This is a genomic window from Streptomyces novaecaesareae, from assembly GCF_000716875.1.
In the GTDB taxonomy this organism is placed as follows: Bacteria; Actinomycetota; Actinomycetes; order Streptomycetales; family Streptomycetaceae; genus Kitasatospora; species Kitasatospora novaecaesareae.
Genome location: NZ_JNWQ01000046.1, coordinates 1 through 54,814, shown reverse-complemented (window position 1 = coordinate 54,814; position 54,814 = coordinate 1). Strand labels below are relative to the sequence as shown.

Genomic DNA, 54,814 nt, shown 5'->3' with positions numbered 1-54,814 from the left:
GAAGACGGCATACGAGATTTCTGCCTGTCTCGTGGGCTCGGAGATGTGTATAAGAGACAGTGTCGGGGGTGAGGGCGCGGGGTGCCGGGGCGTCGGGGGCGAGGGTGAGCGGGGGGCTGGTGGCGGCGGCGAGGAGGAAGTTCTGGGCGGTGTCCGGCGGGCCGGGGCGGCAGGTGCCGGTGGCGCTGCCGGGGACGGCGTACGGGGCGGTCCGCAGTCCTGCCGTCCGCAGGCCGGACTCGATCTGCCAGAGGCCGTCCAGGCCGTCCGGGTCGTTCCCGGCCCGGACGGCGATCCGGCCGCCGGGGGAGAGCAGCCGGGCGGTGAGCCCGTAGAACTCCTGGGAGTGGAACGTGACCGGCCCGCCGTCGGCCGGTGCCGGGAGGTCGGCGAGCACCACGTCATACGGTCCGTCGCCGCCGGCGCTGCCGCCGGCGCTGCCGCCGGCGCTGCCGCCGTCGCTGCCGCCGGTGGCGCCCGCGGCCCGCAGCCAGGCCATCGGGTCGGCGGCGGTGGTGCGCACCCGGGGGTCGTCCAGGGAGTGGTCGCCGAGGGCGGCGAGGCCGGGGTCGGTGCGGGCGAGGCGGGGGAGGGCGGCGTCGGCGTCGACCAGCCGGACGGAGCGGACGCCCCGGTGCCGCAGCACCTCCCGCAGGACGAGGCCGTCGCCGCCGCCGAGGAGCAGGACGCGGGTGTCCGGGCCGGCGGCCATGGCCGGGTGGACCAGGCCTTCGCTGCCCCGGTACTCGTCGGGCCCGCAGACCGCGAGCCGTCCGTTCAGGTAGAGCCGCAGCGGGCCTTCGGCGGGGCCGGTGAGCACGATCTCCTGGTGCCGGCCGCGGCCGGCGTAGCGGACCTGGTCGCCGTAGAGGGCGTGCCGGGCGGCGCGTTCGATCGCGTCGGAGCCGGCCGCGGCCGCCGCGAGCACGGCGAGGACGAGCAGGCAGCCGCCCCAGAGCAGCCGTCGTATCCGCGGGGCGGGCTCTTCCCTGAAGAGCCAGAGCACCACGGCGGCGCCGGCGACGGCGTTGACGGCGCCGGTGAGGAGCGCGCCGTCGCCGGGGCCGAGCGCGGGCAGGAGGAGGAAGGGGAAGGCGAGGCCGCCGATCAGCGCGCCCACGTAGTCGGCGGCGAACAGGTCGGCCGCGGCGCGTCCGGCGTCCTCGCGCCGGATCCGCTGGATGAGGGTCATCAGCAGGGGGATCTCGGCGCCGATGAGGATGCCGATCAGGCAGGTGAGGCCGACCATCGCGCCCTGGTAGCGGCCGAGCCAGGCCCAGCAGGAGTAGAGGGCGAGGACGGAGAGCCCGCCGGTGAGCGCGAGCGCGCACTCGACCAGGGCGAAGGCGGTGGCGGGTCGGCGGGTGAGCCGCTTGGCGAGCAGTGAGCCGAGGCCCATCGCGAACACCATGACGGAGAGTACGACGGAGGTCTGGGTGACGGCGTCCCCGAGCAGGTAGTCGCCGAGCGCGACCAGTTCGAGCTCGTAGACCAGTCCGCAGGCCGCGCAGACGAACGCGGCCAGCAGGACGGTCAGGCGGGCGAGCCGGGGGCGGCAGCGCAGCCGGCACCGACGGCGGGTGGGCAGTGGGGTGAGGCCGTGCCCGGGCCTGGGTGGGGTGCCGTCGTCGAGGTCCACTCGCGGGCGTGCGGGCGGACCGGCCGGATGATTGATCACGAACAAACGCTAGGGGACGTGCGGGAGGGATGGCTGCGCCCATCCGACGGACAGCGTGCGACGTCGGATTGACGAATCGTTCCTGCGTACGATTCTCCGGCGGGCGCTTTGCAGCGTATGTCCGGATCGGAGGTTCCGTCCGGGCTCCCGGCGGTCATGCCTCCGACACCACGAGCGAGGAGCGGGTGCACACCAGCTGCCCCTCCTGCGGGTAGGCGTGCCAGGTCCGCCAGAGCAGCCGGTCCACGCCGCCCTGGGTGACGAGTGCGGTGAAGGCGCTCGGGTCGCCCGGGAAGACCCCGGCCAGGCCCCGCGGGTGCCCTTCGACCAGGGCCAGCAGTTCCTGGGCGCGGGCCGCGAAGTCGTGCGGCGGCAGCGCCTCGATCCGGGCGGCGAACTCGTACTCCCAGCCGCCGACCTGCTTGGCCACCCGGGCCGGCAGCGGGGTGCGGCGGCCGGGCAGGCAGGCGACGGTCTCCAGGCACTGGCCCGGGCGGGCGTCGATCACCACCTGGTGCGAGGCGCCCAGCAGCCGCAGCTGGAGGGTGCCGGGCGTGCCCGGACGGCCGCCCCCGCCGAGTCTCAGGTCGCGGATCGCGAGAGCGGGCAGCGGGTCGCCGCCGAGGCACCAGGCGAGGTCACCGGCGCGGGTGTCCGTGTAGGAGGTCTGCAGTGTGGTGAGCATGCTCGGCTCCGCGTTTCAGCTCCGTGCGCGCCCACCGAGCAGCATCGATTAGGCCTAGGCGATGGCGAGGCTGTTCGTGGCTGTGCGGCCCTGGGCGCGGCCGGACCGTGGAAGGAAGGATTCCGGCTGGAGATTCAGCAGCAGAGAAGCACGAATGCGCCGGGTCCGCCGGTGATTTACCCATCTTTGTCAAGCATTCACCGTTTCGAGCACACCTGCTTCCCGGGTCTGATCGACCCGGTGTGCGACTCTGCACAGCGCGCGCCCCTACCACCGGGTCGCGCGCCGTGCGCGCCGGGTGTGCGCCCTCTGCGCGCATCACGCGCCGCCGCCCTCCGCGCACGGGGTGCGGAGGGCGGTCGGGGAGGACCGGATAGGCCGCCTCTTTTGCCTCTGAGGTATGAAACAGGCAATCCCGGCAGGTGAGTTGATGATCCATCAGAACGCGTGTCGGGCGGGCCACGCTGCTGTTCGAAGCGCGTGAAAGGGGGCGCGCGGGCCCTCAGAGGCGCCGCAGCCGGGCCACGGCCTCCTGGAGGACGTCGTCCCTTTTGCAGAAGGTGAAGCGGATCAGGCTACGGCCGGCGTCCGCGTCGTCGTAGAACACCGCGTTCGGGATGGCGACCACCCCGCAGCGCTCGGGCAGCGCCCGGCAGAACTCGATGCCGTCCTTCTCGCCGAGCGGAGTGATGTCGGTGGTGACGAAGTAGGTGCCCTCGGGGGTGAAGACCCGGAAGCCGGCCTCGGCCAGGCCGTCGACCAGCAGGTCGCGCTTGCGGCGCAGGTCCGCGCGGAAGCCGTCGAAGTACGAGTCCGGCAGCCGCAGCGCCTCGGCGACGGCGTACTGGAAGGGGCCGGCGCTGACGTAGGTGAGGTACTGCTTCGCGGTGCGCACCGCCGCGACCAGGGCCGGGCTCGCGGTGACCCAGCCGACCTTCCAGCCGGTGAAGGAGAAGGTCTTGCCGGCGGAGGAGATGGTGACGGTCCGCTCGCGCATGCCGGGGAGGGCGGCGATCGGGTGGTGGGTGGCACCGAAGACGAGGTGCTCGTAGACCTCGTCGGTGACCACCAGCAGGTCGTGCTCGACGGCGAGGGCCGCGATGGCGGCGAGCTCCTCGGCGGTCAGGACGGTGCCGGTCGGGTTGTGCGGGGTGTTGATCAGCAGCAGCCGGGTGCGCGGGGTGATCAGGGCGCGCAGCTCGTCGAGGTCCGGGCGGAACGAGGGCGCCCGCAGGGTGAGCGGGCGGCGGGTGGCGCCGGCCATCGCGATGCAGGCGGCGTAGGAGTCGTAGAAGGGCTCCAGGGCGATGACCTCGTCCCCGGGCTCCAGCAGGGCCAGCAGGGTGGCGGCGATGGCCTCGGTGGCACCGGCGGTGACCAGCACCTCGCTGTCCGGGTCGTACCCGAGGCCGTGGAAGCGCTGCTGGTGCCCGGCGATCGCGGTGCGCAGCTCGGGGATGCCGGGGCCGGGCGGGTACTGGTTGCCGCGGCCCTCGCGCAGGGCCCGTACGGCCGCCTCGCGGACCTCCTCGGGCCCGTCGGTGTCGGGGAAGCCCTGGCCGAGGTTGATCGATCCGGTGGCCGTGGCCAGGGCGGACATCTCGGCGAAGATCGTCGTGCCCAGTCCGGCCAGTCGGCGGTTCAACAGCGGCCTGGTTCCCACGTGCGGCTCCTCAGTCCTCGTCGTCGTCGCGCCCATCCTGGGACAGTCGGGGGCCGGGGACAAGAACGCCCCGCCCCCGCGCGAGGGCGGTGGGGGGCCGTACCGGACGGTGCCGGGAGGTGCCGGGATGCGCCGGGAGGCTCCGGGGCCCGATCAGGCCTCGTCGGTGTCCTCGGGGGCCTCGCCGTCCTCGCCCTCGATCTCGTCCTGCAGGCCCAGGCGCTCGACCATCCACTGCTCGAAGCCGACCGCGGCCTGGGTCCAGTTGGCGGTGGTGGTCACGAAGTAGTCCAGGTTGACGCCGGCGCCGACGATCATCTGGGCCTCGCCGATCAGGCGGACCACGCCGTCCTCGTGGGTGTGGGTGTAGACCTTCGGCCAGAGGGTCTCGCGGTTCCACTCGTCGATCAGGTCGAGGATCTCGCCCTTCTTCTCCAGCGGGTACGCGCGGTCGTAGAAGGCGCGCACCGCGAAGAGCTCCTTCTGCTCGCCGCGGAACATGTAGTAGACGCGGAAGCCCTCCCAGGGGGCGGTGAGGTCGCCCTCCTCGTCCACGACGTGCTTGAGCTGCATCTGGTCGAGGAGCTGGGCGACCAGGCCCTGGTCCGGGACGATGATCGGCGGCGGGCCGGCCGGTCGGCCACCCTGGCCGCCGGGCTGGCCGCCCTGGGGCACGCCGAAGGACGGGATGGACGACGGGTCGATGCTCATGGGGGTCCTCATTCCTCAGTGCACGTGGTGGCCGGCAATGAGAGGCCGCCCTTTCCACCTCCCATCCTGCCTCATCCGGGGCCTCGCTCACAGGGGCACCCGGGGTGCGTCGATCTTCGTCGGGGCGCCGTCCGGCCCTCGTCAGGGGGTTGCTCGGGGGGTGCTCGGGGGTTGCTCGGGGGGTTGCTCGGGGGGTGCCCGGGGCGGCGCCGGTGACGGAGCGTGTCCGGGGGGTCGCGCGAGCGCCGCGGCGGGGTGCGCGTGAGCCAGGTCACGCGCCCGGCGCGCGGTTTCGCCTGCCGTGCCGGCCGGATGCGGTTAGCGTGCGACGGAACTCACTTCGCACAAAGCCCGTACCACGCGGGCAAGTTGAGCTGTTCTGAGTTGAGGGGGGAACGAGAGTGGACGGAACGGTGACGGGGGAGGGCGCAGCGCTCGGGGCGCTGCTGCGCAGCATCCGGCTGGACCGGGGGATGACGCAGGAGCAACTGGGCGCCGCGACCGGGCTGAGCGTGCGGTCGATCCGGGACCTGGAGCGGGGCGTGTCCTGCCCGCGGGTCTCCACGCTGCGCCTGCTGACCCAGACCTGGAACCTGCCGGAGGCCCAGGGCGCCGAGCTGCACCGGCTGGCGCGCAGCCGGCGGGACCGGTCGCGGCGACGCCTGCGGCCGGGCGCCGCCGAGTGAGGTGACGCGGCGGGCCGCTCCCCTCCGGACGGAAGGGAACGGCCCGCGCGCGGCACTACTTCTCCAGCGGCCCCCGGCCGCGCACGGTGAGGCGGTCGCCCTCCTCGTCCCGCTCGACCAGGACGGTGTCCCCGTCGTGCACCGCGCCGGACAGGATCGCCCGGGCCAGCTGGTCGCCGATCGCGGACTGCACCAGCCGGCGCAGCGGACGGGCGCCGTACGCCGGGTCGTAGCCGGTGAGCGCCAGCCAGTCGCGGGCCGCCTCGGAGACGTCCAGGGTGAGCCGCCGCTCGTTCAGCCGCTCGCCCAGACGGGCCACCTGGAGGTCGACGATCCGGCTCAGCTCGGCGGTGCCCAGCGGCTCGAAGACCACGATGTCGTCCAGCCGGTTCAGGAACTCCGGCTTGAACGAGGCCCGGACGGCGCTCAGCACCAGCTCCCGCTTGTCCGCCTCCGGGATGGCCGGGTCGACCAGGAACTGGCTGCCCAGGTTGGAGGTGAGGATCAGGATCGCGTTGCGGAAGTCCACCGTGCGGCCCTGGCCGTCGGTGAGCCGGCCGTCGTCCAGCACCTGGAGCAGGACGTCGAAGACCTCCGGGTGCGCCTTCTCCACCTCGTCCAGCAGCACCACGCTGTACGGGCGGCGGCGGACGGCCTCGGTGAGCTGGCCGCCCTCCTCGTAGCCGACGTACCCGGGCGGGGCGCCGACCAGGCGGGAGACGGAGTGCTTCTCGCCGTACTCGCTCATGTCGATGCGGACCATCGCCCGCTCGTCGTCGAAGAGGAAGTCGGCCAGGGCCTTGGCGAGTTCGGTCTTGCCGACGCCGGTCGGGCCGAGGAAGAGGAAGGAGCCGGTCGGGCGGTCCGGGTCGGCGATGCCCGAGCGGGTGCGGCGCACCGCGTCCGAGACGGCCTGCACGGCCTCCCGCTGGCCGATCAGGCGCTTGCCCAACTCCTCCTCCATGCGCAGGAGTTTGGCGCTCTCGCCCTCCAGCAGCCGGCCGGCCGGGATGCCCGTCCAGGAGGCGACCACGTCGGCCACGTCGTCCGGGCCGACCTCCTCCTTGACCATCGAGGCGGAGGCGTCCTGATCGGCGGCACGCTCCTGGGCGTCGGCGAGCTCCTGCTGGGCGGCCGGGATCTCGGCGTACATCAGCTTGGAGGCCCGCTCGAAGTCCCCGTCGCGCTGGGCGCGTTCGAGCGCGCCGTTCAGGTCGTCCAGCCGCTCCTTGAGCTCGCCGACCCGGTTGAGGCTCTTCTTCTCCTGCTCCCAGCGGGCCGTGAGCACGCTCAACTGCTCGTTCTTGTCGGCGAGGTCGCGCCGCAGCCGGGCCAGCCGGTCCACCGAGGCCGGGTCGGACTCCTTCTCCAGGGCCAGCTCCTCCATCCTCAACCGGTCGACGGAGCGCTGGAGTTCGTCGATCTCGACCGGGGAGGAGTCGATCTCCATCCGGAGCCGGGAGGCGGCCTCGTCGACCAGGTCGATGGCCTTGTCGGGCAGGAAGCGGGAGGTGATGTAGCGGTTGGACAGGGTGGCCGCGGCGACCAGGGCGGCGTCCGAGATCTGCACCTTGTGGTGCGCCTCGTACCGGCCCTTGAGGCCGCGCAGGATCGCGATCGAGTCCTCCACGCTGGGCTCGCCGACCAGCACCTGCTGGAAGCGCCGCTCCAGGGCCGGGTCCTTCTCGATCCGCTCGCGGTACTCGTCCAGCGTGGTGGCGCCGACCATCCGCAGCTCGCCGCGGGCCAGCATCGGCTTGAGCATGTTGCCCGCGTCCATCGCGGAGTCGCCGCCGGCGCCCGCGCCGACCATGGTGTGCAGCTCGTCGATGAAGGTGACGACCCGGCCGTCGGAGGCCTTGATGTCGTTGAGGACGGCCTTCAGCCGCTCCTCGAACTCGCCGCGGTACTTGGCGCCCGCGACCATCGCGCTGAGGTCCAGGGCGACCAGCCGCTTGCCGCGCAGCGACTCGGGCACGTCGCCGGCCACGATGCGCTGGGCCAGGCCCTCGACCACGGCGGTCTTGCCGACGCCGGGCTCGCCGATCAGCACCGGGTTGTTCTTGGTCCGGCGGGAGAGCACCTGGACCACCCGGCGGATCTCCTGGTCACGGCCGATCACCGGGTCGAGCTTGCCGTCCCGGGCGGCCTGGGTGAGGTCGGTGCCGTATTTCTCCAGCGCCTTGTAGGTGCCCTCCGGGTCCGGTGAGGTGACCCGGCCGCTGCCGCGGACGTCCTTGAACGCGGCGAGCAGCGCCTTCGGCGTCGCGCCCTGCTGCACCAGCAGCTCGGCGACCGGCCCGCCCTCGGCGGCCAGGCCGACCATCAGGTGCTCGGTGGAGACGTACTGGTCGTCCAGGTCGTCGGCGCGCCGGCCGGCCTCGGTGAGCACCGCCAGGGTGTCCCGGGCGAGCTGCGGCGCGGCGACCGTCGAGCCCATCGCGCTGGGCAGCGCGGCGGCCTGGCGGCGCGCCTCGGTGTCGACCCGCGAGACCTCGGCCCCGACCGCCTCCAGCAGGGGCCGGGCGATGCCCTCGGGCTGCTCCAGCAGGGCGATCAGGATGTGCACCGGCCTGACGTCCGGGTTGCCTGCCGCGCCCGCCTGCCGGATCGCGGCGGACAGGGCGTCCTGCGTCTTGGTGGTGAACTTGCTGGCGTCCACTGCTGGGGGGTCCTCCCTGGTCGTCCTTCACTGCTGTTGCCTACAGCACTGCTACCTACAGCATGCACTAAGTTGAGTCTACTGCGCTCAACCTTTTTCGTTGGCCGAGTACCGCCGGGGTTCAGCTCTTCCGCCGGCCGGGCACGTCCGGCGTCCTCCGGGTCAGCCCCAGCAGCTCCCGGGCCGGGCCGCTCGGCCGCTGCCCGGCCGGCCACACCGCGCGCAGCGGCCGCCGCAGGTCCAGCCCCTCCGCCAGCGGCACCTCGACCAGCCGCCGGGTCGCCAGCTCCTCCACCACCGCCAGCTCGCTCAGGCAGACCGGCCCCGCGCCGGTCATCGCGGCCGCCTTCAGCGCGGTGGACGAGGCCAGTTCCATCCGGGGCTGCGCCGCGCCCCCGTACGGCCGGAGCGCCGCCTCCAGCACCTCCCGGGTGCCCGAGCCGGGCTCGCGCAGCACCAGCGGGGTGGCCGCCAGCTCGGCGCCGGTCAGCGGGGTGCGGCGGCGTGCCCACGGGTGGCCGGGCGCCACCACGACGACCAGCCGGTCCGCCGCCACCACCGCGCCGGCCAGCCCGGGCGGGGTGGCCGGGCCCTCGACGAAGCCGAGGTCGGCGTGCCCGGCCAGGACGTGCCCGGCGACCTCCGCCGAGTTCGCCGTCCGCAGCGTCACCGCCGTGCCCGGGCTGGCCTCGGCCAGCCCCAGCAGCCAGCCCGGCATCAGGTACTCGGCGACGGTCAGGCTGGCCACCACCCGCAGCTTGGCGTCCCGGCGCTCGCGCAGCGCGTCGATCCCGGCGTCCAGCGCCTGCGCCGCCTCCACCACGTGCCGGGCCCACTCGACCACCAGCCGGCCCGCCTCGGTCGGCTTGCTGCCCCGGGGCGAGCGGTCCAGCAGCGGGGCGCCGATCTGCCGCTCCATGCCCTTGATCCGGGCGCTGGCGGTCGGCTGGCTGACGCCCAGCTCGGCCGCCGCCCGTCCGACACTGCCCAGCCGGGCCACCGCGAGCAGCAGTTCCAGGGCGCCGAGTTCGGGGACGTGCGGGGAGAGAGGCATAGGTCCAGGCTATGTCGCCATAGGATCTTCGGCGCTACCGGCGCCCGGCCTTCGGACCGATGGTGGAAGCATGTCCACCTTGTCCGACATCCGCCCCCTCGTCCGCCCCGCCGTCCACCGTTCGCGGTACGACCTCTCCCAGCTCGGCCCCAACTGGTACGCCGCCGTGATGGGCACCGCGATCCTGGGCAACGGCGCCGCCGCCCTGCCGGTACGGCTGCCGGGGCTGATCGGCTTCGGCGAGGTGCTGTGGGCGCTCGGCCTGGCCGCCCTGCTGGTGCTGGTCCCGGCCCGGCTGGTCCACCTCACCCGGCACCGCGAGGCCGCCCGCACCCAGCTGCTGGACAACCCGGCCACCGCCGTCTTCTACGGCTGCCCGCCGATGGCGCTGCTGGCGGTCGGTCTCGGCACCCTGCTGCTCGGCTCCCGGGTCATCGGCACCGGCCCGGCGGTCGCCCTGGACGCGGTGCTGTGGGGCGTCGGCACCCTGTACGCGCTGGCCGTCGCCGGGGGCATCCCGTACCTGATGATCACCCGGCACCCGGTCTCCGCCCTGGAGGCCAACCCCACCTGGCTGCTGCCGGTGGTCGCCCCGCTGGTCGCCTCCGCCTGCGGTCCGGCGCTGGTCCCGCACCTGCCGGCCGGGACACCGCAGCAGGCCATGCTGTACGCCTGCTGCGGGCTGTTCGGGGTCGGGCTGCTGGCCACCCTGGTGCTGCTGCCGGTGGTGTTCACCGGGCTGCTCCACAGCAAGCTGCCCACCCTGGTGCTCACCCCCTCGCTGTTCCTGGTGCTCGGCCCGCTGGGCCAGTCCGTCACCGCCGTCCACCAACTCGCCGACGCCGCCCGCCCGGTGCTGCCCGCGCTCGCACCGGCCATGCTCGACCTCGCCGAGCTGTACGGCGTCGCGGTGATCGGCGTCGCCGTGCTCTGGCTGGCCGTCGCGCTCGCCGCCAACCTGCGCGCCCGGCGGGCCGGGATGCCGTTCGCGATGACCTGGTGGGCGTACACCTTCCCGATCGGCACCTGCGTCACCGGCGCCTCCGCGCTCGCCCGGCACACCGGCTTCGCGGGCTTCACCGGGCTCGCCGCGGGGCTGTTCCTGCTGCTGGCGCTCGCCTGGGTGCTCGCGGCGGGCGGCACCGCGGCCGGGCTGGCCCGCGGTCGGCTGCTGGCACGCTGAGACCGCGGGGGCTCCGAGGCTGTGGCCTTCCGGGGGCCCGGATTGTCACCGCGCGTAGACACGCAGCTCAGGAGCGGGCCGCCGTTGCAGGAACGCGCACCGGCAGAACGACCGTGCACGGCCGATCGGCGGAACCGCCGGTCGCCACCCGCACCCCCCGCTGGCCTCGGCCTTTACCGGAACGCGGCCCACCGCCCGCGCCCGAGCCCCCGCCCCGCCCTGCAGATAACTGCAATTGCGCGAACATGCACTCGGGCGGCACTTGTTCACCGGCCGTCACACTGTGAGGGTGGAGTCACGCCAAGTCGTCCGGGCAACCGCAGCCCGATGGAGGCGACATGCTCTTCGATACTGACCGCAGGTGCACCGGCGTGCAGCTGTGGAACGGGGGGGAAGAGCGCCGGCCGGGGACCATGTGTGGTGATGGGCCCCCGAACCGGATCCGTCGAGGCGTTGCTGCTCCGCCTCGACGGAAGCGCCGTGGCATTGGCGTAGCGACGGCGGCCCCCGGACGTCCCGGTGTGCGACGGCACCCGGGCCCGGGGCCCGCCGTCCCACCGGGTACCGTGACCGCCGATCAGCATGACCACGCCGTACCGGCACCCCCGGTACCGTGAGCGCGCCCGGCACACCGGTACCGCGGCTCGCGCGGCGGGGAACGCGGGCAGCACCAGGGAGACGGCCGGCAGGGAGAGTGCGACGTGACGGCGGAACGGGCGGTCGCGCCGCAGCACACCGGGCCCGTGGGCGGGGAGCCCGACGAAGCCGCCCGACAGCTGTACCTGGCGATCATCGCCCGGGGCGGCCGGATCCCCTGCGGCGGGAACACCGACATCGACCAGGCCGCGCTCCAACAGCTCATCGACATCGGCCTGTTGATGGTCAACCCGATGGACCGCTGCTACACCGCCGTCAGCCCGCGCTCGGTCAGCGACCGCCTCGGCACCGAACTCCGCAGCGAGGCCACCCGGCTGCTGGTCCGTGCCGAGAGCCTCCCCGGCGCCCTGGACGGCCTCACCCGCGCCTACGACGCGATGCCCCGCCCCTCCGGCCCGGCCGGCGGCGCCGTCCACGTCGAAGGGCACGTCCACATCCGCCAGCGGATCTCCCAACTGGCCTCCGACTGCCGCTCCGAGGTCCTCACCGCCCAACCGGGGCACCGCCCCGCCGACACCCTGCAGGTCGCCCTCCTCCAGGACGTCCAACTCCTGCAGCGCGGCTGCTCACTGCGCACCATCTACCAGCCGGTCGCCCTCGTCGACCCGCCCGCCCTCGCCTACGCCGAGGAGGTCACCCGGCACGGCTCGCTCATCCGCGTCCTCGACGAACCCTTCCAACGGCTGATCGTCTTCGACCGCACCGTCGCCGTGATCTCCGCCAGCGACGACAACAGCACCGCCGCCTTCATCAGCGACCCGGCCACCATCGCCTTCCTGGTCGGCGCCTTCGAACGCGACTGGGCGCGCGCCGACACCGCCGAAGCGGCCGTCCTCGGCCAGGGCCCCGCCCGCAGCGTCCCCGACCGGGTCGGCCGGCTGCTCGCCCGCGGCCTCACCCAGCGCGCCGTCGCCACCCGCCTGGGCATCAGCGAACGCACCGTCGCCGCGCACATCTCCCGCCTCCGCGACCGCTACGGCGCCCAGACCCTCTTCCAGCTCGGCTGGCTGATGAGAGGCGCCCGCGATGACCGATGAGGGAGCCGGCGATGCCTGAGCCGCTGGTCCTTCGCATCGCCGACGGTGCCCACAGCGCGGTGAACCCCCGGGCCGTCGGCGAGCGCCTCGGTGCGGACCTGCGCGAGGAGAGCGCCCGCCTGCTCGCCCGTGGGCTCACGCAGCGGGCGATCGCCGGCCGGATGGGGCTGAGCGAGCGGACGGTCGCCGGTCACATCGCCCGGCTGCGTGAGCTGTACGACGCGCAGACGCTGTTCCAACCGGGCCGGCGGATGCGGGGAGCCCGGACGGGGGAGTCCGGTGGGTGAGCGCTGCTCAGCCGGTGGCGGCGCCGGTCGGCCAGTAGCCGGGGACCGGGGGCTGCTGCCGGGGGACGTTGAACTGCTCGCCGGGGGCGGTCCAGAAGCCCTCGCGCAGGGAGAGCGCCATGCCGGCCCAGTCGAGCGCGGTCTCCACCGTGTGGTTGAGGGCCTCCTGCGACCAGGTGTCGTCGAAGACCAGCGGCAGGACGGGGGCGACCTGCTCGATGGTGGCGATCAGCGGGTTGTGGGTGATGGCCTCGTCGACGAGGAGGACTATCGGCTTCCGCAGCGCCGACGCCCAGCCCAGCTCCAAGCTCACGCCGGCCGAGAGCGGTGCTCCCACGTAGGCGAAGACGAGGTCCGCGGACTGCAGGGCGCGGAAGTCGGACGGAACGCGCGGCTCCGGTGCGCGGCCGGAGATGGTCCAGGCGTCGCTGTGGTGCGCGCTGTACACGGCGGCACCGCTGCGGAGCAGGGTGGTGCGCAGCGTCGTCAGCCGCGTCCGGCTGGCGAGCGTCACCACACTGTCCGCCGGGCCGGTCAGCCGCATCAGCGGCGCGGCCAGGAACACTCGTGCACGCCGACCCTCAGGGGCCTGGCTGTCGTGGTGACGCAGGTAGGGCTCGGTCATGTCGACTCCGGGGAAAGGCCGACCGGGTGGGACGTGGTGCCGACGGGCGCTGAGGACAGAGGCTTATCGCGTTAGAGATCCGGGGAGATCTGGGCGAATATTTGACGGTACAGCGGCAAGTTCGCTATCTCCGTGGGACCGTCGGTGGCGAACTGATCGTCTATCAGTGGTCACCGGTGCGTCCAGCGCTTCGCCCTGTCATCTCGATGCCTGGCAGAGAGATGACGCTCCGGAGAGCGACCCGGAGATGACACTCTTGCGGAACGTACGGCATCATGTGGATGCTAGTTCTATTGGCCCCGGTTCGCAGAGCTTCGAGAGTAGGAGGGTGGGTCCGTGTCCGTACGTCGACTCGTCCGTAAGGTTGCGCTTCCGATCCTCATCGGAGTAGCGGTGCTCGCCACCGGCCTTCTCTCCTTCGGTGGGGGGCAGACGGCCGCCACCACCAGTGCGATCGCAGCCGTCGCTGACGACCTGCACTGGAGCTGAATCCGGCATTGACTCCTGATCGCGGCGGCACACGGACGGATCGGATCCGGCGCCGCGGTCGGGATGTCCGGATTCCTCCTTTTTCAGTCGACCTCTGTTTGCGGTGACCGGCCGAGCACGTAGCCGAGCTGGAACAGCGAGTCGACGTTGTACTCCTCTCTCATCTCCGCGATGTGGCGGGCGAGCGTGCGCTCGCTGATCCCGAGCCGGCGCGCGATGGCCCGGTGATTCGTGCCGGAGAGCATGAGGTCGATGATGGTCTGCCGGAGCCTGGACACCACTTGGTGCGGGACGGCCCGGTTGCCGTCGAATTCCAGGGCCCTGCCCCAGCTCCGCTCGAAGACCTCCTCGATCAGGAACGCGATGACGGCCGGATCGTGGATGAAGGCGGCCTGGCTGTAGTCGGAGGCGACCGGGATGACGGCGACGCGGCGATCCACGATGATCAGTCGGGCGTACGGTTCGTCGAGGGTCCGGAACTGCCACCCTTCCGCGGTCAATTGCGCCACGTAGTCACGTGTGGGCTGGTGGTAGCGGGTGCTTGCATGGTAAATCGTCCGCATTGAGGCGCCGTGGCGGAGAATTTCCAGGTCCCGTTCCAGGAATGACGTGAGCATTTCGGCGGGCCTTGGTCCGCCGGGCTGCATGGAGAGTCCTTCCAGGACTCCCGGGGCCGCCGACTGCTGAAGCCTCTGATTAATCAGAGCCTTTCCGTGGACATATTCGACCGAACCGCCCGTGGTGTCCGGGGCGTGGAATGCCTCGGAGAGTTCGTTGAGGTCGGTCGGCAGGGAAACCGCTTTTGACAGCAAATCGAGTGCTTGTCGTTGCCATGTCGAACTCAGGCTGCTGGCGAGTTGAGCCGGATCGGCGGCCAGTAGCGCGCCCGGTTCTTCGCTGTCGGGTATGAGGAGCCCGAGATCGAGCAGTTCTTCCAGAGCGGGGCTTCCGGCCGCCGGGACCGTGTCCTGAATGAGACGACCGTTTTCGTTCACGGCCTGCAGGTAGAGCTTTCGGGCATCCTCGGACAGGATGCGTGACGCGCTGGGTCCAGGCCCTGCGTGCTCTAGCCCACTCATCTTCGGCTCCTAGTGCTGACCGTCAAGTAGTCAACGCGATTGTCGTCTGCTGTGGCAAGGATCTTAGGTGCCGGTCATGGGTCGGCCGACGAGATGCCTTGCCGCAGGTAGATCGACGATTGTTGCCCAGGACAGCACTCTCTCACCGCAAAAGAGCCGCCGGCACCCCCCGAACAGGAGGGGGCCGGCGGCGGTGTCCGTGCGGTGGTGGTCAGCGCTTGGGGCGCCAGACGACGAGCGCGCTGGACTGGGGGGTGGGGGGCTGGTACGGGACGAGGTCGCGGCGGTAGGAGGCGTGGACGGCCGCCTCGCGCTGCTGGAGGGCGGTGGCGGCGCCTTCGAGGGAGTCCACCAGTTCGGCGACGCGGGACTGGAGCGCGGTGACCTGGTTCTCCAGCTCGATGATCCGCTTGATGCCCGCCAGGTTGATGCCCTCGTCCTGGGAGAGCCGCTGGACCTCGCGCAGTTGCTGGATGTCGCGGGCGGAGTAGCGGCGGCCGCGGCCGGCGGTGCGGTCGGGGCAGACGAGGCCGAGGCGGTCGTACTGGCGCAGCGTCTGCGGGTGCAGGCCGGACAGTTCGGCGGCCACGGAGATGACGTACACCGGGGTGTCCTCGGTGAGGACGTACGTCGGCGGGGCGGTGGCGGCCCGGCGGGGCCGGCGGCCGCCGGCCCCGGGCAGGCCTTCGCCGAGACCGGGCCCGATCGTGCCGTCGGGGTTGATCGGATTCATCGGGGACATCTGGTCGTCACGCTCCCTTCGCCGCCCGGAAGAGGGCTGCTCGCGGATCGTCGGAGGCGGTGGCCTCGCGGTACTGCTCAAGGGCGTTCAGCGCGTCGCCGCTGACGTGCTGGGGCACCACGACCTCGACGGTGACGAGGAGGTCGCCGCGGGTGCCGTCCTTGCGGGTGGCGCCCTTGCCGCGGGCGCGCATGGTGAGGCCGTTGGCGCTGCCCGGGGGCAGCTTGAGCTTCACGGCGGGGCCGTTGAGCGTGGGCACCTCGATGGTGGCGCCGAGCGCCGCCTCGGGGAAGGTCACCGGGACGGTGACGGTGAGGTTGTCGCCCTTGCGGCCGAAGACGGGGTGCGGGTCGACGTGCACGGTGACGTAGAGGTCGCCGGGCTGGCCGCCGCGTTCGCCCTGGGCGCCCTTGCCCTTGAGCCGGATGCGCTGGTCGGCCTGGACGCCGGCCGGGATGCGGACCTGCATGGTGCGGGCCGAGCTGGCCCGGCCGCTGCCGTGGCAGTCGGTGCACGGGTCGTCGACGATCATGCCCCGGCCGCGGCAGTCCTTGCACGGCTCGGAGAGGGCGAAGGCGCCCTGGCCGCGGCTGACGGTGCCCGCGCCGACGCAGGTCGGGCAGACCCGCGGGGTGGTGCCGGACTTGGCGCCGGTGCCGTTGCAGGTGCGGCAGGGGGACTGGCTGGTCATCCGCAGCGGGACGGTCGCGCCGTCCACCGCCTCCTCGAAGGAGAGCGTCACCTCGGTCTCGACGTCGGCGCCGCGCCGGGGCTGGGCCTGCCGGGTGCCGCCGCGGTTGAAGAGGCCGCCGAAGACGTCGCCGATCCCGCCGCCGGAGCCGCCGCCCTGAGTGCCGCTGAAGAGGTCGCCGAAGTCGAAGCTGTAGCTGCCGGTGCCGCCGGGGCCGCCGCCGGACCGGAAGCCGCCGTTGGCGAAGAGGCTGCGGGCCTCGTCGTACTCCTTGCGGCGCTTCTCGTCGGAGAGGACGTCGTACGCCTCGGAGATGTCCTTGAACCGCTCCTCGGCCTTGGCGTCACCCTTGTTGGCGTCGGGGTGGAACTCGCGTGCCAGCTTGCGGTAGGTCTTCTTGATCTCGGTGGCGGTGGCGTCCTTGGGCACGCCGAGGACCTTGTAGTAGTCCTTCTCCACGTAGTCCTTGCCACTCATGCGCCCACCTCGCTTCGCTCGGCAGCCGATTCGCGGCACACGCACCTCTTCATGGTTCTCCCCCAGCCTTCGGCCGGGGGGACCCCCATGCTGCGCTCGCTCACGGCTTCCGCCACCTCCCGATGTCCATCGTCACTGCGCTGTCAACAGCAGGGGAAAGCAACGCTGTTGACAGCGCGCTGCGGAGCCGGCCGCCGTACTGGCCGGCGTACGACTCCGCAGCGCACTGGTTGTCAGCTGTCACTGGTTGTCAGCTGTCCGAGCCACCGTCGGACTTGTCCGCCTCGCCGGACTTCGCCTCGGCGTCCGGGGCGGCGGTCGTCTGGGTGCCCGGCTGGGGCTCCGCGACGGCGACCATCGCCGGGCGGATGATCCGCTCGCCGATCCGGTAGCCGGGCTGGAGGATCTGCACGCAGGTGTCCTCGGTGACGTCCGAGGAGTAGCTGTGCATCAGCGCCTCGTGCATGGTCGGGTCGAAGGGCTCGCCCTCCTTGCCGAACTGCTGCAGGCCCAGCTTGGCGACGACCGTCTCCAGGGACTCGGCGACGGACTTGAAGCCGCCCGTCACCTCGCCGTGCTCGCGGGCGCGGCCGATGTCGTCCAGGACCGGGATCAGGGACTCCAGGATGTTGGAGACCGCGATCTCGCGGACGGTCAGCCGGTCGCGCTCGACCCGCTTGCGGTAGTTCTGGTACTCGGCCTGCAGGCGCTGGAGGTCGGCCGTGCGCTCGGCCAACTCGCGCTTGGCGGTGGCGAGTTCCTCCGGGGAGCCCTCGGCGGCACCGGCCGCCGCGGCCTCCTCGGCGGCCTTGATCACGGCCTCTTCGGCGGCGGATTCGTCGCCGGGCTTGCCGCCCTGCGGCTTGTCCGTCATGCCGCACCGCCCTTGGGCTTCTCGTCGTCCACGATCTCGGCGTCGACGACGTCGTCCTCGGCCTTGGCCTGGGCGGAGTCGCCGGCGGCGGCACCGGCCGGGGCGTCGGCGTTGGCGTAGAGCGCCTGGCCGAGCTTCTGCGCGGTGGTGGAGACCTTCTCCGAGGCCTCGCGGATCTTCGCGATGTCCTCGCCCTTCAGGGCCTCCTTGAGCTCGCCGATGGCGGTCTCGACCTCGGTCTTGACGTCGGCCGGGAGCTTGTCGGAGTTGTCGGCGATGAACTTCTCGGTCGAGTAGACGAGCTGCTCGGCGGAGTTGCGGGTCTCGACGGCCTCGCGGCGCTTGTGGTCGTCCTCCGCGTACTGCTCGGCCTCGCGGCGCATGCGGTCGACCTCGTCCTTCGGCAGCGAGGAGCCGCCGGTGACGGTCATCTTCTGCTCCTTGCCGGTGCCGAGGTCCTTGGCGGCCACGTGCATGATGCCGTTGGCGTCGATGTCGAAGGTGACCTCGATCTGCGGCAGGCCGCGCGGCGCCGGCGGCAGGCCGGTCAGCTCGAACATGCCGAGCTTCTTGTTGTACGCCGCGATCTCGCGCTCGCCCTGGTAGACCTGGATCTGCACGGACGGCTGGTTGTCCTCGGCCGTGGTGAAGATCTCGGAGCGCTTGGTGGGGATCGTGGTGTTGCGCTCGATCAGCTTGGTCATGATGCCGCCCTTGGTCTCGATGCCGAGGGACAGCGGGGTGACGTCGAGCAGCAGGACGTCCTTGACCTCACCCTTGAGGACACCGGCCTGGAGCGAGGCGCCGATGGCGACGACCTCGTCCGGGTTGACGCCCTTGTTGGCGTCCTTGCCGCCGGTCAGCTCGCGGACGAGCTCGGCGACGGCCGGCATGCGGGTCGAGCCGCCGACGAGGACGACGTGGTCGATCTCGGAGAGCGAGATGCCGGCGTCCTTGATCACGTTGTGGAACGGGATCTTGCAGCGCTCCAGCAGGTCGGAGGTCAGCTGCTGGAACTGGGCGCGGGTGAGCTTCTCGTCCAGGTGCAGCGGGCCCTCGGCGGAGGCCGTGATGTAGGGCAGGTTGATCGAGGTCTCGGAGGACGAGGACAGCTCGATCTTGGCCTTCTCGGCGGCCTCGCGCAGACGCTGCAGGGCCATCTTGTCCTTGGACAGGTCGACGCCGTGGCCGCCCTGGAAGGTCTTGACCAGGTGGTCGACGATCTTCTGGTCCCAGTCGTCGCCACCGAGGTGGTTGTCACCGTTGGTGGCCTTCACCTCGACGACCCCGTCGCCGATCTCCAGCAGGGAGACGTCGAAGGTGCCGCCGCCGAGGTCGAAGACCAGGATGGTCTGGTCGTCCTTGTCGAGGCCGTACGCCAGGGCGGCCGCGGTCGGCTCGTTGACGATGCGCAGGACGTTGAGGCCCGCGATCTCACCGGCCTCCTTGGTGGCCTGGCGCTCGGAGTCCGAGAAGTACGCCGGGACGGTGATGACGGCGTCGGTGACGGTCTCGCCCAGGTAGGCCTCGGCGTCCCGCTTCAGCTTCTGCAGGATGAAGGCGCTGATCTGCTGCGGGTTGAAGTCCTTGCCGTCCAGGTTGATCTTCCACCCGGTGCCCATGTGGCGCTTGACCGAGCGGATGGTGCGGTCGACGTTGGTGACCGCCTGGCGCTTGGCCACCTCGCCGACCAGGACCTCGCCGTTCTTCGCGAAAGCGACGACGGACGGCGTGGTCCGCGCGCCCTCGGCGTTCGTGATGACGGTGGGCTCGCCACCCTCCAGAACGCTGACGACCGAGTTCGTCGTACCGAGGTCGATGCCGACCGCGCGTGCCATCGTAGATACCTCCACGGAAGAGTTGAGCTTTACAGGCTCAAGGATGCATGACCGGGCGGGCAGCGTCAACAGCTATGAGTGTGAGCCGCTCAACTTTGCTGAGCCCGGACCCCTCGGCGGCGCGCGGTGAGGGTGGAGTTACGTGACTGCCGCCATAGCCTGGGAATCTTCTGGAGAACTGTTGACGACCGGTAATGTCCGGGCCGTCGGCCCGGCAAGTTACCGACGAGTACACTTTCTTCAGGATCCCCAGAGACAGCCCAACAGGAAGCCGCAGGAGACGGAGAGCCGATGCAGCTAGCAGCGATCGTCATCTCGCTGGTCACCTTCGTGATCGGCACCGCGCTCGCCCTTCGTGCGGCGTGGCACATCTTTAAGGTGGTGCTGGCCGGCGCGCCGGACTCCACCCGTTTCGGCAAGCCCGCCCAGCGCGTGAAGACCGTCGCCGTCGAGTTCGTCGGTCACACCAGGATGAACCGCTGGGGGATCGTCGGCATCGCCCACTGGTTCGTCGCCGTCGGCTTCTTCAGCCTGGTGCTGACCATCGTCAACGCGATGGGCCAGCTCTTCGACGCCGAGTGGGAACTGCCGATCATCGGCCACTGGATGATCTGGCAGCTCTTCGTCGAGCTCGTCGGCACCCTGACCACGCTGGGCATCGCGACCCTGATCGTGATCCGGCTGATGAGCCTGCCGTCCAGGTCGGGCCGCAAGTCCCGGTTCGCCGGCTCGATCGCCTGGCAGGCCTTCTACGTCGAGTACACGATCCTCGGCATCGGCCTCTGCATCCTGATGCTGCGCGCGCTGGAGGGCGCCCTGGCCGGCGTCGACTCGTACGGCCCGGAGCACCTGGTCTCGTACCCGATCGTCTCCGCGCTCGGCGGGCTGTCGCACGGCACCCTGGAGAACCTGGTCTACCTGTTCGCGATGCTGAAGATCTGCATCTCGTTCGCGTGGGCGATCACCATCGGCCTCAACCCCTCGATGGGTGTGGCCTGGCACCGCTTCCTCGGCTTCTTCAACATCTACTTCAAGCGCGAGGAGGACGGCGGCACCGCGCTCGGCGCCCTGCGCCCGATGACCAGCAAGGGCCAGCCGATCGACTTCGAGGACCCGGCCGAGGACGCCGTTTTCGGCGTCTCCCAGGTCGAGCACTTCTCCTGGAAGGGCATCCTCGACTTCTCCACCTGCACCGAGTGCGGCCGCTGCCAGTCGCAGTGCCCGGCCTGGAACACCGGCAAGCCGCTCTCCCCGAAGCTGCTGATCATGAGCCTGCGCGAGCACGCCTACGGCAAGGCGCCGTACCTGCTGGCCGGCGGCGGCAAGGACGTGGAGGGCAACGAGCAGGCCACCTCCGAGCAGCTCAAGGACGTCCCGGTGGCCGCCCTGGCCGAGGCCGAGCGCCCGCTGATCGGCACCGCCGACGAGAACGGCGTCATCGACCCGGACGTCCTGTGGTCCTGCACCACCTGCGGCGCCTGCGTCGAGCAGTGCCCGGTGGACATCGAGCACATCGACCACATCGTCGACATGCGCCGCTACCAGGTGATGATCGAGAGCAACTTCCCGACCGAGGCCGGGACGATGCTCAAGAACCTGGAGAACAAGGGCAACCCGTGGGGCATGGCCACCAAGGCCCGCCTGGACTGGGTCAAGGAGCTCAAGAAGGAGACCGGCATCGAGGTGCCGGTGATCGGCGAGGACATCGACCCCGCCGAGGTCGAGTACCTCTACTGGGTCGGCTGCGCCGGCGCCCTGGAGGACCGCGCCAAGAAGACCACCAAGGCCTTCGCCGAGCTGCTGCACACCGCGGGCGTGAAGTTCGCGATCCTCGGCAAGGAGGAGACCTGCACCGGTGACTCCCCGCGCCGCCTGGGCAACGAGTTCCTGTTCCAGATGCTCGGCGCGCAGAACGTCGAGACCCTGAACGCCGCGCTGGAGGACGCCCCGACCAAGCGGATCGTGGCCACCTGCCCGCACTGCTTCAACACCATCGCCAACGAGTACCCGCAGCTGGGCGGCCACTTCGAGGTCATCCACCACACCCAGCTGCTGCAGCACCTGATCGACGAGGGCAAGCTCGTCCCGGTCAACCCGGTCGAGGGCCTGATCACCTACCACGACCCCTGCTACCTGGGCCGCCACAACAAGGTCTACAGCCCGCCGCGCGAGATCATGGACAAGGTCCCCGGCCTGCGCCAGCAGGAGATGCACCGCCACAAGGAGCGCGGCTTCTGCTGCGGCGCCGGTGGTGCCCGGATGTGGATGGAGGAGCGCATCGGCAAGCGGATCAACACCGAGCGCGTGGACGAGGCGCTGTCGCTCAACCCCGACATCGTCTCCACCGCCTGCCCGTTCTGCCTGGTGATGCTCTCCGACTCGGTCAACGGCAAGAAGAACGAGGGCGCGGCCAAGGAGCACCTGAAGGTGGTCGACGTGGCCCAGCTGCTGCTCGACTCGGTGAAGGCCACCCCGCCGGCCGAGACCGAGGGCCGGCCGGAGACGGTGGACGCGTAGCGGTCCGCCGCCCGACAGGCCGCTGTCCGACGGCCTTCTGTTCGACAGTTCTGCTACAACTGCCCGGCCCGGTGGACGCCGTCAACGCGCCTACCGGGCCGGGCAGTTGGCGTCGGAGCCGACGTCCGGCGGGACGGCGGCCGGACGGCGCGTGACGCCAATCGCACGGGCGCCGGACGGGCATTCGGTTGGAAGGAAATACAGTAGGCGCCGGACCGGCTCCGCGCCGGTCCTCCCGCTCCGGCCGCAGGGCCGGACGGGGACCGACCCGGCCGGCCGGCCGGGTCCAGACCACCGACGGAGGTATCGGCCGCCAGGGCCGGGCCGCAGAGACCACAAGGGGAACAGCGCAGACCATGACCGAGGCGATCATGCTGGTCGGTGGTAAGGGCACGCGACTGCGTCCGCTGACCACCCATACCCCCAAGCCCATGCTGCCGGTGGCAGGCGTCCCGTTCATCGCGCACCAGCTGGCCCGCGCGGCCGCCGCCGGTGTCACCCGCGTCGTGCTGGCCACCTCGTACCTGGCCGAGGTGTTCGAGGACCACTTCCAGGACGGCACCCCGTACGGCATCGAACTGGTCTACCTGACCGAGCGCGAGCCGCTCGGCACCGGCGGGGCCATCCGCAACGCGGCCTCCGGTCTCACCTGCGGCCCGGACGAGCCCGTCCTGGTCTTCAACGGCGACATCCTCTCCGGCGTCGACATCGCCGCCCTGCGCGACGGCCACGTGGCCGCCGGGGCCGACGTCACCCTGCACCTCACCCGGGTCGAGGACCCGCGCGCCTTCGGCCTCGTCCCGACCGACGAGCACGGGCGGGTGCTGGAGTTCCTGGAGAAGCCGGAGACCCCGGAGCAGATCGTCACCGACCAGATCAACGCCGGCTGCTACGTCTTCACCCGGTCCGTGATCGACCGCATCCCGGCCGGCCGGGAGGTGTCCGTCGAGCGCGAGACCTTCCCCGAGCTGCTGGCCACCGGCGCGCTGCTGCGCGGCGTCGTCGACACCTCGTACTGGCTGGACCTCGGCACCCCGGGCGCCTTCGTCCGGGGCTCGGCCGACCTGGTGCTCGGCAAGGTCAACTCCCCGGCCGTCCCCGGGCCGACCGGCGACGCCCTGCTGCTGCCCGGCGCCACCGTCCACCCCGGCGCGGTGCTCAGCGGCGGCACCGTGGTCTCCGAGGAGGCGGTGGTCGAGGCCGGCGCGATCGTCGAGGGCAGCGTGATCCTGCCGGGCGCGGTGATCGGCCCGGACACCCTCGTCAAGGACTCGATCGTGGGCGCCTACGCGACCATCGGCGACCGCTCGGCGCTGGACGGCGCCGTGATCGGCGACGGCGCGATCGTGGAGTCGGACAACGAGCTGCCGAACGGCATCCGGATCGCCTGCGGCACCCTGCTGCCGGTCGGCGCCGTCCGCACCTCGGCCGGCCCGGGGGGCTGCCCGGCCGGCACCAGCGCGGCGGCCGCGGTGCACGGGCCGTCGGTCAGCGCCCAGCGGTAACGGGGCCTCCCGTTTCCCGCCCCGTTCCCCGTCCCGCTTGCTGACGCCGCGGGGCGGCTTTCGGCCCCGTTCGTCTCAGCCTCGCTGCAAACCGGCCCCGGCTTCGTCCGGGGCCGACGAGGACTGGGCCGGACGGGTACCTTCGGAGCGTGGCTGGTAATCGATACGACAGCGGTCAGGGCGCCGACCGTCCGCACGGCGGGTGGTCGGCCCCTCCGCCACCGGCGGGGGCGCCCGGGGGGCACGGACGCACGGACGGGCCGGAGTACTTCACGGCCCCGCACCCGGCAGCGCCCGGGCAGCCGGCGGGCAACGGGCACGACCCGTACGGGGCGGACCACCCCGGCAACACCCGGGCCTTCCCGGTCGGCGACCCGTACGCGGGCAGCGGCCCGTACGGTCAGCAGCCGCTCCAGCAGGGGCCCTACCCGGAGCACCCGGACCAGGACTACGCCGCCTACGGTTCCTACGGCTCCCACGGCTCCTACGGCTCCTACGACGACGGCTACGGGCAGCAGCCGCCGCCGTACGGCCAGGACCAGGGGTACGGCCACGACCAGGCGTATGGCCAGGAGCAGGGGTACGGCCAGGAGCAGGGGTACGGCCAGGACAACGTCGCGGTCTACCGCGCCGGCGGCCAGTCCGCCCCGCACGTCGCCGGCCCCCGCCCGCACTGGCGCGAGCTGTTCGTCGGCCTGTTCCGCAGCCCGACCGCGATGTTCGACCGCACCCGCGACCACCAGGTCTGGCTGCCCGCCCTCACCGTCTCGCTGCTGTACGGCGCGCTCGCGGTGCTCGGCATCGGGCTGACCCACGACGACATCGTCAACTCGACCTTCACCGTGGCGCTGACCGGCATCCTCGCCGCCGCCGTCGGCTTCACCGTGGCCGGCGCGATCTTCGGCGGGGTCACCTACGCGCTGGCCCGCCAGCTGGGCGGCGACGGCCCGTGGAAGTCCACCGTCGGCCTGGCCGCGCTGATCGGCTGGCTGACCGACGCGCCCCGGCTCCTGCTCGACCTGGTGCTGCCCTCCGGCAGTGCCGTCGTCCAGGTCGTCGGCTGGGCGACCTGGATGCTCTGCGCCTTCCTGCTGACCAGCATGGTCCGGCGGCTGCACGACCTGCCCTGGGGCAAGGCCGCCGCCGCCTCGGCGCTGCAACTGCTCGCGCTGCTGGTACTGATCAAGCTGCCGACCCTGGGCTGACGGGCGAAGGGCAGAATGGTGGGCGGGCCGCGGCCGAGTGCCGGGGCCCGCCGACCCTCTTCGTCCCGAGTGCACCGGAGCCAGGCATGACCCTCCCCACCACCCACGTCAGCTTCCCGGCCGGGGCGGTGACCGGCGAGTCCCCGGTGCTCGCGGTGCACCCGCTGGCCGACGGCCGCTACGCCGTCGTCACCGAGGCGACCCCGTTCCATCCGCTCGACCACACCTGGCCCGACCAGCCGGCCGACCACGGCACCCTCACCGTGGACGGCACCGAGCTGGCCGTGGTCGACTGCCTGACCGGCGCCGTCGGCCCGGAGGACGACGCCCTGCTCGTCGGCGCCGACATCCCGGTGCGGCGCGGCGACGAGGAGTGGTCCTGGCTGGTCCTGCACGTCCTCGGCACCGACCCCGGCGACATCGTCGGCCGCACCGCCGCGCTCGCCGTCGACGCCGACCGCCGGGGCGCCCTCAGCGCCTCGCACAGCGGCTGCCACCTGCTCGCCCTCGCCCTCAACGCCGCGCTCGCCCCGCGCTGGCGCAAGGACCCGGGCCGCTCGGACGCCTTCGGCAACCCGGACTTCGACAGCCTCGCGATGGCCGGCTCGGTGATGGACACCGAGGCCAGCACCGACACCTACCGGCTCGGCAAGTCGCTGAAGAAGAAGGGCTTCACGGTGGACGCCACCGAGGAGTTCCCCGCCCTGGCCGACGCGCTGCCTGCCCTCACCGAGGCCGTCAACGACCGGCTCGCGGCCTGGGTCGCCGCCGACGCCCCGGTCCGCATCGAGGTGCCCGGCCCCGAGCTCACCGCCCGCCGGCAGTGGCACTGCGAGCTGCCCGAGGGCGGCGCGCAGATCTTCTGCGGCGGCACCCACCTGCACCACCTCGGCGAGCTGGCCGAACTCCGCACCGAGCTGCGGCTCTCCGAGGACGGCACCGAGCTGGTCGCCGTCACCAGCCCCAAGCGGGCCTGAGAACGCCGCGGGCGGCCACCCCTCGCGGTGAGGGGTGGCCGCCCGTCTGCGTGCGCTCTGGGTGCCTTCGGCTCGTCCCGGCTCAGATCTCGGTGCGGTGGAAGTTCAGGTACGAGCGGGACGGCGTCGGGCCGCGCTGGCCCTGGTAGCGCGAGCCGTAACGCTCCGAGCCGTACGGGTGCTCCGACGGCGAGGAGAGCCGGAACAGGCAGAGCTGCCCGATCTTCATGCCCGGGTACAGCTTGATCGGCAGCGTCGCGACGTTCGACAGCTCCAGCGTCACGTGGCCGCTGAACCCGGGGTCGATGAAGCCCGCGGTGGAGTGGGTGAGCAGGCCCAGCCGGCCCAGGCTCGACTTGCCCTCCAGCCGGGACGCCACGTCCTCGGGCAGCGTGATGACCTCGTACGTCGAGGCCAGCACGAACTCGCCGGGGTGCAGGATGAACGCCTCGTCCCCGTCCGGCTCGACCAGCCGGGTCAGGTCCGGCTGCTCCTCGGAGGGGTCGATGTGCGGGTACTTGTGGTTCTCGAACACGCGGAAGAAGCGGTCGAGGCGCACGTCGATACTCGACGGCTGGATCATCGCCGGGTCGAACGGGTCGATGGAGACCCGGCCCAGGTCGATTTCGGTCCGGATGTCCTTGTCAGAGAGCAGCACGCTTCGAGGTTACGTGCAAGAAAGGGCCCCGGACGAATCCGCCCGGGGCCCACCCGCCCGTCCGCCGACCGTCAGGCCAGGAACTCCGCGGCCTCCAGCCGCATCGCCTGCGCCAGTTGCGGCTCCGACAGCTCCCGCACGTCGGCCAGCACCGAGCTCCGGAGCCGTCCGCACTGCGGACAGCGGATCAACCGCCCGGGCCCGAGCCGGCCGGGACCGAGGTTCTGCATCGGGAACGTGGTGGTGCTGAACAGGTGCCCCTCGGCACAACGAACGACGGCGCGCTGCTCCATCGATCCCCTTCCCATCCCTAACCCAGTACTCACCCGTACTCACACGCCCCGGCGGCCGAGCCCCGGGACAGCGTCACATTAGGGGATGTTCCGGACATTCCTCACCGTGGCTCGCCGCCCCCAGTCCCACCCGCCGGAGCACTCGCACGCGGCCCACACAGTACGCCCCCGCACCCACCCCCACCCGCTCCGCCGCACCCACGGACCCCTTGTGCAACCACAGTCGCGAATGGGGTACAGTGGCACTGGATCGAGCGGTCTCTGACGGCTCATCAGGCGGGCGTAGTTTAATGGTAGAACATGAGCTTCCCAAGCTTAGAGCGCGAGTTCGATTCTCGTCGCCCGCTCCATACCGAAAGCCGCAGGTCATACGACCTGCGGCTTTCGCGTTGTCCGGGCCAATCCGACTCTGCCGTGCCAGATGCGTGCCAGAAGGCCCTTGGCTGAGCAGCGCAGCGACCAGTGAGCGGGCGCTGCTTGAGTCGGGCGTGCCGTGCGGGCCAGGTTGAGGTGCCCCGGCGATCGGGGAGTGCGCGGTCAGGACTGCCGCTGCGATAGGGCGACTCTGGGATCAGGTCCATGATCTTTGGATACTGTTTCCATTAAATATGTTCGGGGGCGGACTTGAGCAATGCAGGCCTGGTGCACCAGGTGCGGATGTTGCGGGCGGGGGCCGGGGATCCGTCGGTGATGCTGGCGCAGTTTCGGCTCAGTGCGGTGCTGGTGCCGTTGTGGGGTGATGAGACGGTGTGGACGGCGGACGAGGGGGGTCTGCGGTGGATCTTCGCGTTCTCGTCCGCGGAGGAGCTGGCAGCGTTCGTGCGGTCGAAGGGACTGCCGCTGGACGGGTTCCCGTACATGACCGTGTTCGGTAGCCGGTTGTTGGATGTGGCAGTGCCGGGGCTTGGTGTTCCAGGGGGGATCGCGCTGGATGTGGCGGGGAAGGAGCCGATGCTCTTTCCGCCAGTGCGGGGGATCGTGCCGGACGAGGTGGCCCTGGACGGGCCGGTGACGATGGGGGGTGTGGGCGTTGGGTGAGGGCTATCAGGCGGATCCAGAGGCGTTGAAGCTGGTGGCGGACGGCCTCAACGGGGTGATCGCCGAGCTGAAGTCGATCGGTATGGCCGGGATCGCGGAGGGTGGGCGCGGATTCACCGAGCTGGAACTGGGCGGGATGGAGGCCGGCGACTACGAGCTGTCGACGACGTTCGGGGAGTTCTGCGAGCGCTGGAACTGGGCGGTCAGGTCGCTGGTGGTGAAGGGCTCGGACACGGCGAGCAAGATCGGCCTGGCGGCCGGCACCTACTACGAGCAGGAGCAGTACGCGAGCGGGCTGTCGAAGGACGTCGTGGCCGGCGTGATCGGCAACCCCCACCTGACCGAGGAACAGGTCGAGCACGAGTCGTGGTCGCAGGTGTGGGGCGACAACCCGATCAACGACATCATGCACCCGGACTACTCAGGCAAGTCGTTCGACAAGGCCGAAGCCGACATCAAGCAGCAGTGGCAGAAGGCGGCCCAGGACGCGGTCCAGAAACCTGGCATCGTCAACATGACGCTGACCGCGACGGTCGGCCCCGTCCCGCCGGCCGCGGAGAAGTGACGTCGTGGGATTCCTCGGAGACGCCCTGGACTTCGTCGACGACGCCGTCGACAGCGGGACGAAATTCGTCGCCAAGGGCCTGCAGAAAGGCGGGCACCTGGCTGGAGAGGCACTCGACGCGGCCGGCCTGCACGGCGCCGGACAGACCGTCAGTGGCTGGGGCGACGACATCGCCGACGACGCCGGCCTCAAGGTAGCCGAACGCAACCTCGGTCAGAGTGACGACCCGAAGGAACTGTTGCACGGCGACGCCAAGAAGCTGAACGAGGTCGCCGGTCACCTGCAGAAGTTCCACGACGCGTTCGACAAGGGCGGCCAGGGCCTGACCCGGCTGGACATCGACCACTGGTCCGGAGAGGCCGCTGACAATTTCCGCCGGGAGTTCGACCCGCAGCCCAAGCAGTGGCTGGCGGCGGCGGATTCCTTCGCGAAGGCCGGCGCCGCCCTGACCGCTTACGCCCACACGGTCGGCTGGGCGCAGGATCAAGCCAAGGACGCCGTCCGGATCTGGAAGGAGGCGCAGAAGAAGACGGACGCCGCCGCGAAGACCTTCATGAACGACGCGATGACCTACGACCTGCGGCTGAAGGCGTACAACGCGACGCCGGTCGACCAGCGCCAGGGGAACCCGCCGGCCAACCCCGGCGAGTTCAAGCCCCCTGCGGACGCGGTCGCCCAGTTCAAGGAGGCCGAGGACAAGCTGGACACCGCCCGCACCCAGCGTGACTCGGCCGCCCGCACGGCACTGGCGACTGTCAAGGCGCTCGTGGAGTCCGCCCCGGCGATGCCGAGCCGGACGGAGATCCTCAAGGCCGACGTGATGGACACCGCAACCTCGGTCCCGCAGCTCGCCGTCCACTTCGGCGGCGGAGTCGTGAAGAGCGTTGTCGACCTGAACAAGCTCCTGCGCAGCGTGAACCCGCTCGACCCCTACAACATCACGCACCCCGCCGAGTACGCCACGGGTCTCTCTGGCCTCGTAGCCGGTCTGGGTACAGCCGCCAACAACCCAGCCGAGGCCGTCAAGGGCCTCGTCGGCAGCGGCTGGGGCTCCGACCCGGCCGAAGCCGCCGGCAAACTCTTCGGCAACCTGCTACTCGCCCCCGAAACCGGAGGCGGCAGTGTCGCGGTCTCCGCAGCCGAACGCGAAGCCGTCGCCGTGGCCGAGAACGCAGCCAAGGACACCGCCAAGGAGGCCGCCGAAAATGCAGCGCGGGAGGCTGCGGAGAAGGCCGCACGTGACGCTGGCAGGACCGAAGCGGCCGTGACTCCGGTGGACATCGAGAAGATCGATGTCGGTGCGCGCGGATACAAACCCGTTTGGCGTGAGAGCTCTGAGCCGCTGTGGCGCTACGACGATCGGCACCCAGACGAGATATTCGGGGACGGGAGCCCCGGCTTCAAGCCGCAGAACAACGACAATTACAGTCTCTGGGGGTATGCGCAGGCAAACCGTGAGTCAATATTCGTGGGTGCGACCCGGGATCCTGCCTACAGCCTTCCGAGGAATTTCAAGTACGAGATCGATGCTCCCGGTGGTATTGACATAAACAAGACACTTGAGGATTTCGACTACAACCACGCCCATGAGAGCGAGATCGCTTTCCCTGGCGGCGTCAAGGCTGAAAATGTCAAGGGCGCCTGGCGATTGGATGACAATAGGAGTCCAGTCGAGTGGATCCCGAACCCGCGATATAAACCTGCTCACGGGGTCAACCCGGCCGCGCCTTAGTCTCGGGTGGTCCGGCAGTTCGATTAGTGGTTTGAAAGGTAGGATGGGCAGTGCATTATGGCCCGGTCAATCCCCCGATCGCCGAGGCCCTACGTGCCGAGGCTCGCCGTCGGCGCGGGGGCTGGATTTATACGATCGATCCGGCTTGTGATCCGAACGGAGAGGTGCCCAGCTACGCGGTAATGGGTGGCTGGCAGGTCGACTCCAACGGAGAACTGGTTCGTTTTCGGCACAACCCGAACTACCGACCTTCGCCACAGTCGCGAGGCTGGTCGAGACCAGAGAATGTAGCGGAGGAAGCGCTCCAGTGGGCGGCAGCTGGGTACGGCAGCGAGGAGGCTTTGAAGGCGGCACTCCTCGATTCCGACCTGCTTCTGTTTGCGCAACCGGGTCACCTGAATCTCCATGTCATGCCGGGCGCGGACGGACCGGACATCCTGGAGGCGTGCACGTCGGAGCGCTACCTGCCGCCGCATTGGCCGGGAGCAATGAGGTTGACAGGGCGGCAGCTTACCGAGATGACACGTGGGCTGGATCTGCGCATCAATCCGGGTGCCGTTCCCTCGGTCACACTTTCCCTGGATGACTTGGCCGGCTGATAGGCGACCAGCGCGTCCCGCTCAGTAGTACCTGGCCGCGTCCTTCACGGGTTCCCGCAGCGATTCGGGCAGGAGCGGGTTGTCTCGCCAAACCTCAAGCATCTCAAGAACGATTCGCCATGCCCGAGTTGCAGCCTGGACTGCTTCGGGCGTAGCCCGCTCCTTCCCGAGTAGAGCGACGTAGCCGATGGCCATCCGGTCCCATGCGAGATAGATGGAGTTCACTGCTGGACCGAGCTTCTGCCCGCGCTGCTCGAGCTCTGCTTGTCGTTCGAGGTTCCGCACGAACGCTCGCAGATCGCTGTACTGCGTTTCCGTGGGCAGGTAAGGCTCGTTGCTCATCGAAGAAGCTCCATGGGCTGGTCGGAGGCCATGAAGGATACTGAGTTCACGACTGAGGCTGTCACGCGAGTCGGTCGACGGGGCGGTAGGCAGCACCTGAGGTGGCGGGCAGAAGTAGGAGCGAGCCGACGGAAGCGGTGCCCGGCCGGCGGGAGACTGGCCGGGCACCACCTACCGCTGGCGGCTGGGCCTCGCAGACCTCCGCTGTAGTGTCGGAGGTAGCTCGTGTGCGGCGGGCGCTTCGGATCTCGACGACGGCGGTCTCCGTGATCGACCTGAGCAGCCGCTAGGACTTGGCGGAGGTGGTCTTCTCCGCCGTCATCGCCCGGCAGCCACTGCGCTCGCTGCCCGCTCGGATGCTCGCCGCCGAACAGAACTTGACTGGCGGACAGAGGGGCCGACCCAGAAGACGCCAACCGGAATCGACGCATTCGTGACTATTGCATCGGCCTCCGAGTGACTGGACCTAGATTGGGAAACCGTGCTGACGCGCGTCGCCGGATAGGTACGCTGCTCGGGCTGTGAGTCGCATCCGGCCAGCGAATTCAGGTCATTGCCGGATCCGGGGGACCTATCTGCCGGTTCGGCCCGTGCCAGGGGCGGTACAGACAGGTCACTGTTCGATACGCGTTGGCGGAACATCCTGTCGTCGAACGTCGGCGCGTTCCGCTGGAATGCCGGGCTGGTCAGTTCGGTTTGCCGTCGAAGTGTCTTCAGTCGTTGTCGGTATGCGTAGTTTCCTCAGGATGAGGGCACCCGCCACAGTGATCACTGAGACGATAGGGGTCGCCACCACATCTGGCAGTCCGATGAGAGTCGAGAGCGATGTTTGCCGTCATGGGCAGAGCTTCGCAGGTAGGTCTGACTGCGTCAGAGGGATACCGGGCGCGGTTCTGGTCGGGTCTCTGAGCCGAGATTCTCACCATTGCCGTGGCAGCCCGAGGCCCTTCGACTGCTTGCTTCGGCAGGCTACCGTTGGGCCGGATGCAACAGGCTGGGGCATTGGTGAACCTCTGCCCCACGGAGGACCGGGGGTGGGTGCGGTGGATCCGCTGTCGTTGTCGATGGTGACGGCTTTCCTGGGCGCGGCCGGCGCGGGGATGGCCAACGAGGCGGGGAAGCGGGCCTGGGAGACGGTGGGCGGGCTGGTGGCCCGGGCGGTGGGGCGGGAGGTGCCGGCGCCGGTCGGGCAGGCCGAGCGGGAGTCGGTGGCGGGACTGCTCGTGGCGGAGGCGCTGCGCAGCCCCGAGCAGGCGAGGGCGCTCGCCGCTGTGATGAGTGGGAAGGGCACCGGAGGGGCTGCCGCTCACGGGGTGCCGCAGCTGCTGCCGGCCTCGGCCCGCTTCTTCACCGACCGGAAGGGCCCGCTGGCGCTGCTGGACCGTGAGGCGGACCGCAAGCCCGACGGTCTGCCGAAGGTGGCTGTCCTGCACGGTCCGGCGGGGATCGGTACCAGTGCGCTCGCCTTCCACTGGGGAGGACGCGAGGCCGGCCGGTTCCCGGACGGGACCCTGTACACGGATCTCTGGAGCGGCTCGGTGAGCACTGCTCCGACGGCTGCGACGGTTCTGCGGCATTTCCTGCTGCGCCTGGGCGTACCCGCGGAGTACGTTCCGCCCGCTGTGGAGGACCGGATCGACCTCTTCCGCTCCCTGCTCTCCAACCGGCGGCTGCTGGTCGTGCTCGACCACGCGCAGTCGGCGGCCCAGGTCAAACCGCTGATCACGGCGGCGCCTGGGGTGTTCACCCTGATCGTCGCCCGCCGTCCGCTCACCGGTCTGGATGCGGTCACCATCCCCGTCGGTCCGTTGTCCGACAAGGACGCCAAGCGGTTGCTGGCCGACCTGGCGGGACGGCCGGCCATGGCGACGGCCCGCGCCGCGCTTCCCTCGGTGCTGGAGCGGTGCGCCGGCTCCCCGTTCGCCCTGCGAGCCATGGCCCCGTACTTGACCACGGCGTCGTTCGGCGGCGGCGATCCGGCGAATCCCCAACCCCCGGTGCGGGCCGTCGTCGAGGAGGCCTATCGGCGGCTCGGAGCGAAGGCGGCGAGGATCTACCGGCTCGGGTCGCTGCGACCGTGGCCCTCGCTGAACGCGGCGGTGGTGGCGACGACGGCCGAGGTTTCGGAGGCCGAGGCGGAGTCGGCGCTGGCGGAACTGGCGGATCTCCAGCTGTTGGAGAGCACCGGGGACGGACGCTACCGGTACCGGCCGGCCGTGCGCGCCCACGCAGAGGAAGCCGCGGCCCGCGAGGACGGCCTGGCGGGGTGCGCCGCGGCCGTGACCCGTGCCGTGGACTGGTACCTGCGCTTCGCCGTTCGGGCCGACTATGCGGCGCTGAAGGAACGTTGGCACCTCGGCCCGCTGTACGCCGAGCTGGGGCCGGGCCCGTACGAGGACGAGGGCACGGCGGTCGCCGCGCTGGTGGCCGAGGCGGGCAACCTGGTGGAAGCCGTGCTCGCCGCTGAGGAGTTCGGCCGCTTCGACACGGTCTGCCAGACCGTCGAGGCGCTCTGGGCCGTGCAGCTCAAGGCCGGCTGCCACGATGCCCTGCTGCCCGCGCTGAGGGCCGGGGCCCGTACCGCCGGCCGGCACTGTCCGGGTACCCGAACGGCTGGCCGGATGCACACCCAACTGGCCTTCGCCCTGATGGAGTTGCGGCAGGAGGAGGAGGCCGAACGCGAGCTGCTGACGGCCGCGGACGACGAGGCCCGGGCCGGGCACGCGCGCGGCCGGGCGACGGCGGTCGAGTCGCTGGGGCTGCTGCGGCTGCGCCAGTGGCGCTTCCGGCCGGCCCTGGAGTGCTTCGAGGAGGCGGACGGGCTGCTGGACGGGATCGGCCCGGCCGACGACGGCGCCGCCGATGTGCCGCGGGCCCGTGCGCTGCTGCACCGGCACCGGGGACGGGCGCTACGAGGCCTCGGCCGGTTCGACGAGGCGGAGCAACGGCTCACCACGGCACGGGAGTTCTTCCGCGAAAGCGGCGAGCGCTACAACACCGCCCGGGTGCTGACGGACCTCGCGGAGCTCCGCCTCGACGCGGCCGACCACACTGGGGCGCTACCCCTGATCGAGGAGGCCGTCGCGCTGCTGAGCCAGGAGAACGCCACCATCCACCTCAACTACCTGGCCGGGCTGCGCGCCCAGTGCCTTCCCGAACAACCGTGACGAGCACCCGCGCGAGGTGGCTGCCGGTCCTGACGGTCAGGGTGGTGGGCGCCGGTGCCACAACCGCCGGATCGGTGTGCAGCCGTGCGAGCAGCGCCGACGCGTGTGCGGCCGGATCTCCGGCGGTGTCGGAGGTCAGCCGGCACCGCAGTCCGCCGCGGTGCAGCACCTCGCACTCACGAGGGCCGGTGACGTAGGCCGCGAGCGAGGCGGAGCGGTACCGGTCGAGGACCTCGGCCGCCCACTCGTGGGGCGAGCCGAACCGGGGGTCGTCGGGCTCGCCGTACCGGAAGATGACGTCGGCCGACTCCAGCACACCGGGATCGAGGGTGTCCTCGTGCACGGCGAGGTGACCCTCGCCCTCGGCGCCGTCGGGTTCGTACCGGGGCTCGGCGAAGCGCCGTACGGCGATGGTGCCGTCCGCGGTGGTGAGGGTGAGTACGCGCAGGGGAGCGGTGCGGAGCGGTGGCTCGTACGGCGGTAGCGGCAGCGGGTCGAGCACCGCCGGGGCGGTCGGCTCGGGGATGCCGATCATCCGGTAGAAGAGGCTGCGCAGCAGGGCCGCCGACTGTCCCGGAACGGAGCTGGTCAGCGTGGCCGGCCCTTCGAGGGGACGGTGTTCGGCCAGCAGCTTGTCCAGCTGGGGCAGCAGCGCGCTGTACGGATCGAGGTGGGGCGCGTCCCGGACGAACTCAGCCACGGGCGACCCAGCTCCGAGGGCCTCTGGGTCCGTGGCGCCCAGCAGCACGGGGGTGCCGCAGGCAGCGGCGTAGTAGCTGACCGAACCGAAGTCGCCCAGGACCACGTCTGCGGCGAGCAGGGCCTGGCGCCAGCCTTCGAGCGGGTCGACGAGGGCGAGCCCGGCCCGCCGGGCCTTGTCCAGCCAGAGGCGGATCTGGCCGGGGCCGTGGCCGTGCCAGATGTTCGGGTGGAGGACCGCTGCCACCCGATACTCGTCGGCGGGAAGCTCGGACGTCAGCCGGGGCAGCAGGAGCGGGAGGACGTCCTCGGGGCCGGAGTCACCGAAGAGCGAGGTCGGATTCCAGGTGGAGTTCAGCAGGACGAGGCGCTGCCCGGGACGCACCCCCAGGGCCCGCCGGTACCGGTCGCGGTGGTGCCGGGTGGCGAGGATGCGGTCGAAGCAGGGATCGCCGGCCAGTACGGCGGTCGGCACGGCCTCGGGGCAGGATTCGGCGAGCCGGCTGATCTGCTCGGGGTGTGAGAAGACCATGGCGTCCGCGATCGGGACGCCTTCGGCGGTGAGGATCCACTCCGGCCCGAGCCCGAACACGGCGTCCGGCGTCCGGCGTCCGGCGTCCGGCGTCCGGCGTCCGGCGTCCGGCGTCCGGCGTCCGGCGTCCGGCGTCGCCAGCTTTTTATTGTATCCGACGCCATGAGAGAGGACTGTCAATTTGCCTTTGACGGCATCGAGTTGGCCGCCGAAGCTCGCCGATATCGCCAGGTCCACGGGAACGGTGAGGGCCTGTTCCCAAGGCAGGACCGGCACGCCCATCGAAGCCAGCAGCTCCTCGACGCCCGACTGGAAGGGCGACGAGCCGGTGCAGGTCGCCAGTACCTGGAGGCGCAGATCATCGCGGAATAGTGGAAGCACATCGAGCAACCGCGTCGCCGCTGTCACGTTGTGGATGACCAGCAGGACTCGTCGACACCGCCCGCGGGTGGCCCATCGGGCCGCATCGGGCCCCACCGGTACGCGAACCCAGTGCTTCAGGTCCTCGACCACGTTGCCACCCCAGCCCTTCCACTTCGAGGCCTCTGCGGCCACCGTTTCCGATCTTGGAGTCGGAAGTGCCAACGTATCGCGTTGAGGAGTGAAGCCTCGGCTGTCCTGCCTCCAGAGCCCGAGTGCCGTTGGTGTTCGGCGCGCAGCGGTTGCGCGAGGCTTGGTCCCCGGCGCGAGGTGGTTGTCTCTGTTGGTGCTGATGGGGTACGACGGCAGCATGCTTCGTTGGTCACCTCTCAATGAGCGTCAGCTCGCTCTTCTTGACCGCATCGGTGGGGGCGAGAGCCCGGTCACTTCTGGTGAGCCCGAGTTCGCCCTTACAGCTCGTGCCTTCAAGGGGCGCGGCCTCATCTCCATGCCGAAGGGCGAAGGGGTGAAGTGGCAGGCTGAGATCACCGATGCAGGCCGGTTCTATTTGGAACACGGGCATCACCCGGACCGTCCGGGCATGGCTCCCAAGCCCTTGACCAAGCCCAAGGCGAAGGGTTCCATCGGTCCGGCGCCACAGAGCAGGCCCGCGGATACGGGTCGGCCGGAAGCCAGGGCAGGCACTCCGACACCAACAGTGCGACAGCAGCCGAAAGCGCCGAAGGAATCCGGGGCGGCGAGCGGTCAGGCATTGATCGAACAGGTCCGGCAGGCAGGGGGAATCCTGAGGATTCCCGATCCGTCGCCGGAGGAACGAGGCAGGCTGCGCCGGGCCTTCGATGCGGCTCGCAGGTGCGCGCCTGACGGCTACCAGCTGAAGTACAGCGGTCGGGAGAAGGGTGACTTCTTCCTCGGTCTGCTGCGCGACAACGGGCTGGACGAGACCGAGTGGAACCGGATCCGGCTCCAGCGTAGCCGGGTCATCACGGACGTGGATGATGTGATCGCAGCGTTGGCGGCAGACCACAGTGCCTTCGAGATCTCCGAGGAGGTGCTCCCCCGCGTCCTGTCGATCGTCCGACTCATCGCTCAGGAAGCGCTGGCACGCCATGGTGACGTGACGATCTCCAAGAAGCGGAAACAGCCGCGGCCACTGCTCTCCGTCCACGGCAGGACATGGGAGTTGAGCTTCAAGGAGCGACAGAAGCTGGTCCAGTTCGTGCCCCGGACCAGCGGACGGCGCAAGACCTACGACTGGCAGCGGGTGACTCCGGCCTACCGGTCCGAGCCGTCCGGCGAGCTCGACCTTCAGCTGGTCGAGGCGCACGGTGGCGGCTACGGATACGGCGCCGGCTGGAAGAAGGACTGTGCCGACTCGCCGAAGCGACTGTTGGAGGAGCAGATCACTTCGCTCTTCCGGGCGTTGAAGGTACGTGCCGAGGAACAGGAGCGCCTTCGGCTGGAACGCGAGGCTGAACAACGCCGACTGCGGGAGGAGCGGGAGAGGGCCGAAGCCGAGCGGCAGCGGCTGGCCGCCGAGGAGAGGGCGTGCCGGCAGCGGGACTGGGAGGCCGCTGTCGCTGCAGCCCGGGTCAAGGCCGCCGAGGCATCACGCCTTGAGAGGTTCGGGTCGGCTCTGGAACGCTGGCAAGGCGCGCGGGAGATCCGGGAGTTCTGCGCTGCGCTGGACGAGGCCGCCGGCCGGGCCGACGACGCGGCAGAGGCGCAGCGATTCCGGGAATGGTCCGTCTGGGGGAAGGCCCAGGCCAATCGGATCGACCCGACGGCTTCCCGAAGCGGGCTCGGCGTAGAAGTCTTCGACACCGAGCCTACGCCTGATGAGCTCCGCCCCTTCCTCGACGGGTGGAACCCGCACCGGCCGGAGAAGGAGTCAGTGCCGGCAGAGCCGACCCCGTCACGGCAGCAGACCGATGTGTGGCGCGGTGTCAGCGCCGTACCTCGGGACCAAGGGTGGAAACCCGGACCCCGAGGTCGCGCTCAATGGTGGAGGCTATGACACCGTGTCCCCGGTCGCGCAGGGCTTTCAACGCCCGTTCGACGATCGTGCCGAGTCGCTCGACTTCGGCCCGCAGCGCGAGCAACTCGTCGAAGCGCTCCACCTGCTCATGGCCGCACCACTCTCGGACGGTCCCGAGCACGTCGGCCTCGGCCTGCAGCTTTCGGTCGTCGCGGCGGTTCCACGACTGCCATGAGGGCTGCGCGCGTTCTCGGTCAAGAACCTCCTGCCTGCGCTCGACCTCCGGGAGGATGTCCTCGGCCAGGACCTCTGCGGCGCGCCGGGCGATCCGCTCGGTGACTGGCCAGCCTGCCAGGAACAGGCCGGTCCGGTTCTCATGGAGCATCGGGTCGGCCCGAAGCGCATCAGCGTCGAGCCCGAACTGCTCAGCGGTGGCGTCCAGAGCGGTGAGTTCCAGAACGCCGGCATCGGCCACGGTTGTGCGCAGTCGCAGCCGGCTCTTGGGTCGGGCGAAGCCGAGAACCATCCGGGCCGTCTCGAACTCCGCGGTCTTCCGCACCTGTCGGGACGCCTCGGCGAGGGCGAGTTCGGCGTCGTCGTCGGCCCGGAAGGCCGCGACGTCGTCCCACAGCGCGACCAGGGACGCCGGAGCGACCCAGTCCTGCAGGCCGGCGTCCTCGCCTTCGAGGAACCGGACATGCACCTGCGAGGTCCGGCGAGGGCCGCCGACACGGACGATCTCCACCTGGCGGACTGCGCCGCCGAGCAAATTGGGCTGGGCTCGGTAGGCCCACCTCTCGCCGATCTCCATCCTGCTATTGAGCCAGGTCAGGGTGGATTCCCGCTACCACTTCCCTGGCAGTTCGTCATGGTCGGGACGGCGACATCGGAGGGAACGGCGGACAGCAGCGGTCTGCGCCGGGTGTCCGACAGGCTGGATGCGCAGGTATCGGTGCGGGTCAGGGGGGCTTTGTGGTCCGAAGGGCCAAAGATTCCCAAAGCTTAGAGCGCGAGTTCGATTCTCGTCGCCCGCTCCAGTAGTAGAAAGCCGCAGGTCATACGACCTGCGGCTTTCGCGTTGTCCGGGCCCGGTTCGCCGCCCGGGCCTGCCCCGGGACGCCCGCCGTCTGCCCGTCGGGCCAGGGCCGGGGTGGCCCTGGCCGGGGGTGGGGTCAGGGGGTGGTGGTGAGGGCTTCGAGGGTGGGGACGAGGGCGGTGGGGGTGGGGAGGGCGGCGTTGTCGGCCTGGAGGCGGTCGGCGGCGGCGCGGAGGTCGGGGTCGGTGATGAGGCGGTCGAGGAGGGCGGTGTCGACGGCGTCGGAGGTGGAGCGCAGGGCGGCGCCGGTGGCGGTGAGGGCGTCGGCGTTGATGTAGTGGTCCGCGCCCTGGGGGAGGAGCAGCTGGGGCAGTCCGGCCTGGAGGGCGGTCAGCATGGTGCCGGAGCCGCCGTGGTGGACCAATGCGTCGGCGCGGCTGAGCAGTTCGTTGAGCGGGACCCACGGCAGCCCGCGGACGTTGGCGGGCAGGGTGCCCAGCGGGGCGAGGTCGGCGCCGCCGACGGCGAGCAGGAAGTCGGCGTCGACCTCGGCGGCCGACTCGACCAGCCGGACGACCGCGCGGACGCCGTCGATCTCGGCGAGGACGGTGCCCAGGGTGACGACGATCCGCGGGCGGTCGGCCGGGTGGAGGAATTCCGTCGGGACCACGCCTCCGCCGTTGTAGGGGACGTAGCGCATCGACAGGCCGTCCGGGTCGCCGCCGAGCGGGCCGACGTTGAGCGCGGTGGCGCCGGCCGGGCCGGTCAGGCCGTGCTGCTCGTAGACGTCGGCGAAGTGGGAGGCGATCAGCTTGGCCATGGGGAGGCCGGGTGTGACCCCGAAGTTGTGGACCACCGACGGGATCTTGAGCAGGGCCGCCACCAGCGCGGGAGCGGCGTGGAAGGGGTCGTGGACGACCAGGTCGGCGCCCCAGCCGGTGGCGGCCGCCAGCAGGCCGTCGACGTCCGGGCGGGAGGCGTGCGCGAAGATCGCGGCCGCCATGTCGAAGATCTCTTCCTGCGTCTTGTCCCGGTTGACGTATTCGACCTCGCCGCCGAGACGCTCCGCGAACATCTCCCGCAGGGTCCGGCCGTCGCCGATCTCGACGACCGGGAAGCCCGCGCTCCGGAGCTGGTCGAGCGGCTGCCCGCTGGCGAACAGGACCTCGTGTCCGGCGGCGCGCAGCGCCTGGGCGGTCGGCACCATCGGGAAGAGGTGGCCGGCCGCGGCGGGGCCGGCGAAGAGTATGCGCATGGTCTGCTCCTTACCAAGTCAACTGACATGGCAGTCTCACCTCCGAAGTTGACGTCCAGTCAATTTTATTGGGATCACCATGCGCGGTAATCGGCCTTTCTGAGCAGGGACTTGTTACCGGGGCGATGGTGTGCTCCACCCCGCGCTCCGCGCCGTGCTCCGTCCGGTGCTCCGGTGCCGACGGGTCGGGTGGGCGGAGGGGGCGCGCAGCCGGGCGTCAGGCGGCGGCGAGGAAGTCGCGGACGGCCCTGGTGAACGCCTCGGGCTGCTCGGCGAGCACGATGTGGCCGGTGTCGAACTCGGCGTAGGCGCTGCCCGGGAGTGCGGCGTGCAGGCGGCGCGTGTTCTCCACGGGGACGGTGGCGTCCTGGGTGCAGCCGATCACCAGGGCCGGGGCCTGGACGCGGGGGAGCAGTGGGGTGAGGTCCAGGCTGAGGTCCAGGGCGATGTGCCGCAGGGTGCCGGGAGTTGGCTGCATGTAGGCGGTGTTGGCCTCGACGGCCGCGCGGCCGATCCGGTTGAGGAAGCCGCGGCTGAAGGCGGTGAGGGTGGCGTAGTCGCCGAAGGCGCCGGGGTGTTCGGCGAGCGACAGCCAGGTGGCCATGGAGAGGCGCAGGTACTCGTCCTGCTCGGCGCTGATCCAGCCGGCGGCGGCGACCAGCCGGCGGACCTGGTCGGGGCGCAGGGCGGCGGCCGCGGTGGCGACGACGGCGCCGAGCGAGAAGCCGAGGACGTCGGCGGGGCCGCGGCCGGCGTCGTCGATCACGGCGTTGACCTGGGCGGCGAGGGTTTCCAGGGTGAGCGCGGCGCCGTCGTCCTCGGCGGCCTCGCTGCCGGAGAGGTCGGGCAGCAGCACGGTGTAGCGGTCGGTGAAGGCGTCCAGCAGTCCGTCCCACATGCCGGAGCCGGGGCCGGTGCCGTGGACCAGGACGAGGGTGTCGGGGCCGTCGCCGACGACGCGGTAGGGGATGCGGGCGGTGCCGACGGTGATGGTGGGCATGGCGGGGTCCTCTCGAAGTGGTTGGCGGCCCGGGGTGCGGTGGCTCCGGCCGCGGTGGCGTTCCGGGCGGGTGGCGTTCCGGGGCGGGGTGGCCGGGCGGGGCGGGCCCGTCGGCGGCACGAGAAGTAAACTACACGGTGCAGATCAGTGATTCAACTGCACCGTGCAGTGCAATTCGCCTCGTGAAGGAGTGGCGTGGGAGTGGTGGGGGTGGAACTGTCCGTACCCGCTCGCCGTCCCAGCAGTGATGGAATCCCCGCCCGGGTTGAATACCGGGAGGAGTACGGAGGGCCCTGTGCAGTCAGGTGGTGCCGAACTGAACACCGGATGCCCGGGCGGTCGCCCCGATCGTGGGTCGGCCGCGCCCGCCCGGTGGCCTGAGGCGGAGTCGGGGGCTGGGCCGGAGCCGGGGGTGGCGGTCGATCAACTCGGCGCCGCCGAACGCTGCGAGACGTTGCTCCAGGACACCCTGGACGCCATCGCCCCGACGCCGGCCTGGCAGGAGGCGGTGCCCCGGGCGGGCGCGCGGCTGTCCCAGCCGGGGCGCGGGTCGGCGGGGTGCGAGTCGGAGCTGCACTGGTACGTCACCCGGGGGCGGGACATCCTCACCGTCGTCTCGCTGCCCCGGCGGGCGGTGCTGGTGGACGTGGTGGAGCGGCACTGGCGGCGGCGCGGCTGGACGATCACGTCACTCAACGCCGACTGGGACCGTCAAGGGGTCACCGCGACCACCCCGGACGGCTACCGACTGGCGCTCCGCTTCGGGGAGTTGGGCGAGGCCGGGCTGACCGCGAGCTCGCCCGGGGTGGCCCGGTCGGAGCGGCTCCCGGCGCTGTCGGCGGACGGCGGTCGCGACTCGGCGCCGCTGCCGTACGTGTGCTGCCCGTACTGGAGCGCGCTGGCGTAACGGCCCGACGGCATGACGGCATGACGGCGTAACGGCGAAGCGGGGAGCGCGGAAGCCGGTGGCGGCAGGAGGGCGGAAGGGGACCGGGGGAGGCGTGGAGCGAATCCCCCCGGACTCGCTCCACGCCGCCTCCTCGCGCGGCTTCGGCGCTGCCGCTCCCCCCGACACCCCGGCAAGCCCCGCCGTTCCCCCCCTGGCGACACCCTCCGGCGAGAGCGGTCCGCACAGGCCCCGGCGAGCCCCCACCCCCGGGGACGTCGTGATCTCACGCTAACAAACCGCGTGGTTGGTTTGTCAATAGCGAGATCCACGAAACATCCACATTGTGATGACCGGTCGGTACGCCCGTGAAGGGCGCCGGACCAGGCAGTTGTGGGCCGATCACGGCGCCCGGCGGCCGGGCCGCGCACACCGGGCCGGGCGGTGCGCCCTTCCGCGCGCCGGCCCGGAACCCGACATTCCCAGCATCATGACAGCACGCAGTGACACGGCACGACCGCCCAGTGCAGCCGACGGCCGGTCCAGGCGGGCCCGCGGCGGCCCGGCCGCCGCGGACTCAGCGCAGCAGCCGGCGCTCCTTCGCCACCGCCACCGCGCCCGCCCGGGTGTCCACGCCCAACTTGTCGTAGATCCGCCCGAGATGCGTCTTCACCGTCGCCTCGCTGATGAACAGCGCCCGCGCGATCTCCCGGTTGCCCAGCCCCTGCGCCAGCTGTTCGAGGATGTCCTGCTCGCGTTCGGTGAGCTGCGGCGAGGGCGCCCGCATCTGCGCCATCACCCGGGAGGCGACCGGCGGCGAGAGCACCGTACGACCCTGCGCGGCCGCGTGGACGGCGGCGAAGAACTCCTCCGGCCGCTCGGCCTTCAGCAGGTAGCCGGTGGCGCCCGCGGCGATCGCCCGGGTGATGTCGGCGTCGGTGTCGTACGTGGTGAGCACCAGGACGTACGGCCCGCCCGGGGCGGCGGTGATCCGCCGGGTGGCCTCCACGCCGTCGATGCCGTCGCCGAGTTGGAGGTCCATCAGCACGACCTGCGGCGCCAGCCGGGCGGCCAGGGCGACGGCCTCCTCCCCGGTGCTGGCCTCGCCGACCACCTCGATGTCGCCCGCGCTGGCGAGCAGGGCCAGCAGGCCGGCCCGGACCACCGCGTGGTCGTCGCAGACCAGCAGCCGGACGGGAGGCGTCCGGTCGGTGGCCGTGCGCGCGGGGGTCGGGTTCATCGGTGCTCCAGGGGGATCGCGGCGGAGACGACGGTGCCCTCGCCGGGGGCGCTCTCCACGGTCAGCGTGCCGCCCAGCTGCCGCAGCCGGGCGCGCATCGCGGGCAGTCCGTGGCCGCGGACGCCCCCGGATCCGGCGGCGTCCGGGTCGAAGCCCTGCCCGTCGTCGGCGATGTCCAGGACGATCTGGTCGCCGAGGAAGGACAGCGTGATCGCCGCCGTCGACGCCCCGGCGTGCTCGCGGACGTTGGCCAGCGCGCCCTGGGCGATCCGCAGCAGCGCGGACTGCGCGGCGGCGGGCAGCGGTACGGGCACGCCGTCCAGGTGGAAGCGGACCGGCAGCCCGCTCTCGGCGGACTCCCGCCCGGCCAGCGCCCGCAGCGCCTGGTCGAGCGTCCGGCCGTCGGCCAGCTCGGCCGGCGCGAGGTCGTGGACGAAGCGGCGGGCCTCGGCCAGGTTCCGGGCGGCCACCTCGGCGGCGGTACGGACGTGGGTGCGGGCGGTCGTCGGGTCGGCGTCCCAGGTGCGCTCGGCGGCCTGCAGCAGCATCTGCTGGCTGGACAGGCCCTGCGCCAGGGTGTCGTGGATCTCCATCGCCAGCCGCTCGCGCTCGGCCAGGGTGCCCTCCCGCCGCTCGGTGGCGGCGAGTTCGCGCCGGGTGCGGACCAGGTCGGTGATCAGCGCGCGCTGCCGGGCGGCCTGCCGGGCCATGAAGAGGAAGACGCCGGTGGCGAGCGCGGCCACCGCGGGCGGCAGCAGGACGAGCGTGGCGTCCACCCCGCCGGGCAGCCGGATCTCGGCGATCACCACCAGCAGGGTCAGGGCGCCCACCAGCGGGATCGCCGCCTTCGCGGGCAGCGCCCGCAGCGCGGTGTAGATCAGCGGGACGGCGCACCAGGCGAAGCTCGGCGCGAGCAGCACCAGCACCACCCAGAGCACGACCACCAGCGCCGGCGGCCACCGTCGCCGCCGGCCCGACGAGGTCGGCCGGTGGTGGTCGAGCCAGGAGCCGGCCGGCTGGGCGACGGCGAGGGCGGCGCTCAGCCCGACCACCCAGGGGGCCTGGGCGCTGCCGGAGTGGTGGCTGAGGTAGCGGTTGAGCGAGGCGGCGAGCAGCACCACGAAGGCGGAGTCCAGCAGCAGCGCCAGGCGGCCCGCGTCCGGGTCCCCGGCGTCGCGACCGGCGGCGGGGCCGGTGGCGGGGTCGGTGGTGCGGGGCGGTGGCACGGGTGGCTCCTGGTCGAACGGGCGACGCGCGGGCGGTTCGCGGGCGGGGCGCGCACGCACGGGGCACGCACGGGCAGGGCACGAGTCGGGCGTCCGCACTGACCTGCGCCGATCCCTCGATGGTGGCCCGTCCGGCCCGGTGCCGCATCAGCCGATCGGTTGACGCGGCCGTCCCCCATCGTGCCCGGACGCTCGCGCCGGACCGTCGATGTGGCGGCGCCGTCCTCGGCCGGAGGATCGAAGCATGCCGCCGGGCGCCCCCCCCTTGGCCCGGCGGCCCCCGATCCCCCCGCACCACCCCGCTGACCTGCTGACCTGCCGACCTGCTGAGGAGCTGGACCATGAAGAAGACCTCCGTGCGCACCCGGGTGCTGACCGGCACCGTCGCCGCCGCCGCGCTCGCCGCCGCCACCGTGGGAGCCGTCTCGGCGAGCGCCGACACCTCCGAGACCCCGGCCGCCCCGGCCGCCGTGAAGGTCGACACCCAGCACAAGAACCTCGCCCAGAGCACCGGCCTGACCATCGACGCCGCCACCCGCGCCGCCCAGGCCGCCCTGGACGCGGCGGACAAGGCCGGTCAGCACGTCTCGGTCGCGGTCGTCGACCGGGACGGCGTCACCCGGGTGCTGCTGAAGGGCGACGGCTCCGGCCCGCAGTCCCCCGAGTCGGCCGAGCGCAAGGCCTTCACCGCGGTCTCCTGGAACGCGCCGACCTCCGAGCTGGCCAAGCGGCTGGCCCAGGCCCCGAACCTCAAGGACATCCCGGGCACGCTGTTCCTGGCCGGCGGCGCCCCGGTGCAGTCCAAGGGCGCTCCGGTCGCGGCCATCGGTGTCGCGGGCGCGCCCAGCGGGGACCTGGACGAGCAGTTCGCGCAGGCTGGCGTCGCCGCCCTGGCCAAGTGAGGCGGACCCGGTCGGTCGGTCCGTCCCGTGCGACGGGACGCCCGGCCGGCCGGGCCGTTGACTCGTTCGGGTGAACGGCGGGAGGGTCGCCGCAGAACACGGGGTGACCCTTCGAAAAGCCGGTGCCGCTGTCAGTGCCGCGTGGCAGGCTTCCCGGTATGACGGCGTGGACCCTCAACGACATCGAACGTGCGATCCGCTCCTCCTGGGGTGTCGACACCTGTGCGCCCGAGGACCTGGCCCACTGGCATCCCGACAATCCCGCCCGCGGCCAGTGCGGGGTCACCGCGATGGTGGTGCACGACCTGCTCGGCGGTGAGCTGATGATGGGCGAGGTGCACGTCGACGGCGTCCGGACGGACCTCCACTGGTGGAACCGCTTCGCCACCGGCTTCGAGATCGACCTCACCCGCGAGCAGTTCGGCCCCGACGAGCTGGTCGGCCCCGGCCGCCCGGTCGCCCGCCCGGCCCGCCCCGGCCGGCTGCAGGCTCAGTACGAGCTGCTGCGCAGCCGGGTGGTCGCCGAGCTGGAGCGCGGAGCGGCCGTGCACCGCACCCGGCTCCCGGCGCACGCCTGCGCCTGAGCAGCCCGCGCGCCCTGAACGGCCCGCGCAGCCTGAGCGCCCGGTACGGCCCGAGCACCCTGGGGCCCCGGGCGGTTCGCGTCCTGACGTACAGTCGGCCGCAGTGATCGACGGCGGCGATGGGAGTGCGCGGATGACCGGGACGACGGTCGGCTTCGTGGGGCTGGGTGCGATGGGCCGGGGCATGGCCGGGAGCCTGCTGCGGGCCGGTCACACCGTACGGGTCTGGAACCGCTCTCCCGAGTCGGTGGCCGCCATGGTGGCCGAGGGCGCGGAGGCGGCCGACTCGCTCGCCGAGGTGTTCGCCGCCGACACCGTCGTCTCCATGCTCGCGAACGACGAGGCGGTCGAACGGCTGCTGCTCGACCCCGCCCTGCTGGCCGGCGCCACGGCGACCCTGCACGTCAACATGGCCACCGTTTCGCTCGCCCTCGCCGAACGGGCCGAGGCGCTGCACGCCGAGCACGGCATCGGCTACGTCGCCGCGCCCGTCCTCGGCCGGCCGCCGGTCGCCGCGGAGGGCCTGCTGAACATCCTGGCCGCGGGCCAGGCGGACCTGCTGGCCCGGGCCGAGCCGCTGTTCGCCGCGATGGGGCAGCGCACCTGGCACTTCGGCGACAGCCCCCGGCAGGCCAACACCGCCAAGATCAGCACCAACTTCCTGCTGGCCTGCGCGATCGAGTCGATGGCCGAGGCGTGCAGCCTGGCCGACGCCAACGGTGTCCGGCCGACCGACCTGATCGAGATGCTCACCGGCACGCTCTTCCCCGGGCCGGTCTACTCCGGTTACGGCGCGATGGTGGCCGAACGGCGCTACGAGCCGGCCGGGTTCCGACTGCCGCTCGGGCTCAAGGACGTCGGTCTCGCGCTGGACGCGGGGGCCGCGCGCCACGTGCCGCTGCCGTTCGGCAGCATCCTGCGGGACGCCTTCCTGGACGCGCTGGCGCACGGCGACGGGGACAAGGACTGGGCGGCGGTCGCTGCGGTCGCCCGTCGCCGGGCCGGGCTGCCCGAATGACGGCCGTCCGGGGCGCGGGCGCGGAATAACCGGCACGCGGCGGCTGCTCGCACCTCCGTCCGCAGTACTTCACGGGGGAGTTCCGATGTCCGACCAGCGTGCCGTGCAGCCGTCCGGCCTGCAGCCCGAGCAGCCGTCCGATCCGCAGCCCCACGCCGAAGCGCCGCGTCGCTTCCTGTTCCTCGACGCCAGCGCCCGCGCCGACGGCAACTCCGCGCGCCTGGCCCGGCTGGCCGCCGAGGCGAGCCTGCCCGACGGGGCGGAGCAGCGCTGGCTGCGGCTGAGCGAGCACCCGCTGCCGCCGTTCCAGGATCTGCGGCACACCGGCGACGGCCGCTACCCCGAGCCGGTCGGCCACGAGCGGACCCTGCTGGACGCCACCCTGGCCGCCACCGATCTGGTCTTCGTGGCACCGCTCTACTGGTACTCGCTGCCGACCAGCGCCAAGCTCTACCTCGACTACTGGTCCGCCTGGTTCCGGGTGCCCGGGGTGGACTTCCGCGCCGGGATGCGCGGCGGCACCATCTGGGGCGTCACCGCCCTCGCCACCGGCGACGACATGGCCGATCCGCTGATCGGCACGCTCCGGCTGACCGCCGAGTACATGGGCATGCGCTGGGGCGGCGCGCTGCTCGGCAACGGCACCCGCCCGGGGGACGTCCTGCGCGACGAGCGGGCGCTGGTCGCGGCCAAGTCCTTCTTCGCGGGCTGACGCTCCGCCCCGACGGCTGACGCCCAGTCCGGGCGGCCGACCCGCCCGGGCCGGCGCCCGGCACCACGCCCGTGCGTACGGTACGGTCCTTCGGGCGTGTACCCGTCACTCTCCGGTCATCATTTGGCAAAGCACAAAAGCCTTACCACCGGACGGAGTTGGACGAACCGGGCGCCCCCCGGCCAAGCCGCGGTCACAGTGCGGCACCCGCCTTCCGGAGCGGCCGGGTCGTTCGGTACTCTCCGTCGCACTTTCAGCTTCGCGGGGGGACGCGGCGTCTTCGGCCGCCCCTCGCGCCCGGGCCTCGCCCGGAAACGTCCGTGAGGTCTCCCTTGTCCATACGTCGCAGTCTTGCCCTCGCCGGTGCCGCCGCGCTCGCGTCCTCGCTCGTGCTGGCCGGCGCCCAGGGCGCCATGGCCGTCGGCACCACCGGCTCCCCGACCGCCGCCGCCCCGGCCGAGAAGGCGGGCCACCAGGCCCTCGACCTCTCGGTGCGCGGTGTTCCGGGCACCTTCTTCGCCGGTGGTGACGCCCGCGAGTTCACCTACCGGATCGACAACTCGACGAAGACCGACTTCGTCGCCTACCCGATGCTGAAGTTCAAGAACAAGGCGGGCTCGCTCGCGGCGAAGGACCTCAAGCTGGAGTACCAGCTGCCGGCCTCGCTCCCCGGGGGCGGCACCTGGAAGACCGCCGTCATCGCCCCCGGTGGCGGCGACGGTGACGACAGCGCCGTGCTGATGTTCCTCGGCGGCGTCACCGGCGGCGGCGACGCCGCCGACGACGCGCTGCTCTTCGTCGCCCAGGGCAAGAGCCTCGACATCAAGGTCCGCGCCTCCTTCACCAAGGACGCCCCGCTGGGCAAGGCCGGTGTCGTGCCGGTGGTCTTCTCGGCCGACGCCAACGACGAGCACGACAACGGCCGCTTCAGCTGCGACGGGATCAAGGGCGCCGGCTTCACCATCAAGGCCGGCGGCGGCAAGCCCAGCCCGACCCCCACCCCGACCAAGACCGGCAAGCCGAGCCCGACGCCGAGCCACTCGGCGACCTCCAGCGCGTCGCCGAGCGGCACCGCGACGACCACGTCGACGCCCACCACCGGGCCGACGACGCCGACCACGGCGCCGACCACCCCGGCCACCGGCACCGCCTCGCCGTCCGCGTCGCCGTCCGCCTCGCCGTCCGACTCCGGTGCGACGACCGCCCCGGTCCCGTCCGGCGACAGCGGCAGCGACGCCCCGCAGCCGATCGACTTCCCGGTGCAGAACCCGACCGTCACCCCGCCGAAGATCACCCCGGGCGGCGTCACCAAGGCCAAGACCTCCGCGGCCACCGCGGACAAGGCCCTGGCCACCACCGGTGGCGGCGATCACACCACGGCGATCGCGGCCACCGGCGGTGCCGTCCTGGTCGCCGGTGTCGGCACCCTCGTGGTGCTGCGTCGCCGCAAGGCGGGCCAGCAGGGCTGACCCGCAGGGGGCACTCGCCGAGTACCCCGTGCCGCCCGCACCCGTCCACCGGACGGACCTGCGGGCGGCACGGACGGTACTCCTCCGTCACATAGGATGTCCGGCCGGAGGGGGGCGGAACCGGCGGGGAGAGGACAGGTGCGGGAAGTACGCACGGCACGGGCCACCACCGACTACGAGGCGGCGACCGGGCGCATCGCGGGACTGCCGTTCCGTCGGCACCACGTTCTGCTGGTCGCCTGGACGGTGCTCTGGTTCTTCCTGGTCGAACCGAGCGGCGGCTTCTCCTGGCACTACCTGCGCCAGGGCGAGCAGCTGCTCTTCAGCGGTCAGGCCGACGGCGGCCTGTCGCTCTACGCCCATCACCCGGAGCTGCAGATCGGCCCGGTCAGCCTGGCCGCGGCCCGGCTCACCGCCCCGTTCTCGCCGCACACCGGCCAGCTGATCGCCGAGGCGGCGAGCGCCGCGCTCGGCCTGGTGATGCTGGTCGTGGTCGGCCGCACCGCGGCCCTCTACTACCTGGGCACCGGCACCAACCACCGCCGGCTCCAGCAGCGCCTGCTGATCGCCGGGCTGGCCTTCATCCCGATGTGGGTCGAGGTGTCGGTCCGCTTCGCGCACCTGGACGACGTCCTCGCGCTGTTCTTCACCACCCTGGCCGCACACGCCCTGGCCCGCGGCAAGCCGACCCAGGTCGCCATCTTCCTGGCGCTGGCGGTGGACTCCAAGCCCTGGGCGATCGCCTTCGCCCCGCTGATCCTGGCGCTGCCCCGGCCCGCCTGGCTGCGCACCGCGCTCTGGTTCGCCGCCCTGGTGGCGGTCGCCTGGCTGCCGTTCTACCTGGGCAACCTGGACACCATGGCGGCCGCCAAGTTCACCATCCCCAACCAGCCCGCCTCCGCGCTGCGCTGGTTCGGGGTGACCGACCCCGCCACCCCCTGGTGGGACCGCCCGACCCAGTTCGCGCTCGGCCTCGGCCTCGGCAGCATCGCGGTGTGGCGCGGCCGCTGGCCGGCCGTGGTGCTGCTCGGCGCGGACGCCCGGATCCTGCTCGACCCGAGCGTCTACACCTACTACACGGCCTCGATCCTGCTCGGCACCCTGCTCTGGGACGCGGTCGGGCAGAAGCGGCTCGTCCCGTGGTGGAGCTGGATCGCGCTGGCCGCGCTGTACGGCGGCACGCTGCTCCTCCCGTCGGACTCGGCCCGGGGCTTCGTCCGGCTCGCCTTCGTGGTGGTCTCGGCCGCGTACGTGCTGCTCTGGCCCACCCAGCAGCCCCGCCGTCCGCGAGCCACCGGTCAGGGCGACGGCGGGCGCCGGTCGGCCCGGCGGCGCGAGCGGGTGCTGGTCGGCGCCGGGTCCTGAGGGCTTGACCCTCACGCGACGTGAGAGCCGAGGGTGGTGGTCAGCACCAGGGAGGAACTCCGATGACCAGTGAGGGCTACTCGGTCGGCGCCGTGGCGAAGACCGCCAAGGTGACCGTCCGCACCCTGCACCACTACGACGAGATCGGCCTGCTGTCCCCCGCCGGCCGTACCCGGTCCGGCTACCGCCGGTACGTGGACGCCGACCTCGACCGGCTGCAGCAGATCCTCTTCTACCGAGAACTCGGATTCCCCCTGGAGGAGATCGCGGCGATCCTGGACGACGACTCGGTCAGCCCGAGCGAACACCTCCGGCGGCAGCACCGGCTGCTGACCGACCGGATCAGTCACCTCCAGGAGCTCGCCGCAGCCGTCGAACACGCCATGGAGGCACGGAGAATGGGCATTCAGCTGACCCCGGAGGAGAAGTTCGAGATCTTCGGCGAGGGCTACCAGGAGGAGTGGGAGCAGGAGGCCGAGCAGCGCTGGGGCGACACCGCCGCCTGGGCCGAGTCCCAGCGCCGCACCGGCGACTACACCAAGGCCGACTGGCAGCGGATCCAAGCCGAGATGACCGAGCTCAACACCCGCCTGGCCGAGGCGATCACCGCCGGCGAGCCCGCCGACGGCACGGTGGCCACGGACCTGGCCGAGGAGCACCGGCAGCACATCTGCCGGAACTTCTACGACTGCACGTTCACCATCCACCGGGGCCTGGCCTGCCTGTACGTCTCGGACCCGCGCTGGACGAGCACGTACGAGACCATCGCCCCGGGCCTGGCGCAGTGGCTGCACGACGCCATCGTCGCCAACGCGGACCGGCGCGAGAACGCGTAACCGCGTCACGCCGCCCCGCACCGGCGAGTCGCGTCACGCCACCCGCGTCACGCCACCCGCGTCACGCCACCCCGCGCCCGAAGGAGCGCCGGTACGCGGTCGGCGAGGTGCGCATCACCCGGCCGAAGTGGTGGCGGAAGGTCGCCGAGCTCTCGAAACCGACCGCCGCGGCGATCTCCTCCACCGTCCCGTCCGGCGACTCCAGCAGCGGCAGGCTGGCCGCGATGCGCTGGGTGACGACCCAGCGCATCGGGCTGGTCCCGTTGCGGGCGGTGAAGTGCCGCAGGTAGGAGCGGTCCGACATCCGGGCGGCGCGGGCCAGCACGGGGACGGTCAGCGGGGACGACAGGTGGTCCAGCGCCCACTGCATGCTGCGGCCGATCCCGTCGTCCTCCTCCTCGACCGGGCGGACCGCCGCCTCGATGAACTGGGCCTGCCCGCCGTCCCGGTGCGGTGCCACCACGAAGCGGCGGGCCACGCTGTTGGCCACCTTGGCGCCGTGGTCCCGCCGGACGAGGTGCAGGCAGAGGTCGATCCCGGCGGCGCTGCCCGCGCTGGTCAGCACGGACCCGTTGTCCACGTACAGCACGTCCGGGTTGACCCGCACCGCCGGGTGGCGCTGTTGGAGCAGCTCGGCGTACCGCCAGTGGGTGGTCGCCTCCCCGCCGTCCAGCAGCCCGGCGGCGGCCAGCGCGAAGGCGCCCGAGCAGATCGACACGATCCGGGCGCCGCGCTCGTGCGCGGTGCGCAGCGCCGCGACCAGCCCGGGGGAGACGTCGCCGCCGAAGGCGTTCGGCACTCCGGGCACCACCACGGTGTCGGCCGCCGCCAGCTCGTCCAGCCCGTGCCGGGCGGTCAGCGCGAAGCCGCCGACCGTGTCCAGTGCTGTCCCGGGGCGGTCGGCACACACCTTGAGGCCGTACCAGGGGGCCGCCAGCAGCCCGGTCAGCTCGGGCCGCGCCAGCCCGAACACCTCGACCACCACGCCGAGTTCGAACGGTGTCATGCCGTCGAAGGCGTACACCGCGACGTCGTGCACGGGCTCGGGGCGCCGGCCGATGGCGATGTCCACCGGCCGCGGCCGAAACCGGGGGCCGACCTCCGTACCGATGCCGACCGGGCCCTCGACGTTCTGCTCGGTCATGCGAACCCCCTGCTCACGGGTGGCGGAATGCCGGTGAGTGTAGCCGCCCCGGCCGGCTCGGAAATTTCTTCGAACCCGCCTGCAACCTCCACGCCGGCCACACGTCCATTGCTACGGGGGCGGAGGGGACCGGGCCGAGAGCAGCTGGGAGGATCCCCCCGATCACGATCTTGATCAGGTGTCCTGACGGTCCGGCGAACGCCGTCACCGTCCCGGGGGAAAGCGGAAGCGCACATGTCCATGGCCATCGGGCCGACCGTCGCGCCGGCAGCGAGGCGGGGTTTCTCCGTCCGTGGCGCGATCGCCGTGCTGTTCGGCGCGCAGGAGGTCGGCGAGCCGCTCGCCGGCCCCGTCACCGAGCAGCAGGCGAAGCAGCGCCGTTCCGGCTTCCGGCTGCTGCGAGGCGGCCGAAAGCCGGCGGACGACCGGCCCACCCTGACCGACCTGTACCACGCCCACCGGCTCGGCCTGGTCCGGATGGCAGTACTGCTGGTCGACCACCAGGACCTGGCCGAGGACGTCGTCCAGGAGGCCTTCACCCAGCTCTACCAGCGGTACGGCGAGGACCTGGACGACCTCGACAACGCCCTCGGCTACCTGCGGACCTCGGTGGTCAACGGTGCCCGGTCGATGCTGCGCCGCCGCAAGACCGCCCGCGAGTACGTGCCGCCGCACGAGGCCGACGCGCCGTCCGCCGAGGACCACGCGGTGCTCAACGACGAGCACCGGCGGGTGCTCGTGGCCCTGCAGGAGTTGACTCCCCGCCAGCGCGAGGTGCTGGTGCTGCGCTACTGGTCCGACATGTCGGAGGCGCAGATAGCCGAGACCCTGGGACTGTCCCGGGGCGCCGTGAAGTCCACGGCCAGTCGTGCCCTGGACGCCTTGGAAAAGCACCTGGAGAAGGTTCGATGACCGACAAGCTCCCCCGCCGGATCGGCGGCGACGGCGACGGGCCGGCCGAGACTCCGACCGAACGGCTGCTCCGCGAGGCGATGGGTGCCCGCGCCTCCCTGGTCACGGCGAACAGCCTGCGCCCGGCCGCGCCCCCGAAGACCCGGATCCGCCGACTGCGCCCGGTGTACGCCGTCACCGTGCCGCTCGGCCTGGCCGCCGCGATGGCGCTCGGCGTGCTCACCTTCCACGGTGAGCCGGTCGCCCACGACCAGGTCGTCCCGCCGCCGGCCGCCACCGGGACGACCTCCCCCAGCCCGACCGCGGAGCCGACCACCGCCCCCAGTCCGACGGCCACCCCCACCGACACCGGCTCCCCGACGGGCGAACCCGAGACCGAGCTCCCGCTGGCCGACGGCCCGTCCTCCGCGCCGTCGTCCACCATCACCACCCCGCCGGCCGGCTCGGCGACCCCGTACTCCTTCCGCGGCGTCAAGTTCAAGGTCCCGGCGGGCTGGAAGGCGGTGCCGGTCTCGGAGAGCCAGGTCTGCGTCCTGAGCCCGGGCGCGCCGACGGACCCGCAGCAGGGCTGGGCGCCGGCGAAGTGCGAGCCGTACGGCGTCCTGGTCGTGGCGTACAACAGCCCGGACGAGCTCGACGGTGGCGCCTGGCCCACGATGGCCGACCTGAGCGCGGAGAGCGGCTGGGGCCACCAGCCGAACTGCCCGATCTGGGGCCGCCCCTACTTCCCCGCCAACGGCTACTCCTCGATCGGCTCGCCCGTGCGGAGCCGTCCGACGACGGCGGGGAAGACGGTCGACAAGACGCAGTGGAAGGTCACCTGCAAGCCCGGCGACACCTTCACGGCCCAGCTGTGGGGGATGAGTACGGACCAGGTGTTCGTGGTGGCGAACGGGCTGAAGGACGACTACCAGGCGGGTCTGGCGTCGATCGTCAACAGCCTGGACGTGAGCGGCCACAAGGCGCCTGCGTCGGGTTCCTCGTCGAGCAGCAGCAACAGCAGCAACGACATCGCCGTCACGGTCGACGGCGGCCTGGGTGCCGGGCAGCAGATCCACGCCAACGGCACCCCGGTGACCTTCACCGTGACGTACCGGAACACCGGCCAGAAGACCTACGACCAGGTCCAGCCGCTGGTGTTCACCAAGGAGTACGCGGGGACGCCGCCGAGCTCGGTCCTGCTGATGAACGCCGGCACGCTGGAGCGCCAGGACGGCGGCGGCTGGACCCAGGTGCCGCTCTCGATCGGGGGCGGCATGGACTACGCGATGGTGAGCAAGGCGGCCTGGTTCCCGCTGGCGCCGGGGTCGACCCGCAAGGTGACGTACCGGATGACCCTGGACCCGGCGGACGGGCCCGGGACGATGCCGCTGGCCGTCCAGGCCACGCTGCCGTACCCGCCGGGGCCGCTGACCGTCCTGGGTGAGCAGAACGTTCCGGTGGCGGTCGTCAAGTAGCCTGCGGCGGGCCGTCCTTGAGGCGCCGTGACGAGGGGTTTCCCCTGGTCGCGGCGCCTTTCGGCGTTCCGGGGAGAGCTCGCGAGAAATATTCGGAACCCGGCTGCAACCCCCCGGCGGGATGGACGTCTATCAGGGTGAGAGGCGGGGAGAGCGAGCCGGCGGAGCCGGGGCTCGGGCCGGCTCCTCGGGGCGCGAGGGAAGGCGCCCGTTCATCCGACCACCACCATCACCAGGTCTCTGGGGGGACTGTCACATGAGCGCGTCCGTTATCGCCCGTATTGCGAAGGTTGTTCCGCTGGCCGTCATCGCCGCCGTCGGCGTCACGGCCTGCGGTCCGGCGGACAACGGCGCCCCGGCCGCCGCCTCCGCCCCGGTCTCCACCCCGGCGGCCGTCTCGGTGACGCCCGGCGCCGGCGCCGTCCCCGCCCTGCCGGCCGCCCCCACCCCCGAGGCGCCCAGCACC

The 54,814-nt window shown here is 71.7% G+C and carries 45 protein-coding genes, 1 tRNA gene and 2 pseudogenes; 26 read left to right on the top strand and 22 right to left on the bottom strand.

Annotation, left to right across the window (positions count from 1 at the left end; genetic code table 11):
• From OP86_RS19135 to OP86_RS19120, 4 genes are all read right to left on the bottom strand, one after another.
• A partial coding sequence (locus OP86_RS19135; RefSeq protein ID WP_245231798.1) for a spermine/spermidine synthase domain-containing protein occupies positions 1 to 1,678 on the bottom strand: 1,678 nt, incomplete at its 3' end.
• 154 nt (positions 1,679 to 1,832) lie between these two features.
• Positions 1,833 to 2,363, bottom strand: a complete 531-nt coding sequence (locus tag OP86_RS19130; protein ID WP_030056596.1) for a DUF2617 family protein — start codon at positions 2,361 to 2,363, stop codon at positions 1,833 to 1,835.
• A 502-nt stretch (positions 2,364 to 2,865) separates the two neighbouring features.
• Complete coding sequence (locus tag OP86_RS19125; protein ID WP_051830265.1) at positions 2,866 to 4,062, bottom strand: pyridoxal phosphate-dependent aminotransferase; 1,197 nt, start codon at positions 4,060 to 4,062, stop codon at positions 2,866 to 2,868.
• Between the two features lie 117 nt (positions 4,063 to 4,179).
• A complete protein-coding gene (locus OP86_RS19120; protein ID WP_030056598.1) occupies positions 4,180 to 4,737 on the bottom strand; it encodes a type III secretion system chaperone family protein in 558 nt (185 codons plus the stop codon).
• A 401-nt stretch (positions 4,738 to 5,138) separates the two neighbouring features.
• Here OP86_RS19120 and OP86_RS19115 point away from each other — a divergent pair, with 401 nt between their 5' ends.
• Positions 5,139 to 5,423 (top strand): helix-turn-helix domain-containing protein, encoded by a 285-nt coding sequence (locus tag OP86_RS19115; protein WP_033332481.1) that lies wholly within the window; start codon positions 5,139 to 5,141, stop codon positions 5,421 to 5,423.
• 55 nt (positions 5,424 to 5,478) lie between these two features.
• On the opposite strand, the gene clpB is transcribed toward OP86_RS19115, so the two are convergent.
• Together clpB and OP86_RS19105 are read right to left on the bottom strand one after the other, a co-directional pair.
• The gene (gene clpB / locus OP86_RS19110; protein WP_030056600.1) at positions 5,479 to 8,085 is read right to left on the bottom strand and encodes an ATP-dependent chaperone ClpB; all 2,607 of its coding nucleotides are present in this window, start codon (positions 8,083 to 8,085) and stop codon (positions 5,479 to 5,481) included.
• Between the two features lie 121 nt (positions 8,086 to 8,206).
• Positions 8,207 to 9,139, bottom strand: coding sequence for a LysR family transcriptional regulator (locus OP86_RS19105; RefSeq protein WP_030056601.1), 933 nt, complete (start codon positions 9,137 to 9,139; stop codon positions 8,207 to 8,209).
• A gap of 70 nt (positions 9,140 to 9,209) precedes the next feature.
• On the opposite strand from OP86_RS19105, the gene OP86_RS19100 reads away from it, so the two are divergent.
• From OP86_RS19100 to OP86_RS38195, 3 genes are all read left to right on the top strand, one after another.
• The gene (locus OP86_RS19100) at positions 9,210 to 10,322 is read left to right on the top strand and encodes a TDT family transporter (protein ID WP_030255846.1); all 1,113 of its coding nucleotides are present in this window, start codon (positions 9,210 to 9,212) and stop codon (positions 10,320 to 10,322) included.
• A 701-nt stretch (positions 10,323 to 11,023) separates the two neighbouring features.
• Positions 11,024 to 12,016, top strand: coding sequence for a helix-turn-helix domain-containing protein (locus OP86_RS19095; protein ID WP_030056603.1), 993 nt, complete (start codon positions 11,024 to 11,026; stop codon positions 12,014 to 12,016).
• An 11-nt stretch (positions 12,017 to 12,027) separates the two neighbouring features.
• A complete protein-coding gene (locus OP86_RS38195; RefSeq protein WP_158707014.1) occupies positions 12,028 to 12,303 on the top strand; it encodes a helix-turn-helix domain-containing protein in 276 nt (91 codons plus the stop codon).
• A gap of 7 nt (positions 12,304 to 12,310) precedes the next feature.
• Here OP86_RS38195 and OP86_RS33665 read toward each other — a convergent pair whose 3' ends face one another.
• From OP86_RS33665 to dnaK, 6 genes are all read right to left on the bottom strand, one after another.
• The gene (locus tag OP86_RS33665; protein WP_051709310.1) at positions 12,311 to 12,928 is read right to left on the bottom strand and encodes a TIR domain-containing protein; all 618 of its coding nucleotides are present in this window, start codon (positions 12,926 to 12,928) and stop codon (positions 12,311 to 12,313) included.
• A gap of 572 nt (positions 12,929 to 13,500) precedes the next feature.
• Positions 13,501 to 14,496: a helix-turn-helix domain-containing protein gene (locus OP86_RS35945; RefSeq protein ID WP_051834181.1), complete on the bottom strand. Its 996-nt coding sequence runs from the start codon at positions 14,494 to 14,496 to the stop codon at positions 13,501 to 13,503.
• 211 nt (positions 14,497 to 14,707) lie between these two features.
• Positions 14,708 to 15,238 carry a heat shock protein transcriptional repressor HspR gene (locus OP86_RS19075; RefSeq protein WP_199815154.1) on the bottom strand — a complete coding sequence of 177 codons (531 nt, stop codon included), beginning with the start codon at positions 15,236 to 15,238 and terminating at the stop codon, positions 14,708 to 14,710.
• 7 nt (positions 15,239 to 15,245) lie between these two features.
• Complete coding sequence (gene dnaJ / locus OP86_RS19070; RefSeq protein WP_030255855.1) at positions 15,246 to 16,406, bottom strand: molecular chaperone DnaJ; 1,161 nt, start codon at positions 16,404 to 16,406, stop codon at positions 15,246 to 15,248.
• A 250-nt stretch (positions 16,407 to 16,656) separates the two neighbouring features.
• Positions 16,657 to 17,280, bottom strand: a complete 624-nt coding sequence (gene grpE / locus OP86_RS19065; protein WP_030056610.1) for a nucleotide exchange factor GrpE — start codon at positions 17,278 to 17,280, stop codon at positions 16,657 to 16,659.
• A complete protein-coding gene (dnaK, locus tag OP86_RS19060) occupies positions 17,277 to 19,118 on the bottom strand; it encodes a molecular chaperone DnaK (protein ID WP_030056611.1) in 1,842 nt (613 codons plus the stop codon). Before dnaK ends, grpE begins: the two co-directional genes overlap by 4 nt.
• 291 nt (positions 19,119 to 19,409) lie before the next feature.
• Here dnaK and OP86_RS19055 point away from each other — a divergent pair, with 291 nt between their 5' ends.
• The 4 genes and pseudogenes from OP86_RS19055 (at position 19,410) to OP86_RS19040 (ending at position 25,322) form a co-directional block, all read left to right on the top strand.
• Positions 19,410 to 21,635: a (Fe-S)-binding protein gene (locus tag OP86_RS19055; protein WP_030056612.1), complete on the top strand. Its 2,226-nt coding sequence runs from the start codon at positions 19,410 to 19,412 to the stop codon at positions 21,633 to 21,635.
• 356 nt (positions 21,636 to 21,991) lie between these two features.
• Positions 21,992 to 23,065: pseudogene (gene manB, locus OP86_RS19050) on the top strand (mannose-1-phosphate guanylyltransferase); the annotation flags it as partial.
• A 224-nt stretch (positions 23,066 to 23,289) separates the two neighbouring features.
• Positions 23,290 to 24,345, top strand: a complete 1,056-nt coding sequence (locus OP86_RS19045) for a Yip1 family protein (protein ID WP_030056614.1) — start codon at positions 23,290 to 23,292, stop codon at positions 24,343 to 24,345.
• 86 nt (positions 24,346 to 24,431) lie between these two features.
• Positions 24,432 to 25,322 carry an alanyl-tRNA editing protein gene (locus tag OP86_RS19040; RefSeq protein ID WP_030056615.1) on the top strand — a complete coding sequence of 297 codons (891 nt, stop codon included), beginning with the start codon at positions 24,432 to 24,434 and terminating at the stop codon, positions 25,320 to 25,322.
• Positions 25,323 to 25,404: 82 nt separating this feature from the next.
• On the opposite strand, the gene dcd is transcribed toward OP86_RS19040, so the two are convergent.
• Together dcd and OP86_RS19030 are read right to left on the bottom strand one after the other, a co-directional pair.
• Positions 25,405 to 25,980: a dCTP deaminase gene (gene dcd, locus OP86_RS19035; RefSeq protein ID WP_030056616.1), complete on the bottom strand. Its 576-nt coding sequence runs from the start codon at positions 25,978 to 25,980 to the stop codon at positions 25,405 to 25,407.
• Between the two features lie 71 nt (positions 25,981 to 26,051).
• Complete coding sequence (locus OP86_RS19030) at positions 26,052 to 26,273, bottom strand: hypothetical protein (protein WP_030056617.1); 222 nt, start codon at positions 26,271 to 26,273, stop codon at positions 26,052 to 26,054.
• A 276-nt stretch (positions 26,274 to 26,549) separates the two neighbouring features.
• Here OP86_RS19030 and OP86_RS19025 point away from each other — a divergent pair.
• The 5 genes from OP86_RS19025 to OP86_RS35940 all read left to right on the top strand — a co-directional run bounded on the left by OP86_RS19025 (position 26,550) and on the right by OP86_RS35940 (position 30,207).
• Positions 26,550 to 26,623, top strand: a tRNA-Gly gene (locus OP86_RS19025).
• 274 nt (positions 26,624 to 26,897) lie between these two features.
• Positions 26,898 to 27,311 carry a hypothetical protein gene (locus OP86_RS19020; RefSeq protein ID WP_234434801.1) on the top strand — a complete coding sequence of 138 codons (414 nt, stop codon included), beginning with the start codon at positions 26,898 to 26,900 and terminating at the stop codon, positions 27,309 to 27,311.
• Complete coding sequence (locus OP86_RS19015) at positions 27,304 to 27,876, top strand: hypothetical protein (RefSeq protein WP_157849782.1); 573 nt, start codon at positions 27,304 to 27,306, stop codon at positions 27,874 to 27,876. The genes OP86_RS19020 and OP86_RS19015 overlap by 8 nt, the downstream gene beginning before the upstream one ends.
• A 4-nt stretch (positions 27,877 to 27,880) precedes the next feature.
• Complete coding sequence (locus OP86_RS19010) at positions 27,881 to 29,608, top strand: putative T7SS-secreted protein (RefSeq protein WP_030056620.1); 1,728 nt, start codon at positions 27,881 to 27,883, stop codon at positions 29,606 to 29,608.
• A 50-nt stretch (positions 29,609 to 29,658) separates the two neighbouring features.
• Entirely contained in the window at positions 29,659 to 30,207 is a 549-nt protein-coding gene (locus OP86_RS35940; RefSeq protein WP_106973452.1) for a type VII secretion system-associated protein, read from the top strand.
• A 21-nt stretch (positions 30,208 to 30,228) separates the two neighbouring features.
• On the opposite strand, the gene OP86_RS19000 is transcribed toward OP86_RS35940, so the two are convergent.
• Positions 30,229 to 30,549: a hypothetical protein gene (locus OP86_RS19000; protein WP_030056622.1), complete on the bottom strand. Its 321-nt coding sequence runs from the start codon at positions 30,547 to 30,549 to the stop codon at positions 30,229 to 30,231.
• Between the two features lie 1,034 nt (positions 30,550 to 31,583).
• Between OP86_RS19000 and OP86_RS18995 the strand changes: the two genes are divergently transcribed.
• Entirely contained in the window at positions 31,584 to 33,716 is a 2,133-nt protein-coding gene (locus tag OP86_RS18995; RefSeq protein ID WP_324604084.1) for a tetratricopeptide repeat protein, read from the top strand.
• Here OP86_RS18995 and OP86_RS18990 read toward each other — a convergent pair.
• Entirely contained in the window at positions 33,667 to 35,460 is a 1,794-nt protein-coding gene (locus OP86_RS18990) for a hypothetical protein (protein ID WP_234434814.1), read from the bottom strand. The genes OP86_RS18995 and OP86_RS18990 overlap by 50 nt on opposite strands.
• Positions 35,461 to 35,659: 199 nt before the next feature.
• On the opposite strand from OP86_RS18990, the gene OP86_RS18985 reads away from it, so the two are divergent.
• Entirely contained in the window at positions 35,660 to 37,345 is a 1,686-nt protein-coding gene (locus OP86_RS18985) for a PE-PGRS family protein (RefSeq protein ID WP_234434816.1), read from the top strand.
• Here OP86_RS18985 and OP86_RS18980 read toward each other — a convergent pair.
• The 3 genes from OP86_RS18980 to OP86_RS18970 form a co-directional block, all read right to left on the bottom strand.
• The gene (locus OP86_RS18980) at positions 37,275 to 38,117 is read right to left on the bottom strand and encodes a hypothetical protein (protein WP_030056627.1); all 843 of its coding nucleotides are present in this window, start codon (positions 38,115 to 38,117) and stop codon (positions 37,275 to 37,277) included. The genes OP86_RS18985 and OP86_RS18980 overlap by 71 nt on opposite strands.
• Positions 38,118 to 38,478: 361 nt before the next feature.
• Complete coding sequence (locus tag OP86_RS18975) at positions 38,479 to 39,597, bottom strand: nucleotide disphospho-sugar-binding domain-containing protein (protein WP_030056628.1); 1,119 nt, start codon at positions 39,595 to 39,597, stop codon at positions 38,479 to 38,481.
• 217 nt (positions 39,598 to 39,814) lie between these two features.
• Entirely contained in the window at positions 39,815 to 40,597 is a 783-nt protein-coding gene (locus tag OP86_RS18970) for an alpha/beta fold hydrolase (RefSeq protein WP_030056629.1), read from the bottom strand.
• Between the two features lie 412 nt (positions 40,598 to 41,009).
• Between OP86_RS18970 and OP86_RS35935 the strand changes: the two genes are divergently transcribed.
• Positions 41,010 to 41,504 (top strand): hypothetical protein, encoded by a 495-nt coding sequence (locus tag OP86_RS35935; protein ID WP_051830261.1) that lies wholly within the window; start codon positions 41,010 to 41,012, stop codon positions 41,502 to 41,504.
• A 556-nt stretch (positions 41,505 to 42,060) separates the two neighbouring features.
• Here the strand turns inward: OP86_RS35935 and OP86_RS18960 are convergent.
• Together OP86_RS18960 and OP86_RS18955 are read right to left on the bottom strand one after the other, a co-directional pair.
• A complete protein-coding gene (locus OP86_RS18960) occupies positions 42,061 to 42,723 on the bottom strand; it encodes a response regulator (protein ID WP_051830260.1) in 663 nt (220 codons plus the stop codon).
• A complete protein-coding gene (locus tag OP86_RS18955; protein WP_051830259.1) occupies positions 42,720 to 43,949 on the bottom strand; it encodes a sensor histidine kinase in 1,230 nt (409 codons plus the stop codon). Before OP86_RS18955 ends, OP86_RS18960 begins: the two co-directional genes overlap by 4 nt.
• Before the next feature lie 341 nt (positions 43,950 to 44,290).
• Between OP86_RS18955 and OP86_RS18950 the strand changes: the two genes are divergently transcribed.
• From OP86_RS18950 to OP86_RS18920, 7 genes are all read left to right on the top strand, one after another.
• Entirely contained in the window at positions 44,291 to 44,851 is a 561-nt protein-coding gene (locus OP86_RS18950; protein WP_030056634.1) for a GlcG/HbpS family heme-binding protein, read from the top strand.
• A 158-nt stretch (positions 44,852 to 45,009) separates the two neighbouring features.
• The gene (locus tag OP86_RS18945; RefSeq protein ID WP_051830258.1) at positions 45,010 to 45,435 is read left to right on the top strand and encodes a YunG family protein; all 426 of its coding nucleotides are present in this window, start codon (positions 45,010 to 45,012) and stop codon (positions 45,433 to 45,435) included.
• A 133-nt stretch (positions 45,436 to 45,568) separates the two neighbouring features.
• Entirely contained in the window at positions 45,569 to 46,453 is an 885-nt protein-coding gene (locus OP86_RS18940; RefSeq protein ID WP_030255874.1) for an NAD(P)-dependent oxidoreductase, read from the top strand.
• Between the two features lie 85 nt (positions 46,454 to 46,538).
• A complete protein-coding gene (locus OP86_RS18935; RefSeq protein WP_078588490.1) occupies positions 46,539 to 47,165 on the top strand; it encodes an NAD(P)H-dependent oxidoreductase in 627 nt (208 codons plus the stop codon).
• 332 nt (positions 47,166 to 47,497) lie between these two features.
• Entirely contained in the window at positions 47,498 to 48,634 is a 1,137-nt protein-coding gene (locus OP86_RS18930) for an LPXTG cell wall anchor domain-containing protein (RefSeq protein WP_157849781.1), read from the top strand.
• A 138-nt stretch (positions 48,635 to 48,772) separates the two neighbouring features.
• Positions 48,773 to 49,999 (top strand): hypothetical protein, encoded by a 1,227-nt coding sequence (locus tag OP86_RS18925; protein ID WP_418952585.1) that lies wholly within the window; start codon positions 48,773 to 48,775, stop codon positions 49,997 to 49,999.
• A 62-nt stretch (positions 50,000 to 50,061) separates the two neighbouring features.
• The gene (locus OP86_RS18920; protein ID WP_030056641.1) at positions 50,062 to 50,835 is read left to right on the top strand and encodes a MerR family transcriptional regulator; all 774 of its coding nucleotides are present in this window, start codon (positions 50,062 to 50,064) and stop codon (positions 50,833 to 50,835) included.
• Between the two features lie 61 nt (positions 50,836 to 50,896).
• Here the strand turns inward: OP86_RS18920 and OP86_RS18915 are convergent, their stop codons facing one another.
• Positions 50,897 to 51,874, bottom strand: coding sequence for a helix-turn-helix domain-containing protein (locus OP86_RS18915; protein WP_033332485.1), 978 nt, complete (start codon positions 51,872 to 51,874; stop codon positions 50,897 to 50,899).
• A 339-nt stretch (positions 51,875 to 52,213) separates the two neighbouring features.
• On the opposite strand from OP86_RS18915, the gene OP86_RS18910 reads away from it, so the two are divergent.
• From OP86_RS18910 to OP86_RS36680, 3 genes and pseudogenes are all read left to right on the top strand, one after another.
• The gene (locus OP86_RS18910) at positions 52,214 to 52,891 is read left to right on the top strand and encodes an RNA polymerase sigma factor (RefSeq protein WP_234434805.1); all 678 of its coding nucleotides are present in this window, start codon (positions 52,214 to 52,216) and stop codon (positions 52,889 to 52,891) included.
• Entirely contained in the window at positions 52,888 to 54,348 is a 1,461-nt protein-coding gene (locus tag OP86_RS33655; RefSeq protein WP_051830257.1) for a hypothetical protein, read from the top strand. Before OP86_RS18910 ends, OP86_RS33655 begins: the two co-directional genes overlap by 4 nt.
• Before the next feature lie 256 nt (positions 54,349 to 54,604).
• Positions 54,605 to 54,814: pseudogene (locus OP86_RS36680) on the top strand (hypothetical protein); the annotation flags it as partial.

Excerpts from the sequence above, each read along its gene's own strand:
- OP86_RS19130 (WP_030056596.1), bottom strand. The coding sequence starts at position 2,363 with ATGCTCACCACACTGCAGACCTCCTACACGGACACCCGCGCCGGTGAC.
- OP86_RS19125 (WP_051830265.1), bottom strand. The coding sequence starts at position 4,062 with ATGGGCGCGACGACGACGAGGACTGAGGAGCCGCACGTGGGAACCAGG.
- OP86_RS19120 (WP_030056598.1), bottom strand. The coding sequence starts at position 4,737 with ATGAGCATCGACCCGTCGTCCATCCCGTCCTTCGGCGTGCCCCAGGGC.
- OP86_RS19105 (WP_030056601.1), bottom strand. The coding sequence starts at position 9,139 with ATGCCTCTCTCCCCGCACGTCCCCGAACTCGGCGCCCTGGAACTGCTG.
- OP86_RS19100 (WP_030255846.1), top strand. The coding sequence starts at position 9,210 with ATGTCCACCTTGTCCGACATCCGCCCCCTCGTCCGCCCCGCCGTCCAC.
- OP86_RS38195 (WP_158707014.1), top strand. The coding sequence starts at position 12,028 with ATGCCTGAGCCGCTGGTCCTTCGCATCGCCGACGGTGCCCACAGCGCG.
- OP86_RS33665 (WP_051709310.1), bottom strand. The coding sequence starts at position 12,928 with ATGACCGAGCCCTACCTGCGTCACCACGACAGCCAGGCCCCTGAGGGT.
- OP86_RS35945 (WP_051834181.1), bottom strand. The coding sequence starts at position 14,496 with ATGAGTGGGCTAGAGCACGCAGGGCCTGGACCCAGCGCGTCACGCATC.
- OP86_RS19075 (WP_199815154.1), bottom strand. The coding sequence starts at position 15,238 with ATGTCCCCGATGAATCCGATCAACCCCGACGGCACGATCGGGCCCGGT.
- dnaJ (WP_030255855.1), bottom strand. The coding sequence starts at position 16,406 with ATGAGTGGCAAGGACTACGTGGAGAAGGACTACTACAAGGTCCTCGGC.
- grpE (WP_030056610.1), bottom strand. The coding sequence starts at position 17,280 with ATGACGGACAAGCCGCAGGGCGGCAAGCCCGGCGACGAATCCGCCGCC.
- dnaK (WP_030056611.1), bottom strand. The coding sequence starts at position 19,118 with ATGGCACGCGCGGTCGGCATCGACCTCGGTACGACGAACTCGGTCGTC.
- OP86_RS19055 (WP_030056612.1), top strand. The coding sequence starts at position 19,410 with ATGCAGCTAGCAGCGATCGTCATCTCGCTGGTCACCTTCGTGATCGGC.
- OP86_RS19040 (WP_030056615.1), top strand. The coding sequence starts at position 24,432 with ATGACCCTCCCCACCACCCACGTCAGCTTCCCGGCCGGGGCGGTGACC.
- OP86_RS19030 (WP_030056617.1), bottom strand. The coding sequence starts at position 26,273 with ATGGAGCAGCGCGCCGTCGTTCGTTGTGCCGAGGGGCACCTGTTCAGC.
- OP86_RS19000 (WP_030056622.1), bottom strand. The coding sequence starts at position 30,549 with ATGAGCAACGAGCCTTACCTGCCCACGGAAACGCAGTACAGCGATCTG.
- OP86_RS18985 (WP_234434816.1), top strand. The coding sequence starts at position 35,660 with ATGGGGTACGACGGCAGCATGCTTCGTTGGTCACCTCTCAATGAGCGT.
- OP86_RS18980 (WP_030056627.1), bottom strand. The coding sequence starts at position 38,117 with ATGGAGATCGGCGAGAGGTGGGCCTACCGAGCCCAGCCCAATTTGCTC.
- OP86_RS18975 (WP_030056628.1), bottom strand. The coding sequence starts at position 39,597 with ATGCGCATACTCTTCGCCGGCCCCGCCGCGGCCGGCCACCTCTTCCCG.
- OP86_RS18970 (WP_030056629.1), bottom strand. The coding sequence starts at position 40,597 with ATGCCCACCATCACCGTCGGCACCGCCCGCATCCCCTACCGCGTCGTC.
- OP86_RS18960 (WP_051830260.1), bottom strand. The coding sequence starts at position 42,723 with ATGAACCCGACCCCCGCGCGCACGGCCACCGACCGGACGCCTCCCGTC.
- OP86_RS18950 (WP_030056634.1), top strand. The coding sequence starts at position 44,291 with ATGAAGAAGACCTCCGTGCGCACCCGGGTGCTGACCGGCACCGTCGCC.
- OP86_RS18945 (WP_051830258.1), top strand. The coding sequence starts at position 45,010 with ATGACGGCGTGGACCCTCAACGACATCGAACGTGCGATCCGCTCCTCC.
- OP86_RS18940 (WP_030255874.1), top strand. The coding sequence starts at position 45,569 with ATGACCGGGACGACGGTCGGCTTCGTGGGGCTGGGTGCGATGGGCCGG.
- OP86_RS18935 (WP_078588490.1), top strand. The coding sequence starts at position 46,539 with ATGTCCGACCAGCGTGCCGTGCAGCCGTCCGGCCTGCAGCCCGAGCAG.
- OP86_RS18920 (WP_030056641.1), top strand. The coding sequence starts at position 50,062 with ATGACCAGTGAGGGCTACTCGGTCGGCGCCGTGGCGAAGACCGCCAAG.
- OP86_RS18910 (WP_234434805.1), top strand. The coding sequence starts at position 52,214 with ATGTCCATGGCCATCGGGCCGACCGTCGCGCCGGCAGCGAGGCGGGGT.
- OP86_RS33655 (WP_051830257.1), top strand. The coding sequence starts at position 52,888 with ATGACCGACAAGCTCCCCCGCCGGATCGGCGGCGACGGCGACGGGCCG.